This is a genomic window from Acinetobacter lwoffii (genome assembly GCF_024129355.1).
GTDB lineage: Bacteria > Pseudomonadota > Gammaproteobacteria > Pseudomonadales > Moraxellaceae > Acinetobacter > Acinetobacter lwoffii_I.
On record NZ_JAMXXP010000006.1, the window covers coordinates 57,672 to 115,342 of the forward strand.

56 protein-coding genes and 1 pseudogene (2 of these 57 cut by a window edge) are annotated in these 57,671 nt (G+C 42.9%); 33 read left to right on the plus strand and 24 right to left on the minus strand.

The features are described from left to right. The 8 genes from aroK to NI468_RS05315 form a co-directional block, all read left to right on the plus strand. A protein-coding gene (aroK, locus tag NI468_RS05280; protein WP_005101380.1) for a shikimate kinase AroK crosses the window boundary here: on the plus strand, nucleotides 1-95 show its 3' portion. It extends 442 nt beyond the left edge of the window; 95 of the gene's 537 nt are visible here — the last part of the coding sequence; the start codon falls outside the window, past its left edge; its stop codon occupies nucleotides 93-95. Between the two features lie 28 nt (nucleotides 96-123). Further along, nucleotides 124-1,203 carry a 3-dehydroquinate synthase gene (gene aroB, locus NI468_RS05285; protein ID WP_253100434.1) on the plus strand — a complete coding sequence of 360 codons (1,080 nt, stop codon included), beginning with the start codon at nucleotides 124-126 and terminating at the stop codon, nucleotides 1,201-1,203. Nucleotides 1,204-1,213: 10 nt separating this feature from the next. Beyond that, nucleotides 1,214-2,092, plus strand: a complete 879-nt coding sequence (locus tag NI468_RS05290) for a hypothetical protein (RefSeq protein WP_005263881.1) — start codon at nucleotides 1,214-1,216, stop codon at nucleotides 2,090-2,092. A gap of 449 nt (nucleotides 2,093-2,541) precedes the next feature. Further along, nucleotides 2,542-7,017: a glutamate synthase large subunit gene (gltB, locus tag NI468_RS05295; protein WP_253100437.1), complete on the plus strand. Its 4,476-nt coding sequence runs from the start codon at nucleotides 2,542-2,544 to the stop codon at nucleotides 7,015-7,017. A gap of 73 nt (nucleotides 7,018-7,090) precedes the next feature. Beyond that, the gene (locus tag NI468_RS05300; RefSeq protein ID WP_253100440.1) at nucleotides 7,091-8,512 is read left to right on the plus strand and encodes an FAD-dependent oxidoreductase; all 1,422 of its coding nucleotides are present in this window, start codon (nucleotides 7,091-7,093) and stop codon (nucleotides 8,510-8,512) included. A gap of 185 nt (nucleotides 8,513-8,697) precedes the next feature. Beyond that, on the plus strand, nucleotides 8,698-9,288 hold the full coding sequence (locus NI468_RS05305) for a LemA family protein (protein WP_253100443.1): 591 nt from the start codon (nucleotides 8,698-8,700) through the stop codon (nucleotides 9,286-9,288). Nucleotides 9,289-9,318: 30 nt separating this feature from the next. Continuing rightward, nucleotides 9,319-10,359 carry a TPM domain-containing protein gene (locus NI468_RS05310; protein ID WP_253100446.1) on the plus strand — a complete coding sequence of 347 codons (1,041 nt, stop codon included), beginning with the start codon at nucleotides 9,319-9,321 and terminating at the stop codon, nucleotides 10,357-10,359. After that, nucleotides 10,353-10,913 (plus strand): TPM domain-containing protein, encoded by a 561-nt coding sequence (locus NI468_RS05315; protein WP_253100449.1) that lies wholly within the window; start codon nucleotides 10,353-10,355, stop codon nucleotides 10,911-10,913. Before NI468_RS05310 ends, NI468_RS05315 begins: the two co-directional genes overlap by 7 nt. A 105-nt stretch (nucleotides 10,914-11,018) precedes the next feature. Here the strand turns inward: NI468_RS05315 and NI468_RS16325 are convergent, their stop codons facing one another. Then, nucleotides 11,019-11,459 (minus strand): pilin, encoded by a 441-nt coding sequence (locus NI468_RS16325; protein WP_338149770.1) that lies wholly within the window; start codon nucleotides 11,457-11,459, stop codon nucleotides 11,019-11,021. Between the two features lie 307 nt (nucleotides 11,460-11,766). Beyond that, on the minus strand, nucleotides 11,767-12,207 hold the full coding sequence (locus NI468_RS16330) for a pilin (RefSeq protein ID WP_338149771.1): 441 nt from the start codon (nucleotides 12,205-12,207) through the stop codon (nucleotides 11,767-11,769). Between the two features lie 307 nt (nucleotides 12,208-12,514). Here NI468_RS16330 and NI468_RS05330 point away from each other — a divergent pair, with 307 nt between their 5' ends. Continuing rightward, the gene (locus tag NI468_RS05330; RefSeq protein ID WP_253100452.1) at nucleotides 12,515-14,149 is read left to right on the plus strand and encodes a PglL family O-oligosaccharyltransferase; all 1,635 of its coding nucleotides are present in this window, start codon (nucleotides 12,515-12,517) and stop codon (nucleotides 14,147-14,149) included. A gap of 49 nt (nucleotides 14,150-14,198) precedes the next feature. On the opposite strand, the gene bfr is transcribed toward NI468_RS05330, so the two are convergent. Beyond that, nucleotides 14,199-14,663: a heteropolymeric bacterioferritin subunit Bfr gene (gene bfr, locus NI468_RS05335; protein WP_005265547.1), complete on the minus strand. Its 465-nt coding sequence runs from the start codon at nucleotides 14,661-14,663 to the stop codon at nucleotides 14,199-14,201. 231 nt (nucleotides 14,664-14,894) lie between these two features. On the opposite strand from bfr, the gene NI468_RS05340 reads away from it, so the two are divergent. Further along, on the plus strand, nucleotides 14,895-15,956 hold the full coding sequence (locus tag NI468_RS05340; RefSeq protein WP_004644971.1) for an RNA-guided endonuclease InsQ/TnpB family protein: 1,062 nt from the start codon (nucleotides 14,895-14,897) through the stop codon (nucleotides 15,954-15,956). Between the two features lie 162 nt (nucleotides 15,957-16,118). On the opposite strand, the gene NI468_RS05345 is transcribed toward NI468_RS05340, so the two are convergent. From NI468_RS05345 to gmk, 5 genes are all read right to left on the minus strand, one after another. Next, entirely contained in the window at nucleotides 16,119-16,313 is a 195-nt protein-coding gene (locus NI468_RS05345; RefSeq protein WP_004644972.1) for a bacterioferritin-associated ferredoxin, read from the minus strand. Between the two features lie 220 nt (nucleotides 16,314-16,533). Then, a complete protein-coding gene (locus NI468_RS05350; protein WP_253100455.1) occupies nucleotides 16,534-16,917 on the minus strand; it encodes a RidA family protein in 384 nt (127 codons plus the stop codon). 75 nt (nucleotides 16,918-16,992) lie between these two features. Next, a complete protein-coding gene (locus NI468_RS05355) occupies nucleotides 16,993-19,098 on the minus strand; it encodes a RelA/SpoT family protein (RefSeq protein ID WP_005108527.1) in 2,106 nt (701 codons plus the stop codon). Nucleotides 19,099-19,312: 214 nt separating this feature from the next. Further along, nucleotides 19,313-19,594 carry a DNA-directed RNA polymerase subunit omega gene (rpoZ, locus tag NI468_RS05360; RefSeq protein WP_004281186.1) on the minus strand — a complete coding sequence of 94 codons (282 nt, stop codon included), beginning with the start codon at nucleotides 19,592-19,594 and terminating at the stop codon, nucleotides 19,313-19,315. Between the two features lie 76 nt (nucleotides 19,595-19,670). Continuing rightward, the gene (gene gmk, locus NI468_RS05365) at nucleotides 19,671-20,294 is read right to left on the minus strand and encodes a guanylate kinase (protein WP_004281187.1); all 624 of its coding nucleotides are present in this window, start codon (nucleotides 20,292-20,294) and stop codon (nucleotides 19,671-19,673) included. Between the two features lie 133 nt (nucleotides 20,295-20,427). Between gmk and ispH the strand changes: the two genes are divergently transcribed. From ispH to rplS, 12 genes are all read left to right on the plus strand, one after another. Beyond that, nucleotides 20,428-21,378 carry a 4-hydroxy-3-methylbut-2-enyl diphosphate reductase gene (gene ispH, locus NI468_RS05370; protein ID WP_253100458.1) on the plus strand — a complete coding sequence of 317 codons (951 nt, stop codon included), beginning with the start codon at nucleotides 20,428-20,430 and terminating at the stop codon, nucleotides 21,376-21,378. 158 nt (nucleotides 21,379-21,536) lie between these two features. Next, on the plus strand, nucleotides 21,537-22,079 hold the full coding sequence (locus tag NI468_RS05375) for a pilus assembly FimT family protein (RefSeq protein ID WP_253100461.1): 543 nt from the start codon (nucleotides 21,537-21,539) through the stop codon (nucleotides 22,077-22,079). Continuing rightward, nucleotides 22,076-22,570, plus strand: a complete 495-nt coding sequence (pilV, locus tag NI468_RS05380; protein ID WP_253100464.1) for a type IV pilus modification protein PilV — start codon at nucleotides 22,076-22,078, stop codon at nucleotides 22,568-22,570. The genes NI468_RS05375 and pilV overlap by 4 nt, the downstream gene beginning before the upstream one ends. 1 nt (nucleotide 22,571) lies before the next feature. Continuing rightward, nucleotides 22,572-23,600 (plus strand): PilW family protein, encoded by a 1,029-nt coding sequence (locus NI468_RS05385; protein ID WP_338149772.1) that lies wholly within the window; start codon nucleotides 22,572-22,574, stop codon nucleotides 23,598-23,600. Further along, complete coding sequence (locus tag NI468_RS05390) at nucleotides 23,597-24,334, plus strand: PilX N-terminal domain-containing pilus assembly protein (RefSeq protein ID WP_253100467.1); 738 nt, start codon at nucleotides 23,597-23,599, stop codon at nucleotides 24,332-24,334. The genes NI468_RS05385 and NI468_RS05390 overlap by 4 nt, the downstream gene beginning before the upstream one ends. Nucleotides 24,335-24,356: 22 nt before the next feature. Then, complete coding sequence (locus NI468_RS05395; protein ID WP_253100471.1) at nucleotides 24,357-28,367, plus strand: pilus assembly protein; 4,011 nt, start codon at nucleotides 24,357-24,359, stop codon at nucleotides 28,365-28,367. Nucleotides 28,368-28,380: 13 nt separating this feature from the next. Next, on the plus strand, nucleotides 28,381-28,968 hold the full coding sequence (locus NI468_RS16265; RefSeq protein WP_276534268.1) for a type IV pilin protein: 588 nt from the start codon (nucleotides 28,381-28,383) through the stop codon (nucleotides 28,966-28,968). Further along, a complete protein-coding gene (locus NI468_RS05405) occupies nucleotides 28,961-29,392 on the plus strand; it encodes a type IV pilin protein (RefSeq protein ID WP_338149773.1) in 432 nt (143 codons plus the stop codon). The genes NI468_RS16265 and NI468_RS05405 overlap by 8 nt, the downstream gene beginning before the upstream one ends. Nucleotides 29,393-29,530: 138 nt before the next feature. Further along, nucleotides 29,531-29,788, plus strand: coding sequence for a 30S ribosomal protein S16 (gene rpsP, locus NI468_RS05410; protein WP_004281198.1), 258 nt, complete (start codon nucleotides 29,531-29,533; stop codon nucleotides 29,786-29,788). Between the two features lie 30 nt (nucleotides 29,789-29,818). Then, nucleotides 29,819-30,367 (plus strand): ribosome maturation factor RimM, encoded by a 549-nt coding sequence (gene rimM, locus NI468_RS05415; RefSeq protein WP_253100477.1) that lies wholly within the window; start codon nucleotides 29,819-29,821, stop codon nucleotides 30,365-30,367. Nucleotides 30,368-30,395: 28 nt separating this feature from the next. Next, the gene (gene trmD / locus NI468_RS05420; RefSeq protein ID WP_253100480.1) at nucleotides 30,396-31,130 is read left to right on the plus strand and encodes a tRNA (guanosine(37)-N1)-methyltransferase TrmD; all 735 of its coding nucleotides are present in this window, start codon (nucleotides 30,396-30,398) and stop codon (nucleotides 31,128-31,130) included. Between the two features lie 185 nt (nucleotides 31,131-31,315). Then, complete coding sequence (gene rplS / locus NI468_RS05425) at nucleotides 31,316-31,690, plus strand: 50S ribosomal protein L19 (protein WP_004281205.1); 375 nt, start codon at nucleotides 31,316-31,318, stop codon at nucleotides 31,688-31,690. A 70-nt stretch (nucleotides 31,691-31,760) separates the two neighbouring features. Here the strand turns inward: rplS and NI468_RS05430 are convergent. The 4 genes and pseudogenes from NI468_RS05430 to NI468_RS05445 all read right to left on the minus strand — a co-directional run bounded on the left by NI468_RS05430 (nucleotide 31,761) and on the right by NI468_RS05445 (nucleotide 36,479). Next, nucleotides 31,761-32,740 (minus strand): annotated as a pseudogene (locus NI468_RS05430) (esterase/lipase family protein). 69 nt (nucleotides 32,741-32,809) lie between these two features. Next, a complete protein-coding gene (locus NI468_RS05435) occupies nucleotides 32,810-33,778 on the minus strand; it encodes an esterase/lipase family protein (RefSeq protein WP_253100558.1) in 969 nt (322 codons plus the stop codon). A gap of 266 nt (nucleotides 33,779-34,044) precedes the next feature. After that, a complete protein-coding gene (locus NI468_RS05440; RefSeq protein ID WP_253100483.1) occupies nucleotides 34,045-35,055 on the minus strand; it encodes an esterase/lipase family protein in 1,011 nt (336 codons plus the stop codon). A 395-nt stretch (nucleotides 35,056-35,450) separates the two neighbouring features. Next, the gene (locus tag NI468_RS05445) at nucleotides 35,451-36,479 is read right to left on the minus strand and encodes a lipase secretion chaperone (RefSeq protein ID WP_253100486.1); all 1,029 of its coding nucleotides are present in this window, start codon (nucleotides 36,477-36,479) and stop codon (nucleotides 35,451-35,453) included. Between the two features lie 182 nt (nucleotides 36,480-36,661). Here NI468_RS05445 and truB point away from each other — a divergent pair, with 182 nt between their 5' ends. The 3 genes from truB (at nucleotide 36,662) to NI468_RS05460 (ending at nucleotide 38,946) form a co-directional block, all read left to right on the plus strand. Next, nucleotides 36,662-37,567: a tRNA pseudouridine(55) synthase TruB gene (gene truB, locus NI468_RS05450; RefSeq protein WP_005248300.1), complete on the plus strand. Its 906-nt coding sequence runs from the start codon at nucleotides 36,662-36,664 to the stop codon at nucleotides 37,565-37,567. Nucleotides 37,568-37,579: 12 nt separating this feature from the next. Further along, nucleotides 37,580-38,344 (plus strand): sulfite exporter TauE/SafE family protein, encoded by a 765-nt coding sequence (locus NI468_RS05455; RefSeq protein WP_180037225.1) that lies wholly within the window; start codon nucleotides 37,580-37,582, stop codon nucleotides 38,342-38,344. Between the two features lie 134 nt (nucleotides 38,345-38,478). After that, nucleotides 38,479-38,946, plus strand: coding sequence for a hemerythrin domain-containing protein (locus NI468_RS05460; RefSeq protein ID WP_253100489.1), 468 nt, complete (start codon nucleotides 38,479-38,481; stop codon nucleotides 38,944-38,946). Between the two features lie 408 nt (nucleotides 38,947-39,354). Here the strand turns inward: NI468_RS05460 and NI468_RS05465 are convergent, their stop codons facing one another. Next, nucleotides 39,355-40,233 (minus strand): EamA family transporter, encoded by an 879-nt coding sequence (locus NI468_RS05465; protein WP_253100492.1) that lies wholly within the window; start codon nucleotides 40,231-40,233, stop codon nucleotides 39,355-39,357. A 364-nt stretch (nucleotides 40,234-40,597) separates the two neighbouring features. On the opposite strand from NI468_RS05465, the gene NI468_RS05470 reads away from it, so the two are divergent. Beyond that, nucleotides 40,598-41,731, plus strand: coding sequence for a hypothetical protein (locus NI468_RS05470; protein WP_253100495.1), 1,134 nt, complete (start codon nucleotides 40,598-40,600; stop codon nucleotides 41,729-41,731). A gap of 53 nt (nucleotides 41,732-41,784) precedes the next feature. Here NI468_RS05470 and NI468_RS05475 read toward each other — a convergent pair whose 3' ends face one another. Next, the gene (locus NI468_RS05475; protein ID WP_253100498.1) at nucleotides 41,785-42,651 is read right to left on the minus strand and encodes an EamA family transporter; all 867 of its coding nucleotides are present in this window, start codon (nucleotides 42,649-42,651) and stop codon (nucleotides 41,785-41,787) included. A gap of 125 nt (nucleotides 42,652-42,776) precedes the next feature. Further along, entirely contained in the window at nucleotides 42,777-44,009 is a 1,233-nt protein-coding gene (serA, locus tag NI468_RS05480) for a phosphoglycerate dehydrogenase (RefSeq protein ID WP_005108551.1), read from the minus strand. Between the two features lie 354 nt (nucleotides 44,010-44,363). On the opposite strand from serA, the gene NI468_RS05485 reads away from it, so the two are divergent. The 3 genes from NI468_RS05485 to craA all read left to right on the plus strand — a co-directional run bounded on the left by NI468_RS05485 (nucleotide 44,364) and on the right by craA (nucleotide 47,713). Next, nucleotides 44,364-45,773, plus strand: coding sequence for an FAD-binding oxidoreductase (locus tag NI468_RS05485; protein ID WP_153567125.1), 1,410 nt, complete (start codon nucleotides 44,364-44,366; stop codon nucleotides 45,771-45,773). 141 nt (nucleotides 45,774-45,914) lie between these two features. Next, the gene (locus NI468_RS05490) at nucleotides 45,915-46,292 is read left to right on the plus strand and encodes a hypothetical protein (protein ID WP_253100501.1); all 378 of its coding nucleotides are present in this window, start codon (nucleotides 45,915-45,917) and stop codon (nucleotides 46,290-46,292) included. A 191-nt stretch (nucleotides 46,293-46,483) separates the two neighbouring features. Beyond that, entirely contained in the window at nucleotides 46,484-47,713 is a 1,230-nt protein-coding gene (gene craA, locus NI468_RS05495; protein WP_253100504.1) for a chloramphenicol efflux MFS transporter CraA, read from the plus strand. A gap of 179 nt (nucleotides 47,714-47,892) precedes the next feature. Here the strand turns inward: craA and NI468_RS05500 are convergent, their stop codons facing one another. The 5 genes from NI468_RS05500 to NI468_RS05520 all read right to left on the minus strand — a co-directional run bounded on the left by NI468_RS05500 (nucleotide 47,893) and on the right by NI468_RS05520 (nucleotide 53,187). After that, nucleotides 47,893-48,189, minus strand: a complete 297-nt coding sequence (locus tag NI468_RS05500; RefSeq protein ID WP_004645001.1) for a DUF3817 domain-containing protein — start codon at nucleotides 48,187-48,189, stop codon at nucleotides 47,893-47,895. 120 nt (nucleotides 48,190-48,309) lie between these two features. Continuing rightward, nucleotides 48,310-50,493: a YccS family putative transporter gene (yccS, locus tag NI468_RS05505; RefSeq protein WP_253100507.1), complete on the minus strand. Its 2,184-nt coding sequence runs from the start codon at nucleotides 50,491-50,493 to the stop codon at nucleotides 48,310-48,312. Nucleotides 50,494-50,618: 125 nt separating this feature from the next. Continuing rightward, on the minus strand, nucleotides 50,619-51,161 hold the full coding sequence (sodC, locus tag NI468_RS05510) for a superoxide dismutase family protein (protein WP_004732359.1): 543 nt from the start codon (nucleotides 51,159-51,161) through the stop codon (nucleotides 50,619-50,621). 122 nt (nucleotides 51,162-51,283) lie between these two features. Further along, nucleotides 51,284-52,414 (minus strand): AI-2E family transporter, encoded by a 1,131-nt coding sequence (locus NI468_RS05515; RefSeq protein WP_253100510.1) that lies wholly within the window; start codon nucleotides 52,412-52,414, stop codon nucleotides 51,284-51,286. A 128-nt stretch (nucleotides 52,415-52,542) separates the two neighbouring features. Next, nucleotides 52,543-53,187 carry a ParA family protein gene (locus NI468_RS05520; RefSeq protein WP_253100513.1) on the minus strand — a complete coding sequence of 215 codons (645 nt, stop codon included), beginning with the start codon at nucleotides 53,185-53,187 and terminating at the stop codon, nucleotides 52,543-52,545. Between the two features lie 124 nt (nucleotides 53,188-53,311). On the opposite strand from NI468_RS05520, the gene NI468_RS05525 reads away from it, so the two are divergent. Together NI468_RS05525 and NI468_RS05530 are read left to right on the plus strand one after the other, a co-directional pair. Further along, nucleotides 53,312-53,779, plus strand: coding sequence for a Holliday junction resolvase-like protein (locus tag NI468_RS05525; protein WP_253100516.1), 468 nt, complete (start codon nucleotides 53,312-53,314; stop codon nucleotides 53,777-53,779). Nucleotides 53,780-53,806: 27 nt separating this feature from the next. Further along, the gene (locus tag NI468_RS05530; protein ID WP_247143149.1) at nucleotides 53,807-54,385 is read left to right on the plus strand and encodes a hypothetical protein; all 579 of its coding nucleotides are present in this window, start codon (nucleotides 53,807-53,809) and stop codon (nucleotides 54,383-54,385) included. 24 nt (nucleotides 54,386-54,409) lie between these two features. Here NI468_RS05530 and NI468_RS05535 read toward each other — a convergent pair whose 3' ends face one another. Then, nucleotides 54,410-55,033 (minus strand): class I SAM-dependent methyltransferase, encoded by a 624-nt coding sequence (locus NI468_RS05535; RefSeq protein ID WP_253100519.1) that lies wholly within the window; start codon nucleotides 55,031-55,033, stop codon nucleotides 54,410-54,412. A gap of 191 nt (nucleotides 55,034-55,224) precedes the next feature. Here NI468_RS05535 and NI468_RS05540 point away from each other — a divergent pair, with 191 nt between their 5' ends. Beyond that, nucleotides 55,225-55,788 (plus strand): hypothetical protein, encoded by a 564-nt coding sequence (locus NI468_RS05540; protein WP_253100522.1) that lies wholly within the window; start codon nucleotides 55,225-55,227, stop codon nucleotides 55,786-55,788. 73 nt (nucleotides 55,789-55,861) lie between these two features. Here the strand turns inward: NI468_RS05540 and NI468_RS05545 are convergent, their stop codons facing one another. Next, the gene (locus tag NI468_RS05545; RefSeq protein WP_253100523.1) at nucleotides 55,862-56,194 is read right to left on the minus strand and encodes a HopJ type III effector protein; all 333 of its coding nucleotides are present in this window, start codon (nucleotides 56,192-56,194) and stop codon (nucleotides 55,862-55,864) included. 175 nt (nucleotides 56,195-56,369) lie between these two features. Here NI468_RS05545 and crcB point away from each other — a divergent pair, with 175 nt between their 5' ends. After that, nucleotides 56,370-56,750: a fluoride efflux transporter CrcB gene (crcB, locus tag NI468_RS05550; protein ID WP_180037213.1), complete on the plus strand. Its 381-nt coding sequence runs from the start codon at nucleotides 56,370-56,372 to the stop codon at nucleotides 56,748-56,750. Nucleotides 56,751-56,839: 89 nt separating this feature from the next. On the opposite strand, the gene NI468_RS05555 is transcribed toward crcB, so the two are convergent. After that, a complete protein-coding gene (locus tag NI468_RS05555; protein WP_004732342.1) occupies nucleotides 56,840-57,091 on the minus strand; it encodes a type B 50S ribosomal protein L31 in 252 nt (83 codons plus the stop codon). A gap of 96 nt (nucleotides 57,092-57,187) precedes the next feature. Continuing rightward, on the minus strand, nucleotides 57,188-57,671 hold the 3' end of the coding sequence (locus NI468_RS05560; protein WP_005248249.1) for an ABC1 kinase family protein. 815 nt of this gene lie beyond the right edge of the window; the window shows 484 of its 1,299 coding nt (coding positions 816-1,299); its start codon lies beyond the right edge, outside the window; it ends in the stop codon at nucleotides 57,188-57,190.

Sequence of the window (57,671 nt, forward strand, 5' to 3'; positions counted from 1 at the left end):
ATCGGGAAGTGGCGCATCATATTATTGAGACCAATCAGGGTGCTGCGCGTGATCTGGCGCAGCGGATTCTCAATCTTATTACTTCTAAAAACTAAGTTCATTGAATAAAGTGGTTAATCAAGCATGCAAACCTTATATGTAGAACTCGGAGAACGTCGTTACCCTATTTTTATCGGGAGCGATCTGGATCCACAGGCCTTATTGGCTCCCTATATTCAGGGTAAGCAAGTGATGATTGTAAGCAATGCCACAGTTGCACCACTTTATTTGCAGCGTTATCAAACTGCAATTGAAGCTCTGGACAAACGTGTTGCGACCTGTATTTTGCCTGATGGTGAAAAATATAAGGATAGTCCGCATCTGAATCTGATTTTTGATGCACTGCTTGAAGCCGGTTTTAACAGGGACTGTACTGTGCTTGCGCTGGGTGGTGGTGTCATTGGAGATATGGCCGGGTTTGCTTCGGCCTGTTTCCAGCGCGGTGTATACTTTATCCAAGTACCGACGACTTTGCTGTCGCAAGTAGATTCAAGTGTTGGTGGAAAAACCGGGATTAATCACCCTCTGGGTAAAAATATGATTGGCGCTTTCCAGCAGCCGCAGGTGGTGCTGGCGGATATGTCGCAGCTTGTTACTTTGCCGGACCGCGAACTTTCAGCAGGTTTGGCTGAAGTGATTAAATATGCGCTGCTAGGCGATGAGTCATTTCTGGTCTGGCTTGAAGAAAAGATGGATGCTCTGGTCGCTCGTGATGAGAAATTATTGGCTGAAGCCGTTTATCGTTCCTGTGCGCATAAGGCACGGATCGTAGCCAATGATGAGAAGGAGCAAGGGGAACGTGCTTTACTCAATTTAGGTCATACCTTTGGTCATGCGATTGAATCCTACATGGGGTATGGTGTCTGGCTACATGGTGAGGCTGTTGCCACCGGTATGGTGATGGCTGCTGATCTGTCACAGCGTATGGGCTGGATTTCTCAAGAAGATTTAGAACGTACAAAAAAAATCATTTCTCGTGCCCAATTACCTACTGTTTGTCCTAAAATCCCTCTGGATGATTTTCTGGCCTATATGGCCCATGACAAAAAAGTCTTGAATGGACAATTACGTCTGGTGTTATTAAAGCAATTAGGCAAAACAGTGATTACCCGAGACTTTGATCTCGAGTTAATGAAACAGGCAATATTAGCCAATCAGGCATAGGTTTAGTTTTATGGCAGCATTACATACTCCTTGGCAAAAGATTCAGCATTATTTTTGGCTGGTCTGTGGTGTATGCTGCCTATTTGCTGCCTTAGTCTTTTGGGCGGTGACTGATTCAGATGATGTCGTCGAAATTGAAAAAAAGCCTGAAACTGAAGTTCAGTTGCAGATTCAACCAGAAAAAGTCGCCACAATGATCCATCTTGGTGCACTTTTTCAGGAAGTGAAACCACTGGACCTAAATACGCGTACCGTCGTGAATGCCAGTCATGAGCCGGAATTCCGTGGTACCAAATTTGTCAATGAAGCGAAAAACCAGCACGCCATTGAATTATTTCGTGTGACCAATGAAGCCATTTTAAAAAGTTTTCTTAAAAAACAGTCCGATCGTAAACCTTTTATTTATTTAAGAATCTCGGGTGAAAATCAGCCAGAACAATATGTATTGTTATATGGTCAATATAAGACGGCGGCGCAAGCCAATCAGGCTTTATCTACACTGAAGTTAAATTTACCGGCCTCAGTCAAGCCTGAAGTTGTAGCAATGCAGCAATATGTCAGTCTGGTCAATAATCTGGGTTCAGAGGAATTGGCCAGTAATCAAAAGCTTTACGAAATTCGTTTGAAAAATGTGCCTTTGCCGAAAGTAGATGAATCGGTACGACTTAGACAGCAGCAAACCCAAACTGAGTCCAAGCCGCGTAGCTCTGATGCGGCGACTACCAGTACCACAATTGTGCGCCGTGATTCATCGGGAAATGTAGTTGATGTGCAGAAATCTGAAAGTGCTGTAGAAGGTACACCTCAACCGCAAAATAACAATAATCGACCTGCTCAGGGCAGTAATCCGCGTCCTCAAAATAACGAGATTAGTGATCCATTTAATTAGTCCGGTCTAAAATAGCGCATCCAAAAAATTACAGAATTAAAAATGAGCGCTTTTGGTGCAAAAAATGCACATTAAAATTAACCCTTAGAGTGCTGTTCTGCGCTAAATCTTTGTCATCTGTATTGTTTTAATTTATGCGCTGTTTGTTGGCATGGAATTTGCTTTATTGGTGCATGAATTGAATTAATCTCCCTGTTTTAGCGCGAAAAATGATTCGATGACACCGTATGAATGTCATATTTATTCCAGATTTTTATGTTATTCATGAGCAGAATAAACTTTATTTGTTATGCATTTAGTCTAAAAAAGGACTAGTCTGAAGAAATAAAGAAAAATAGTTTTGCTCTACCAAGACGGTCTTCGAAAGTCCATTAGACGCCAGCGCAGAGAAAAATTTAGATTGTTTAATAGCCTGTTGAGGCTTAGTGAAAGAAGGGTACGCTATGCACATGCCATCGCCTAATAATGTAGCTCCCGCTCAAGGTTTATACCAACCGGATGAGTTTAAAGATAACTGTGGTTTCGGTTTGATTGCCCATATGCAGGGTGATGCTAGCCATGATCTCGTCAAGACCGCGATTCATAGTTTGAGTTGTATGACCCATCGTGGTGGTATTGCCGCGGATGGCAAAACCGGGGATGGTTGTGGTCTGCTCTTGGCGATGCCGAAAAAATTCTTCCGTGAAGAAGCCAAACGCTTAAGCGATACCACCTTAAGTGAAGTCTTTGCTGTAGGTTCGGTATTCCTGAATCTTGATCCAGCGCTTGCTGCTCATGCCAAACAGGTTTTAAACAAAGAGATTGAAGCTGAAGGTTTAATCGTTTTGGCTTGGCGTGTGATTCCGACCAATGTCGATGCATTGGGGGAAATTGCCCTGCAATCGATGCCGGCATTTGAACAGATTATTGTTAATTGTCCAATGGGTGTGACTGAGGTTGAATTTAACCGTAAGTTATTCCTAGCGCGTCGTCGTGCAGAGCAGTTATTAAGCAATGATACGTCTTTCTATGTCACTACTTTATGTTCAACGGTGATCAGCTATAAAGGCTTGATGATGCCAGAAGCGATTGCAGATTTTTATACAGATCTGGCAGACCCACGTCTGGAATCGCATATTGCGGTGTTCCATCAACGTTTCTCGACCAATACTTTACCGCGCTGGCCGTTGGCACAACCGTTCCGTTACCTGGCGCACAATGGTGAAATCAATACCATTACTGCGAACCGTAACTGGGCCATGGCACGTGTACCAAAATTTGAAAATCCATTATTGCCAGGTTTAACTGAACTGAATCCAATTGTGAACCGTACCGGTTCGGATTCTTCGAGCCTGGATAACATGCTGGAGATTCTGGTTGGTGGCGGCATGGATCTGTTCCGCGCACTCCGTATGCTGGTTCCGCCTGCCTGGCAGAATGTGGAAACTCTAGATGCTGACTTGCGTGCATTCTATGAATTTAACTCAAAGCATATGGAAGCCTGGGATGGCCCTGCGGGTCTGGTGATTCAGGATGGTCGCCATGCGATCTGTATGCTGGATCGTAACGGTCTGCGTCCTGCGCGTTGGGTCATCACCAAGAATGGTTATATCACGCTGGCTTCTGAAATTGGTGTCTGGGGTTATCAACCTGAAGATGTGATTTCTAAAGGCCGTGTCGGTCCTGGCCAAATGCTGGTCATTGATACGCAAACCGGTAAGGTGCTGGATACGCAAGATGTCAATAATCATCTGAAACGTATGCGTCCATATCGTGAATGGTTACGTGAAAATTCTGTGCGTTTGCAAGGCAGTCCAGAGCTGGAAGAATATTTATGTGATCAAGGCTTAAAAGGCGATGGCCTGAAAGCGGCACAAAAAATGTTCATGGTGACCTTTGAAGAGCGTGACCAGTTGTTGCGTCCGATTGCTGAAAGTGGTCAGGAAGCTGTAGGTTCAATGGGTGATGATACCCCAATGGCGGTATTGTCCCGTCAGGTGCGTCATGTGTCGGATTATTTCCGCCAGCAGTTTGCACAGGTGACCAACCCACCGATCGATCCGTTACGTGAATCGATTGTGATGTCACTGGAAACCTGTTTAGGTCGTGAACAAAATGTATTTGAACAGGGTCCTGAACATGCTGATCGTCTGATCATTTCCAGTCCTGTGCTGTCTAATTCGAAAATGCATCAGATCCGTACCCTGGGTCGTGCCGGTTATGAAATTGCAGATATCGACCTGAACTATGCTGAAACTGAAGGTCTACAAGCAGCGATTGCACGGATCTGTGAAGAATCTGCGCAAGCCATTCGTGATGGTAAAACCTTACTGGTGCTTTCAGACAAGAAAATCCGTGAAGGCTACTTGCCTGCCAATGCCTTCATGATCACCGGTGCGGTGCATCATCATCTGATCAATACCGGTCTGCGTACTGACGCTAACCTGATTATTGAAACCGGCTTTGCTCGTGATCCACATCAGTTTGCAGTTCTTCTAGGCTTTGGTGCAACTGCGATCTACCCGTACCTGGCTTATGACGTAATCAATGATCTGGTCGCTAAAGGCGAGTTATTGGGTGACCCAATCTATGCACAAAACAATTTCCGTAAGGGGATTGAGAAAGGCTTATTGAAAGTTCTTTCGAAAATGGGGATTTCTACGGTTGCCTCTTACCGTGGTGGTCAGTTGTTTGAAGCAGTGGGTTTATCTAATGAAGTGGTAGATAAATGCTTCATCGGTGTACCAAGCCGTATTCAGGGTGCTACTTTTGTCGATCTTGAAAATGACCAGAAACAGTTGGCGGATATTGCCTGGAAAAACCGTAAGCCAATCGATCAGGGCGGCTTGCTGAAATTTGTCTTTGGCAAGGAATATCATGCCTTTAACCCGGATGTGATCAACTCACTGCATAAAGCAGTACGTTCTGGGAACTACGCAGATTTTAAAGAATATGCAGAATTGGTGAACAACCGTCCGATCGCAACGATCCGTGACTTGTTCAAACTGAAAACAGACAACTCGATTCCAGTCGAACAAGTGGAATCTGTGGAAGAGATCCTGCCTCGCTTTGACTCTGCCGGTATGTCTTTGGGTGCACTGTCACCTGAAGCGCACGAAGCGATTGCGATTGCCATGAATACGATTGGTGGTCGTTCAAACTCGGGTGAGGGCGGTGAAGATCCAGCGCGTTACAGTACTATCCGTAACTCGAAAATCAAACAAATTGCATCGGGCCGTTTTGGTGTGACGCCTGCTTATTTAACATCAGCAGAAGTTCTCCAGATTAAAGTCGCGCAAGGTGCAAAACCAGGTGAAGGTGGTCAGTTGCCGGGTGGTAAAGTGAATGGTCTCATTGCCCGTTTACGTTACTCTGTGCCGGGCGTTACCCTGATTTCGCCACCTCCGCATCATGACATCTATTCAATTGAAGATTTATCACAGTTGATCTTTGATTTAAAACAGGTTAACCCACAGGCGATGGTGTCAGTTAAGCTGGTTTCTGAACCGGGTGTCGGTACGATTGCGGCGGGTGTAGCGAAAGCGTATGCCGATTTCATTACCATTTCTGGTTATGATGGCGGTACAGCGGCTTCTCCACTTTCTTCAATTCATCATGCAGGTTCACCGTGGGAACTGGGTCTTTCTGAAGCGCATCAGGCCCTTCGTGTCAATGACCTGCGTGGTAAAGTTCGCGTACAGACAGATGGCGGTTTAAAAACCGGTCTGGATGTCGTAAAAGCAGCAATTCTCGGTGCTGAAAGCTTCGGCTTTGGTTCAACCCCAATGATTGCCTTAGGTTGTAAATACTTGCGTATCTGCCACTTGAATAACTGTGCAACCGGTGTTGCGACTCAACAAGATCATTTACGTCAAGAGCATTATATTGGCGAGCCACAAATGCTGATCAACTTCTTCACCTTTATTGCTGAAGAAACCCGTGAATGGCTGGCAGCACTCGGTGTATCAAGTCTGAAAGACCTGATTGGCCGTACGGATCTGCTGGAAGTCTTGCCAGGTGAAACTGCAAAGCATGCACATCTTGATTTAAGTAAATTACTGGAATCACATCCTGCTGCAGAAGGTAAAGCACAGTACTGCGAAGTACAGGGAAATGCACCATTTGATAAAGGGATTCTGGCTGAAAAAATGGTGGATGAGATTCTGCCTGCCATCGAAGCCGGAACTGGCGGTGAGTATCACTTCTCGATTGGTAACTGTGATCGTTCGATTGGTGCGCGTTTATCTGGTGAAATTGCGAAACGCTATGGCAACCTGAGCATGGAAGCCCATCCGGTGAAAGTCCATCTAAATGGTACTGCGGGTCAGTCGCTGGGTGTATGGAATGCTGGTGGTCTGCATATCAGCTTGGAAGGTGATGCCAATGACTATGTCGGTAAAGGTATGGCCGGTGGACGACTCTCGATCTTCCCGCCAAAAGGCTCGCCATTCCAAACCCAAAATACCGCGATTATTGGGAATACCTGTCTGTATGGTGCGACTGGCGGTAAGTTATATGCCGCGGGTACAGCAGGCGAGCGTTTCGCGGTGCGTAACTCGGGTGCATTTGCCGTAATTGAAGGTGCAGGCGATCACTGCTGTGAATATATGACCGGCGGTATTGTTACGGTGCTGGGTAAAGTTGGGCATAACTTCGGTGCAGGTATGACTGGTGGTTTTGCTTATGTGCTTGATCTGGATAATGACTTCGTTGATCATTATAACCACGAGCTGATTGAGCTGAATCGCATTTCAACTGAAGCGATGGAAGAGCACAAAGCCTTCCTGGGTCGTATTCTGGATGAACATATTAAAGAAACCGGTAGTGCTTGGGCGTACAAGATCCGCCACGAGTTTGATTTCTACAGCCGCAAGTTCTGGTTGGTAAAACCAAAAGCAGCCAACTTGCAAACGCTGTTAAAAACAACTCAAGCTGATCCACAATAATTTCACGACGAACAGATATATCGGCAGATGTAAGGCAACTGTGAACTCCTTACATCTAGCCACGGAGAGAGACATGGCAGAACGCCTGAGTAATGACTTTCAATTTCTGGATGTCGCACGCCAAGATCCAGAGAAAAAAGAGCTTGATGTCCGCAAAGCAGAATTTGTGGAAATTTATAAACCGTTTACTGCGGAAATTGCCGCGAATCAGACCCATCGTTGTCTGGGTTGTGGTAACCCGTATTGCGAATGGAAATGTCCGGTACATAACTACATTCCGAACTGGTTAAAACTGGTGGCTGAAGGGCGTTTGTTTCAGGCAGCTGAACTGTGTCATCAGACCAATACCTTGCCGGAAGTCTGTGGTCGTGTTTGTCCGCAAGACCGTTTATGTGAAGGGGCCTGTACCCTGAACGACGGTTTTGGTGCAGTCACCATTGGCAATGCTGAAAAATATATCAATGATACCGCCTTTGCTTTGGGCTGGCGTCCAGATATGTCTAATGTGAAATGGACGGATAAAAAAGTTGCCATCATTGGTGCAGGTCCGGCAGGACTTGGCTGTGCGGATATTTTGGTACGTAACGGGGTAAAACCTGTGGTCTTTGACAAGCGTCCGGAAATTGGGGGGTTGCTGACTTTCGGTATTCCAGAATTTAAAATGGAAAAAGATGTGATGAAACGCCGCCGTGAAATTTTCACCGGTATGGGGGTAGAATTCCGTCTGAATACCGAAATTGGTACAGATGTGACTATTGACCAGTTACTGGCTGACTATGATGCCGTATTCATGGGTATGGGCACCTATACCTACATGAAAGGTGGCTTTGCCGGTGAAGATCTGGACGGTGTTTATGATGCACTGGATTTCCTGATTGCCAATGTTAACCGCACCCAAGGCTGGGAAAAAGATCCGGCTGAATACATCAGTATGCAAGGCAAAAAAGTCATTGTGCTAGGCGGTGGTGATACGGCGATGGACTGTAACCGGACTTCGATCCGTCAAGGTGCTGAGACAGTCACCTGTGCTTATCGTCGTGACGAAGAAAATATGCCGGGTTCACGTCGTGAAGTACAAAATGCACGTGAAGAAGGAGTGGAATTTCAGTTCAACCGTCAACCGATCGAAATCGTTGGTGAAAATGGCAAAGTCACCGGTGTGAAAGTAATTAGCACACAGTTGGGTGAGCCGGATATTCGTGGTCGCCGTAGCCCAGAGCCGATTCCGGGTTCAGAAGAAATTCTGCCAGCGGATGCAGTCCTGCTTGCTTTCGGTTTCCGTACCAGCCCTGCTGACTGGTTCACCGAGGTGGAAATTAATCTGGATGGTTCAGGTCGTGTCGTTGCTGCTGAGCAGCAGCAATATAAGTTCCAGACCTCAAATCCGAAAATCTTTGCCGGTGGTGATATGGTGCGTGGTTCTGATTTAGTGGTAACCGCAATTTGGGAAGGTCGTCAGGCCGCCGAAGGTATTCTGGATTATCTGGATGTCTAATCGTTAGCCATCAATAGATATCATTCAAGAAAACCCGCTACGGCGGGTTTTTTAATCTTTGATGAGTTGGAGTCCTAAAATGGAAAGCATTAAAAATATTATAAAAAGTAACAAAACTTTAGAAAATAGTGTTTAAAATCAAATTAATTATATAAATATTAATAAAGAATTGAGGACAAGATATCATGCATGTATTCAAACAATCTCTTATCGCCTTGATGCTGGCCAGTACCTTGACCCTGAGTGGTTGTGGTTATAACACCTTACAAGTCAAAGATGAAGCAGTCACTGCCGCCTGGTCGGAAGTACAAAACCAGTATCAGCGCCGTGCCGATCTGGTACCTAATCTGGTCAATGTAGTCAAAGGCTATGCCTCGCATGAAGAGCAGGTTTTAACGGAAGTGACCCAAGCACGTGCCAATGTTGCCGGTCTGAAAGTAGATCGTGAAGTGCTGGAAGATCCTGAATTATTCCAGCGTTATCAGGAAGCACAGGCGCAGATGACCAGTGCCTTGTCTCGTCTTTTGGCTGTGACTGAAAATTATCCAGATTTGAAAGCCAATCAGCAATTCCGTGATCTGCAAGTACAACTGGAAGGAACTGAAAACCGGATTGCAGTGGCACGTAACCGTTATATTACGACAGTACAGGACTTCAACTCTTATGCGCGTCAGTTCCCGCAAGTGATGACGGCAAAAGTGATTGGTATGGATACCAAACCGAACTTTAGCGCCGATCAAAGTGCACAGAAAGCTCCAACGGTTTCCTTTGAATAAGTACTGACCTGTAAATAAGTGAGAGATCAGATGCCTGAAATACTGCTGAAATATTGTGCTGGTTTGATTCTCATGTTGGGCATGGGAACGACAATGCTTGTTTCAGCAGAAACAGCCACGGCTACAGATGCTGAAGACGTCATTGTAGCCCGTGAAATCTTGCAGCCTAAAAATAATCAAAATACTCCAGCTCAAAATACAGAAACTGCAGCAGCATCACAGCCACAAATTGCTAATGACATGGCGGAAGGGCAGTTTCAGCGCGACTTACCAAGCCTGAATGAACCGGTCATTGATCAGGCAAATTTACTTAGTCCCGCTGAAAAACAGCAACTCAGTCAGCGCATTCTAAAACTTTATAAAGAAGGCAAAGGGCAAATAGGTGTAGTCATTGTTCCGACCACGGGACAAGAAGATATTTTTGATTACTCCATGCGCGTTGCTGAAGCCTGGCAGCTGGGTTCAGCCAAACGCGACAATGGTTTGTTGATGACCATTGCCATTAATGACCGCCGTATTCAAATCTTGACCGGTTATGGTCTGGAAGGGGTGCTGCCCGACATAGTGGCAGGGCGAATTATCAATGACAAAATTACGCCGTATTTTAAGCAAGGCCAATATGCTCAAGGGATTGATTCGGGACTGACTGAAATAGAACGGATTTTAAATCTTGATCCTGAAATTGCAGCTCAGGCAGCCGATGAACTGAAAGAACGTCAGGAACAGGCCTATCAGGCACAAAAAGCCAGTAAGGCGACCTTTAGTAGTGTGCTGTTTATTATTGTGGCTGGTGTGATTGCTTCGATGATTTTTGGCAAAAAGTTGAGTGCTGCGACTGCTGCAGTGGCTAGTACAGTAGCCGGATTAGTCAATGGTTTAGGCTTATTTGCCAGTCTGTTGATTGGAGTAGGGGTATTTTTTGTCTTGATCACTTCACTGGCACAACTGATCTTGCATGCCTTTGCTTCTGGTGCAGGCCGTGGCGGTAGTGGTCGTGGTGGTTTTGGGGGCGGCGGCTTCGGCGGTGGCGGTGGTGGATTTGGCGGGGGAGGAGCATCAGGCTCATGGTAACAACTACAGATACAACAGAAATTGTCACGCGGCCGAAGTTGGAAGAACATGCGCAGCCGAGTGTTAAACGCTGGTTAAAACATTTCTTTTATATGCCGGCAACCAAGCGTTTTTTTTCCAAGCAGGATCAACATGCGATTGCACTAGTGGTTGAAGAAGCCGAGCATGGGCATGTGGGCGAGATTCAGGTAGTGATTGAAGCCTGTCTGCCTTCACGATCTGCTTATTATCAAGATACGCTCTGCCGAGCTCGACAACTCTTTGCTGAGATAGGTGTTTGGGATACTGAATATAATAGTGGGGTATTACTCTATTTGAATCTGTGTGAGCACAAGGTGGAAATTGTGATTGACCGGGGAATTAAGAATGCGACGACCCAGCAGGTCTGGGATGAAATATGTCAAAGCATTATTCAAAATCTGGCTCAGCAGAGGTTTAAAGAAGGTGTCATTGAAGGTATAAAGCAGATAGGACAGGTTCTGGATCAGTACTATGATCGGAAAATAGTAGATTTAGAAAATGAATTAGGGAATAAACCTATAATATTGGGATGAATTATATAAATAATTATGAGTATGACAATAAATAAATTAACTCTTTAAAAGGCTACATAAAAAAATCGCATCTCTATTGATGCGATTTTTTTATTATAGAAATAATTAGTTCTTTACATAACCCTTATCTAAACATTCATCTGAATAATTCCAAATCACACGACCAGCCCCATCTAAACTACTTGTAAGAACACAAATATCAGCGGCTAAAATACCTTTAAAAGCGTTTGGAGTTGCAGTAATTACTACAGGTCCAGCTGGATCATCAGCTTGTGTAAGTTCAATTTCAGCTAATGCTTTTCCTGTTAAACCTGTTGGTAAGGTTTCACCGATTTCACCTTCTTCATCACATTTTGTAAAATCTTTTTCAATGCCATAACAAGTATCAATTGCAGTACGAATTGAAGACATAGCTACTGGAATTTCTGAATAGGCAGCCTTTTTGATATAATTTTGGTATGAGGGAATTGCGATTGCAGCAAGAATACCAATAATGGCAATTACAATCATTAATTCAATAAGGGTAAAACCTTTTTGAGCATTCATAACATTCTCCACAAATGTTTTAAAGAAATTGAAGTTTTTTTAAGATCACTAAAACACCCTGATAGGTCTCGAGACAATATATTTGAGAAGTTGCAATAAAGTATAGCTTCCATAAATAATGGCTGATCTTAATGTCCCTTCATTCAGGTAATAGATCTTTAAGCTATTGTCATTGATTGTCTTTTGATGAGCATTGTCTAGTTAAAGAGGATAATTACAAAATCAGTTTTCATAATTTAATTAGTAAAAGGCTTAAAGTTAAGAAAAAATGCATCAAAGTTGATACATTTTTTCAGATAAAGGCTAATTAATTTTTCACATAACCATTGTTTAAGCATGCTCCAGAATAAGTCCAAATCACACGGCCAGCCCCATCTAAACTACTTGTAAGAATACAAGTCTCAGCGGTTGCAATACCTTTAAAATCATTTGGAGTCGCAGTAATGATTACAGGGCCAGTTGCAGCGGTAGCTGCTGTAATTGCAATGCTCTTCAAAGCCTTACCGCTTAAACCTGTAGGTAAGGTTTCACCGATTTCACCAGCTTGATCACATTTTGTAAAATCTTTTTCAATGCCATAACAAGTGTCAATAGCTGTACGAATTGAAGACATGGCTACTGGAATTTCTGAATAAGCAGCCTTTTTAATATAGTTTTGGTATGAAGGAATTGCAATCGCAGCCAAAATACCAATAATAGCGATCACAATCATCAGCTCGATTAACGTAAAGCCTTTTTGAGCGTTCATAACATTCTCCACAAATGTTTTGTTAATTAATTTATAAGCTAATTTATACTTTGCACAAAGTGTGCCAAAGTATATTACTCAATTATTTCCTGTTAAATCAATACATTGTTTAATAGATTAAAAATCTCAAAAAATCACTAGTAAATTTATGTAACTAATTGACAAAAAATGTCAGTTTTTATGCGTTAAATACTTGTACCGTTGAGCAAAATGAGATGAATTAAAAATCAATAAAGTTTAAGTTGAAATCTCAAAATTACCTGCTTTTTGTTTATCATGTGCCAAACTTCCACTGCCTGATATTTCCATGAAATTCACGCTCGCCCTCATCGCAGCAATCCTGATCTCCCTTGCATGGCTCATGCCCGTGCATTATCGCCCATGGGTAACCTATACCGGTGAGCTCTATGCCTTCTTCGCTTTATTCGCGCTTGCTACACTCCATCTAAAAGAAAAACTCAAAATTCCAGCAATGAGTCTACCGTTGCTGTTACTAGCCTGTGTTCCTCTTATACATTTTCTAGCAGGACAGGTATTTTTCTTTAGCACCGCCGTGATGGGCTTTATTTTTATTTTTAGTTTTTGGCTGGCAAGTGTACTTGGCTATAACTTTTCTACAGGAAATTATAACCGGGAAGAAACTTTTACCAATCTTAGCTATGTGTTTTTAGCTTCAGGAACGATTACGGGGCTAATTGCGCTGTGTCAGTGGTCTAATCTGGATTCAGTATTGCCAGGTATGGTAAATATTAACGGCAACCAGCGGCCATATGCCAACTTTGCCCAACCCAATAATATGGCGACTTTTTTAGTCATGGCATTGATGAGCTGCCTTTACATCTATGAAAAGAAAAAAATCCAGACCAAATGGCTATTTGCATGTGCTGCAGTAATTGTCATAGGAGTGGCTTTAAGCCAATCACGTACCGCTTGGGTTGCTGCGACCGTAATTATGCTTTATCTGGCATTTTATCAATATAAAGGCATTATTCGCCTGAAATGGTATTACAGCACAGCGTGGTTCATTTTTTTTATTTCCTGTATTGTGGCTTTTCCATTACTCAGTCAGCTCGCTGCACAAGTAATGGATACGGACGTCGTACAAAGCAGGGATGTGGTATCTCGTGCTACCGGAGATATGTCGCGTATTGCGATCTGGCAGCAAATGCTGGCAGCGATTCAGGCACAACCTTGGTTTGGCTATGGTTGGTATCAAACTAGCGCAGCGTTCGTTTCAGTTAGCGATACTGTACAAGGCCCGGTGTGGATCCGTAGTGCACATAATTTTATTATTGATTTCCTGATCTGGAATGGACTGATCATCGGTCTGCCTTTCTTGGCATATTTTGGTTATTTAGGCTTTCAGTTACAGCGCTGGGTGAATACGCCAGAATCTGTCATTGGAATCTTGATGATCGGGGCTTTTGTGACACATGCCATGTTTGAGTTTCCACAGCATTATGCCTATTTTCTGCTACCAGTCGGTTTTATTCTGGGTACGGTTCTGGCACAAAATATAAAAATTAAAACAGTGGTTATGCCATTAATGGGTATGAAATTCATTTTTGCTGTTGGGTTACTTTTATTGATTGTAATTTATCGCGACTATGATGTTGCGGTGCCAAAACTTGGACAAAGTATTCGTTATGAAAAGCAACCTGAAAAAATCACCAATGAAAAACCAATTTATCTGTTAACCGAGTTTAATCATCGCATTGCCTGGATTCGTCTGAATCCTTATAGCAAAGCGTCTGCTGAACAGATTCAGGAAAGTGAACAAATGGTCTTGAGTTATCCGACTAAATATAACCTGATCAAATATGCCAAACTTTTAGCTTTTAATGGATATGAGGCGGAAGCCAAGCACCAGCTGCAACGCTTAAAGACTATTCAGAAAACTGAAATGAGTTATGAAGAACTAATGCAGCATGTACCTCGTTAAATACAAAAAAGCCAGCAGATGCTGGCTTTTTCTTGGCTTAACTTTAAGTTTAGAGCTGACTTTGAATATAGTTTTCGATACCAATACTTTCGATCAGATCAATCTGCGTCGTGGTCCAGTCTAGATAGTTTTCTTCTTTCTCTAGAATTTCCTGAACCAGATCACGCGTCACATAATCCATTTGGGTTTCAGCCAGCGCGACTGCTTTCTGGATGACTTCAATATTTTCTTTGACTTTACGCACGTCACAATGCAGCACTTCTTGAGTATGCTGACCGATATACAGTTTGCCCAGATTTTGTAAATTTGGCAGACCTTCCAAAAATAAAATACGTTCAATAATTTTATCAGCATGTTTCATCTGAACAATGGATTCTTTATATTCTGCCGAGCCCAGTTTCTCAATGCCCCAGTCATTAAACATGCGCGAATGCAGGAAATACTGGTTAATGGCAGTTAAGTGGTGATACAACACCTGATTGAGCTGATTAATCACATCACGATTGCCTTTCATCGCATAACTCCATTTGGACCTGTTTTATCTTTCTAAGAAAGCGCTCTAATCCTGATAGTAAAGCAAGTCAGGGGCAAATGGCGAGTAATTTATCAAATCAAACGTAAAACCTCGTTTTCAAGGCAGGGATATAAATGAGTGACCTAAGCCATACGACATGAAATGTCGTTTCAAATTAACATTTTTAACTTTGGATATTCTATTGGTTATTTTCATTGATAAAATAATCGCATGAAAACACTTAAATTACGCATTAAAGATAAACATTCCAAGATATTAGAGCAATTAGCATCTGAAGTGAATTTCGTCTGGAATTATGTCAATGATTTAAGCTTTAAACACCTTAAAAGAAAAGGTGAATTTCTCAGTGCTTACGATATTGCTGAATATACGAAAGGTACATCTAGGCTTTGTGGGTTACATAGTCAAACCATTCAGGCTGTTACCGAAGAATTAGTCATACGCAGAAAGCAATTCAAGAAGACTAAACTAAAATGGCGGGTCAGTCATAAGAAATCAGCCAGAAGATCACTAGGTTGGATACCCTTTAAGAAAGTAGCAATCAAGTATGCTGATGGCCATATCCAGTATGGCAAGCATCAGTTTAAAATATGGGATAGCTATGGACTGTCAAATTACAGTATCAAGACTGGTTCGTTTGTCGAGGATGCGCGTGGCCGCTGGTATGTCTGCTTAGTTGTGAATAGCTCTAAAATTGAGAAATCGAGTGCGACTAATTTGATTGGGATTGATCTGGGCTTAAAGGATATAGCCACTTGTTCGGATGGTACGATAATTTCAAATCCCAAGTTCTACCGTCAATATGAACAGAAATTAGGGATTGCTCAACGAGCGAAAAATAGAAAACGGGTCCGTGCATTACACGCCAAGATTGCAAACTGTCGTAAAGACCATTTGCACAAAGCAAGTACGATGCTTATAAAGAAAAATGCACTAATTGTTGTAGGCGATCTGAGTGCGAAAAAACTGGTGAAAACCAAGATGGCGAAGTCTGTTCTGGATACCGGATTTTCAGCATTCAAGACCATGCTCAAGTATAAATGCGAGAACGCAGGAGTATGGTTTGAAGAAGTTAGTGAAAGTTTCACAACCCAAATGTGTTCGTGCTGTGGTGAGGTCACTGCAAGCAGTCCGAAAGGTAGAACAGATTTGCGAATAAGAGTATGGGAATGTGAAAACTGTTCAAGTGTTCTGGATCGGGACTTGAATAGTGCTAAGAACATACTTGCGCTTGGGCATAAGCGTCTCGCAGGAGGAATCAGCTCTATTTAAAGAGGTGAGGATGTCAAGGAACAGCAAATGAAAATCGACATCGAATCCATTCAGACTCAGATGAATGGCAATAAAAACCCGCCAGAGTCAAAGGCGGGGGAGGAGTAATGACCAAAGATCATTGTTTTTTCATTATGCTTATAGGGAGAAATCTTTTTAAATTTATGCTGCAACTGCTAGCCGTGCTGCAATTTGTGAAACCTCATCACTGATGATCATGCGGGCTTCTGGTGCACAGCGACCACAGCAAGTTCCCAAGTCCAACATATCGCGGACATCACGATAACTTTCAGCGCCATTTGCAATAGCATCTTTAATGTCTTGATCTGTAATGCCGCGGCATAGACAAACGTACATAGGACACAACCACAGTGATTAAATAAGATAAGTAATATTATTGATAATTGTTATCGTTTGTCAATAAAAATCATTTGAAATAGCTTTTATCATGATTGATGATTTAGATAAAAAATCACCACCTGAGCGGAAATCCAAGTACTGCTCGGATTTCCACACAAAAGCGATTCATGATTTAGAATGAGATATTGCAGGGTGGGGATTGAGTAATTTTTATAACTTATTGATTAATTATGACAATGCCATCCATTTCAACCAAGGCATCTTTAGGCAGGCTGGCCACACCTAAAGCGGCACGTGCTGGATAGGGCTGGGCAAAATACTCACCCATAATTTGATTGACCAGTTGAAAGTGAGATAAGTCGGTCAGGAAAATATTCAGTTTGGCAATATCTGCCAAAGAGCCACCAGCGGCTTCACAGACTGCTTTTAAGTTATCAAACACCCGGCGAATTTGAGCTTCAATGCCTTCAACCAGTTCCATACTATAAGGATCCAGGCCAATTTGACCTGATAGATATAAGGTATCACCCACTAAAATGGCTTGCGAATAAGTGCCAATCGCAGCAGGGGCATTTTCAGTATGGATTATTTGGCGGGACATTAATTTCTCCTTTTATCATCGACATACATCATATTCGATCAATTCGGCCGATCAAAGCACTATCGTTTTAAATGATTAACTCGCTTTAGAGGCTTCACTGAAAACGACGGGCTGTGCCAGACGGATAATTCGCGGGAAACCGAAATACATGCGTAAATCCCGGATAATCTGTGCAATCTGTTTACGGTTATGCACCACGATATTGACGTAAGTTTTGTCATCCTGAGTGCGCACCATTTCCACCCCGGAATGCGCTTTACGACATTGGTAAATCAGGTCGGAAATCTGCTCGTCATTCATGTCCAGGTCAATGCTGAGATAGGCAGTAAAGCTGATATCTTCCAGATCATCAGAGGTCCACTGCAACAACATGATATTTTCTGGATGCTGATGCTGTTCATGCAGCAGGTTATGGCAGCGCGCACGATGCACAATCAGACCGCGACGGGTCAAATGCCCCTGAATTGGATCACCCAGCACAGGATTGCAGCAATGTGCATATTTGACATCGACACCTTCCGTTCCCTGAATCAGACGGTCTGAGCTGGCAATATTCTGATGCTGATCTTGGGCAAATAAATGGTTGGCCACCAGTTGCGGTAATAAATCACCGACTGCAATCTGTTCAAACAGCTGCTCTTTACTGGAAACATGGCGCCATTCTAAGAGGTTTTTCCAGTCTGCTTCCGTCAGATCACGAATAGAACGATGGAACAATTTCAAGGCACGATTGAGAGCCTGTTGTCCGACCAAACGTTGCTCATCTGGATCCTGATCACGCAGAATATTCTGAATAGCACGACGAGCTTTCTGGGTATTAATAAAACTGAGCCAATCCGGATTTGGAGTGGCCAAGACATCAGTAATGATTTCTACCACCTGACCACTGACTAGAGGTGTTGAAAGGGGCTTGGTTTCATTATTAATTTTTGCACCCACCGCATGATTGCCTAGGAATAAACTCGCGGCATAAGCAAAGTCAACCGCCGTGGCGCCTTGCGGCAATTCATGTAAATGACCATGCGGGGTATAGACCCAGATTTTTTCCTGATGTAAATAGTCCAGTAATTCACTGAATGTGGTTTTGGCACATTCACCATCGACTAGGACATTCAGGTTCTGCATCGAGGCCTGAATCGCAGAGCGGCAGGCCTGCGGGGCACTTTCACCGAGTACGACGCCAAAACGTGCGGCTTTACGCATCAGTTCGGTTTGAATGGTGAGCGACAGGGTCGTCTCTTCGCCTTTTAAGCGCATCATCAAGGACTGGTTGCCACCCGGTAATGGACGGCGGATATGATCTTCATAACTCTGGATTTTAAAGCTTTGGGTCAGAATTTCTGCCAGTCGGTCACAGTCCGCGATGCTCTGTAAAATAATCTCAAAAGCATGGCTATGCGTCAGCTCTTGCAGGTCGATGTCATTTTTAACGAAGTGGCGCAGTAGCTCAATATTGTTGTTTTTCTTTTTGATCCGGCCTTGAATGGCATGCTGTTGCAGCAGTTCAGTCAGGTTCTTTTCCCATTTGGCCTGATATTCACAGCGTTTCGGCTTGGTTTCCTGTAGTGCGGTCTGCACATTGTTATACATGTCCAGATCTAGATTCTGATAACAAAGATGTTCCAGGTTATCGGCCATTTCATTCATGCCGACAATACGTGCCATGGGAACAAAGATTTCAAAGGTTTCGCGGGCAATACGCGCACGTTTGTCCGGACGTAGTGCATCCAAAGTGGTCATGTTGTGATAGCGGTCGGCCAGTTTCACAATAATGACACGTGGATCTTGTAGAGTCGCTTGCAGAATTTTCCGAAATGAAGCGGCTTTATTATATTCTTTATCGCTAGAATGACTCAGTTTGGTCACGCCATCGACCAGCTCGGCCACAGTAAAACCAAAAGTCTCAGTAATATCATCTTTGTTAAAGTCGGTGTCTTCAATCACATCATGCAGCAAGGCAGCCATCAGCGTTTCAGGGTCAAGACGCATATGCGCCAGAATACAGCTGACTGCAATCGGATGCAGAATATAAGGTTCACCACTTTTGCGCACAATCCCATCATGCGCCATATCTGCATAATCACAGGCCGCAAGCACACGTTCGACATCGCTTTCACTTAAATACGCATCGATAATGATCTCTAACTGCTGCTTGGCTTGACTGACCTGTGGGCCTGGCATAAAACACCTTTTCAACTGAATTTTTTACAAATAAAACGTGAAAGCGCTTTAGAAATGTGAATTTCCTGGTTTGATGGTTTTTGGCTGCTAGCGAGCAGAAAACCAATACAAACTTGATAGCTAACCCTTATGTTATAACCGTTCTGGCATAAATATAAAAGTCACATAACAAAAAAAGCCTAGTTTAGAACTAGGCTTTTTGAGTGACGATCTCTTATTGGAAAGAAAAACCGTCTAAGTTTAGATTATTTGCAGAAAGTGCAAGATCCAAGCTTGATGTTTGATAGTCTTGATCACGTTGTTTCAAAATGTCTTTTGATACATGACCTGAAGCGATTTCACGTAAAGCAACAACAGTCGGTTTGTCATTGTCCCATTCTACAGTTGGTTCAATACCTTGACGTGCCAATTGACGCGCGCGCTTGCTTGCCACTAGTACAAGCTCAAAGCGGTTGTCTACATGGTCTAAACAATCTTCAACGGTGACGCGTGCCATAAGAATTCTCGTTTGAATAATAAATTTTAACAGACTGCACAGTATAAAAGGCTTTGTCTATAGACTCAAGTTTTAATCACTGCTCAGTCGGCGTAATCAGTTTCTGAATTAGTTTTTCATGACGGTTGGCTTGCTGAGACAAGACCAGACGATTGGCAATAATCACCGCTTCAAGGTCATGCAACGCCTTATTAAAGTCGTCATTAATAATGATATAGTCAAAGTTGCTATATTGCTGCATATCTTCTACCGCGCAGCTTAGACGATGTTCAATCACATCCACAGCATCAGTACCACGGTTAGACAGGCGTTCACGCAAGTCGAACTGGCTTGGTGGTAAGATAAAAATTTGTTTAGATTCAGGAAAAAGTCGACGAACCTGTTGCGCACCTTGCCAGTCAATTTCCAGTAGCACATCATGACCTTTGGCCAGTTGCTCTTTGACTGTGGCTTGTGCAGTACCGTAGTAGTTACCGAATACTTCGGCGTATTCGATAAAACCACCCTCATTGACCAGATTTAAAAAATCTTCTTTGTTGGAGAAATGATAGTGTACGCCATCGAGTTCGCCAGGTCGTTGACCGCGTGTGGTGTGTGACACAGAAACGTGAAGATTGTTGACACGCTCAAGTAGGGCTTTAACAAGGGATGTTTTGCCTGTTCCAGACGCTGCAGAAACGACAAACAAGAGACCCGACATGATATTTTTCCTGATATGATAAAATATCTTCTCTATTTTAGAGTAGAGCGGCTTTAAACTAAATAGTTGTCAGTCGATTGTTTACATTTATTTCAATTGAACCGCTAAAAATGGTGTGAGTATTGAGGATTCTATGGAAATTGTTTTAGCCAATCCGCGTGGTTTTTGTGCTGGTGTAGATCGTGCCATTGCGATCGTGAACCGTGCCCTAGAATGCTTTAACCCACCGATTTATGTGCGACATGAAGTGGTGCATAACAAATTTGTCGTCGATGATCTACGTCAGCGTGGTGCAATTTTTGTCGATGAACTCGACGAAGTTCCTGACGATAATATCGTGATTTTTAGCGCACATGGTGTTTCGAAAGCGGTACAACAAGAAGCCGAACGTCGTGGTCTGAAGGTTTTTGATGCGACTTGTCCCTTAGTGACTAAGGTGCACATTGAAGTGACCAAATATGCTCGTGAAGGGGTTGAAGCGATCCTGATTGGTCATGAGGGCCATCCCGAAGTTGAAGGCACCATGGGGCAATATGACAAAAAAAATGGTGGTGAGATTTATCTAGTCGAGGATGAAGAAGATGTCGCTGCTTTAACGGTACGCAATCCTGAAAAAGTCGCTTTTGTCACGCAAACCACTTTATCAATTGATGATACAGCGAAAGTGATTGATGCTCTTCGCCAGAAATTTCCGCTGATTCAAGGACCACGTAAAGATGATATTTGCTATGCCACGCAAAACCGTCAGGATGCAGTACGTGACTTGGCTGAACGTTGTGATGTCGTACTTGTTGTCGGTTCTCCAAACTCTTCAAATTCAAACCGTCTACGTGAGCTGGCGGAACGTATGGGTAAAGCGGCTTACCTAGTTGATAATGCAGATGAACTCAAACAGGAATGGTTTGCAGAAAATGCCCAGATTGGGGTAACAGCAGGCGCATCTGCACCGGAAATTTTAATTAAGCAGGTCATTCAGCGTTTACAGGATTGGGGTGCACAAGCGCCTAAAGAGCTGGATGGGCGGGAAGAGAATATTACTTTTAGCTTACCGAAAGAATTGCGTATTCCAGTCACTCAAGCTTAAGATGTGACGCACTTATCACCTGATTTATAATTTTTTTAAAACAGATAACTGCTTTTTGCGGTTATCTGTTTTTTTATGCCCTTTATCTGCTCTGTGTAGGTTTTGTAAAATTTATAGATATTATTTTAACTGGGTCAAAGTTTTGCTTGGGGGAGAGTATGCAGAAAAATAAAGGATTCACTTTAATTGAGCTCATGGTGACGATTGCGGTGTTGTCGATTGTCACCATGATGGCCGCTCCATCCATGCAAAATATGATTGCAAAACAGCAGTTAAATACAACAGCTAGAGATTTGGCTTCTATTTTTAGTCAAGCGCGTGGGCAAGCAGCAACCTTACGCAAAAATGTCACTGTGAAATTCGCGGAAAATACTACTCCAACTAATATTTACAGCAATGCAGTGACATATTATTGGTTACCAAAGTATGGCGATATTGTGATTACCAGTATTAAGGATGATATTGTGTTTCTGCCAACGGGGCTGGTGACGATGACAGGGAGAACACTAGAAGAAATTGCTAACCCTGCATTTGATTCGACTAAGCCCGAAGATCCTGTTACTAATCCTAAAAAAATAAATAGATCTGTGCCTTTGGTATTTACAGTTTGTAGTTCGAAATTAAAAGCTTCAAAGGCTATTAGTATTTCAAAAACAGGCGTGGTTGAAAAAATAGAAGATAAAGTAGGAGCATGCGCATGATGCAGTATCAAAAAGGCGTCGGTTTGGTTGAGGTTTTGGTTGCGCTGTTTATTTTGGCTATTGGTGTGTTGGGTTTTTCTGCATTGCAGCTTCGCGCATTACAAGCAACAACTGAGGCGACAGACCGTACAATGGCAATGACCGTTGCTCGTGATTTAACTGATCGAATGCGCATTAATCGCTTGGCTTTGGCTGATTATGAGACCGCGATTAATAACAAGGCAACAGAGACAGGCTGTGTAGGTAGTGCTGTTAGTTATAAGCCTGCTTGTGATAAAACTAAAATGGCAAAATATGATGCCAAGCAAATTCTGGATAAAGCTGAGAGCTTTGGTCAGACTGTTGTTATGAAGCAATGTGATGGTAGTTCTCGTACTTGTGTTTATGTTGCCTGGGGGAAAACTTCGATCACTAAAGACAGTGTATCTACTTGTATGGCCGATGGAGCGTATAAGGCAGATGCACAATGCCTCGTTATGGAGGCATTCTAAAATGAAAGAAAAATATAATACTTTAATTATGAAACCTGAATTAAATATAAAATCTGTCCCTCTTGGAGGGGGGCGTGTATCTGGATTTACATTACTTGAATTGATGATTGCGCTGAGTTTGGGATTGTTGATTGTTGCTGCTGCAACACATTTGTATTTAACAGCTCAAAGAGGAATGGTAACGCAACAAGGGGCTGCAAACCTACAAAATAGTGCCAGTTTTGGACTTGAATATATGTTGCGTGATATTCGATTGGCGAATCTAGGTGCGAGTAAACCTAGTATTACGCCAGATATCTTGCATGGGGGGATTGTACTTAGTCATAAAAACTTAAGTATAGCGACACCATTTAGTATTACTGGAGAAAGCGCTAATACATTGATGACTCAAGGGGGAATTGGACCTTCAAACTTAGATGGTGAAAACAGCGATCAACTCGTGATCCAATATCGGAATGCAAACTCAGCAGGCGCAATGGTAAGTTCTTTTGACTGTGAGGGTAATGGAATAACATCTGGTGCTTATGTTGTAGAGCGTTATTTTTTGCGTTCGGATACCAATAGAAATGATCCCAATCAACCATTAGCTTTGGCATGCAAGGCAACAAGTTACATAGGTGATAGTAAGTCAAAAATTGATGGTTTAGAGGGGAACGGTGAAATCATTATTCCGCGTGTGGACCATATGCGTATTTTATTAGGTGTTGCCTCGGATACGATTGATGCGACTAAATCACCAGCTGTTGCCGGAAAAGATGGTGTATTGGATCAATTTGGTTATATCGGTATTGAAAATTATAAAAAATTAACTGTCAAACCACAGATTGTTTCGGTTCAGATAGGGGTCTTGGCTCGTTCTCCTGATAGTGTCGGTAAAAATGATTTAGTTGATGTAAATAAAACTTATCAAGTTTTGGATATAAATAAAAAACTTAAAACGGATAGTAAAAATGATCTCTACAATCGTCTAGTGGTGACGCAGACAGTTGCTTTACGCAATGGTTTCGGTCTTCAGGAAAACCCAAAATGAAAACATTAAATATGCAGCGTGGTGCAACGCTTATAGTTGTTTTAATCATACTTATTTTACTTACATTGGTGGGGACATGGGCCATTCGGGGAAGTTTAACTTCTCTTAATATTGCGACTAATGCACAAGCACAGGCATTATTGCAGCAATCTTCGGATGCAGTATTCTTTAGCTTGGAAAACCAAACTTCTGATGATTTAACATTGGCGAAAATGCAAATTGGCGATGGCATGCTTGCCTATGTATTGAGACCAGAAAATAAAGGCAAAGAATTGGTGTTTTGTATGCGTGGCGGGGATGCAAATACACTGGAGGGTAGTCGCAATGCGAGTGTGTTGTATTGGGAAGGTGCAACGATTAGTAACACCTCTTTAGGTACAACAGGCTTTTGTAAATTAAGCCGTAAGTCAGATTTTATTAGTGGTCGCTCAGCCGTCATGACCCGAGTGGGTATACGACCTGCTGCAGTTGGACAAGACTGGGAGCATATGTTGGAAGGTGATGATGCGGAAATGTCAAAAAACCAAAAAATTCAGAAAGTGATTGTGAATGTAATTTCAATTATTCCAAATTTAAGTGAAAGTTCCGCTAGTGATATAGAAGGATGTCTAAAAAATTTCACTAGTTTTTATGATCCTGTCGCGAGCAATACAACAGTATCGGAATGCTTGGCAGGGAGAAATGTCCCTTTTAGTAACCAAGAAATGGAATATACCTTACGGCCTGTGAAATAGGCATTATAGAGGGGTGTCAAAGATGAAAAATGTAAAGATGAAAAATGACATGACTTCACGTCAGCAAAACTCTGTGATGTCTAAATTTAAAGTGGCGACTATTTCGGCGACTGTGACGAGTTTGATTTGTGCGAGTTTACCAATTACCTATGCCAGCGATATAGAAATTTATAAAGTACCTGAAGACAGTGTAGGGAGTACTACGCTGATGATGATGTTGGATACTTCGGGGAGTATGAACTGGACTATGGCTGGTAATACAACTAGTGATGATTCTTTAAGAAGAATCACGATTTTGAAGAAAGGTTTACTCGATGTACTTCAAGGCACTGCAACCATTAAACGTGTAGAAGATAAAGTCGTGATGGGGTTGGCGGACTTTGGGGGAAATACAGGGCGCGTTCTATTACCTGCTAAGCCATTGGGCGAGAAGGTTTCTGGAATGGTACAGGATGGTGTATATGTTAAACCACGTTGGCAATCATATAGCAGAAACAAAGATGCAAGTGGTAAGGAAAAGAAAACTCTTTGGTATAATACTTGTGATGACTGGGATGAGAATAACTATAACTGTCTAAATTGGTTAGGTGAGACGACTAAAAAACCTTCAGATTATACAACCGGTGGCTACAAGTCTGATAAAAATATATCTTGTACATATGGGGATTATAAAGATTGTACCTATATTTGGGAAGAACCAATAAAGTACCGTGAGAAAACACATCGTGATGAGATGATTACGAAGGTGAAAGGGCTAACGGCTAGTGGAGGGACACCTACCCCTTATGCTTATGCAGAAGCTGCAGCGTATATGATGGGACAAACAACTGTTGTAGATGATTATACAATGAATGTTCCAGTCTATGCTGTTTATTCTAATTATCCAACTTATAAATATAAGTGCAATTCTTGGTATACAAACGGCAGTTGTGCTGACTGGAGTAGTTACTATTCCAATATACCAACGGGTTTAAAATCAAGTAATTGCAGGGTAAATGATTATAGTTCTATATGTTACTATGATGATAAACAGTTTAGACATCCAGATAATGATTATAGTGGATTGGCGCAAGGCCAATCAAATGCTGCAGCTTTTACTAACAATAAATATATTGCTCCTACTTCTATTTCAGGTCAAATGAATAATCAAGCCAAAAAAGAATGTAGTGGTCAGGGTATTTACTTTCTTACAGATGGAGAGCCAGAACCAGGTGGTACTGCTCCAGGAACAGATGGGAAAAGTGGGACAGCTTATAATCTTATGGCAAAGAGTTTAGATACTAAAGGAGATGTATTTAGTTGTCTTAATAGCCCATTAGGTAAAAGGTTGAATGACACAAATTATGCTTATACGGATAGGTGGGGTAACTATATTACAGGCTATAAAAATCCAAATAATGCATGGACATGTATTGGGCGTTATGCGCAAGCTTTATTAGACTCTGGGAAAAATCCTACTGGCTTGAAAATACAGACAGCTGTGGTGGGATTTAGTGATGGTTTCAGTAAAAATAATAATTTAGATGTGCAAGATGCTAAGGATTGGGGTACGGTTGGAGCTGGTGGTTGGGTTGTTGGTACAAACTCACAAGATGTTGTAAATAGTATTAATGCTTTTATTACTCAGTTAAATAAAGATATTCCAAGTATGAGTACAGGCTCATCGACTATTCCATTAGATGCCTTGAACCCTGCAGTTGTACAGCCTTATGCATATTTTCCGCAATTTGAACCAAAAGTAAAACCTGAAGACAAACAGCAAATTTGGTTTGGCAATCTTAAAAAATATTACGTACTCAACAATGGGGTGTATTCGAGCAAGACCGTTGCTGATGATAGCACTGTGGTGGTCAAACAAAGTAAGTTACAAGATTTAAATGATATTTGGAACAATCCAAATATTAGCTACCCAGATGGCGTCGCAATTTTTAAAAAAGGTGGTGTGTTAAATCGTTTATTGTTAGGGACAACGACGACTGCTGATGGGAAAACTGAAACTGGACGTAAACTACTTACAGATTATGCTTATGATGGCACTTTGGCAGCGGATGAGCGAGTTAAAAAAGATCTGAACTTAGTGCAAGTTAAACATACTTATACTATTGATAATAAAACTAAAACAGATACAACTTATGCACGTGCCCTCATGGGTCTATTGGGCTATGTTATTTCGAATGATACCAATACAGATGGTTTAGATTTATCGAATCAAACTGCGACTTTGCGTCAAATGGGGAGTGTTTCTCATTCAAAACCATTACTTATAACTCAATCAGGTAAAGCTGAAGCGACTAAAGTAGGTGGAAAAGTGGTCATCGATACTACTAATCGTGATGATTATGTGTTGTTTGGAACAACCCAAGGCTTTGTTCAGGTTGTGAATGCGAATACAGGTGTTGAAAAATTTGCTTTTGTACCCAAAGAAATCATTGAAAACCAATCTGAAACTTTCAAACAAGATGGTGGTAATTTAGCCTCGGGTAAAGATGCGCTCTACTATGGCATGGATGGAGAGTGGACAGCGCATACTGCTTATGTAAGTAAGTCTGACGGTACTTTGACCGTTGGAAGTGCGACCCGTAATGTATTGGAAAGTACAAATAATGAAGTTGAAAGTTTGACCGGCAAGCAATGGGCTTACGGTGGTATGCGTATGGGAGGGCGAAGCTATTATGCACTTGACCTTACAGATATCGATAAACCTAAAATAAAATTCCACATTGATCCATCGACAGGTACTGTTTATTCACAAGCTAAACCTGCTGGTACGACGTATGCAGCTCTTCAAAAAATGGGGCAAAGTTGGTCAAAACCGAGTCTTGGTTATGTCAACTGGAAAGGTCAGCGTAAGTTAGTCATGATCGTTGGTGGTGGTTATGATGCTGGCGGTGATGATGGGGATGGTTTAAAAGCCAATGGTATTCGTACAGGTTATAAAGGTTATGAAACCTATAATTATAATCAAACAAATGAAATTGGTGCTGGTGTCTATATGTTTGATGCAGATACTGGTGATTTATTATGGAATGCAGACTCGACCAGTAATGCCAGTCTTAAATATAGCGTCGTAAGTCAAATTCGAACTGTAGATCGTAACAATGATGGAATTATTGACCATCTGTACTTCGGAGACTTGGCGGGCCAGACATTCCGAGCTGATTTTAAAAATGATGGTGATAAAACAGAGTTTAGGACACAAACCACGAAAATGTTAGATTTACATAAAAGTGATGGTACAAGTCCACGTTTTTATACCTTGCCTGTTTTTACTGCGCATAATAGTGCAGGAAGTACGACAATGTTTGGTGGCAACACAGTGGTTGTGACTTTTGTATCAGGAAACCAAAGTTCACCTCTACTTGCTACATCAGATTCACCACAGAAAAAAGATCCGACGGGTCTTCAGTTTGATGGGGTATATGCAATTTTTGATTATGACGTGTATCCGAGTACATCAGAAGGAAGATATCCAACCAGCCATATTGGAGCGCGAACGTTAGGTAGTGTTTCAGTCAATGATACAGCAATGGATAAAACTAAGTTGCGTTATATCAATGGTGCTACAACATCCACAGCGATTAATAAAGATACTGGTTGGGGTGGATGGTATTATCAATTTGACACTAAAATTGATGGTACAACAAAAAAAGGTGCAAGTGTAATTAAAGGGTTGACTACACCAATTGCTATGGAAGGGAGTTTATATGTGACACAATTTGATGCATCTGATAATGGAACGACTTCGAGTTGTGGTGCAGGTGTGAAAGGACATAGTTTCTCTCAACGCTTTTGTTTACCGAGTGGTGTTTGTCAAGGTGGCGCGATATATATATATAATTTGGGATCAGGTATTGTTACGTTGAATGTCGGTAGTGCAAGTGATCCGAATCAGCGTAGTCTTGTTGTACCAGATCCAAATGATATTTGCCCAGCTGGAAAAACTTGTACGCCAAATGGAGAGCCTAAATTTATAACGACTGGGGGGTCATTACGTCTTATTCCAAATCGTTGGTATGAAAAGTACACACAATAAAGGGGAGTACGTAATGAAAAGTGTTCAGCGAGGTTTTACGCTGATTGAGTTGATGATAGTTGTAGTAATTGTGGCAATTTTTGCTGCAATTGCTATTCCTAGCTATCAAGCGTATACACGAAAAGCGATTGCGGCAAAAGCACAACAAGAAATACAACTTTTAGCTGAACAATTAGAGCGACATAAAGGAAAAAATTTTAGTTATTTGAAGTTTGATCCAAGTTATATGTATAAAGATGTGAGTAGTACTGTTGTTGGCTATGACGCTACGAAGGCGATGCTGCCTTTACCTCTTGATGCAAATGGAAGCGGTATTCAATATCGAGTCTATCTCCGAGACGGCTCTGATCCGACTAAACTTTTATCAAACAATAGTGCTTTAGGACAGCAATGGGTGATTTTGGCTGAAGCAAACTCTAAAGTTAACTTAGGTTCAGGTTGTAATAGCTGTAATAGTGTACAAGAGCAAAACTACAACTTTATTTTAAGTAGTAAAGGTTTACGTTGTAAGACAAAGGGTAAATTAATTGCAAGCGAAACTTTAACAGTTGCCAATATGACAGCAGCTAAACCTTGTGGGGCGAATAGTGAAGATTGGTAATGGTTTTACTTTAATTGAACTTATGATTGTTGTTGCGATTATTGGTGTTTTAGCTGCCATAGCTTATCCATCATATGCTGAATATAAAATCCGTACGCAGCGTGTAGATGCTCAAAGTGAAATGCTCTTTATCGCTCAAAGAATGCAAGCGTATAAAGTAACGAATGGTACATTTAAAAATGCAACTGTAACTCAGCTATATGGTGGAGCTATTACACCAAAACAGGGGACAGCATTGTATAGTGTAGTGTTTGATCCTGCACCTACAGCAACTTCATGGACACTGGTAGCAAAACCTATTTCAGGAACTCAACAACAAGAAAATGGATGGTTATGCTTAAATGATCAAGGGCAGCGCTCTTGGTCAAAAGGTGTAACAAATTGCAACAACCTATCTGCTGTTTCAAAATGGGATGATAAATAAATTCAAAACTGCGGATAAATACGTTTTGATCTTTCATTCAGGGCAAAGTTCAAGTAAAATACTGCCCTCTATGAAAGGGGTTTGAGCTGTATCGATGGTCGGTACAAGGATAATCCGTAAAAACTATAAGGTTCTATCATGGTTGTTATTCGTCTTGCACGCGGTGGTGCTAAAAAACGTCCGTTCTATCAAATCATTGTGACTGATAGCCGTAATGCACGTGACGGTCGTTTCATCGAACGTATCGGTTTCTTCAACCCTACAGCTCAAGGTAAAGCAGAAAAACTTCGTTTAGATGCTGACCGTTTTGCTCACTGGGTTTCTCAAGGTGCTCAACCTTCTGATCGTGTTGCTTCTTTAGCTGCTCAAGCTAAGAAAGCTGCAGTTGCTGCATAATTTTTATATAAATTAGGTAGTAGCTTGCCCATGACACCAACACAGAATGTTCCCGAAGATCGTATTCAGATTGGACAGTTACGTTCAGCATATGGATTAAATGGGTGGCTCTGGGTCTATTCCAATACAGACCCCATGAGCAACATATTTGACTATCTGCCTTGGTACATTGAGACCAAAGCAGGTTGGCAAATTGTCGATGTAAAACGTTGGAAACCACATGGTAAAGGCCTGGTTGTTTCGCTGAAAGGTGTGAGTGATCGCACTGCTGCAGACGAACTGGTTGGCTCCAATGTCTGGATCTCTAAATCGCAACTGCCTCAAGCTGGTGTAGATGAGTATTACTGGTCTGATTTAAAAGGTCTAACTGTGTTAGGTCTGGACGATCAGGAGCAAGAAATCAATCTTGGTCAAATTTTTGAGCTGTTTGAAACAGGTGCTAACGATGTGATGGTGGTTCGCGCAACTGCCGACAGCATCGATGGCGAAGAGCGAATGATTCCATGGCATAAAGATGTGGTGCAACGCGTTGATCTTGAAGCTGGTCGTATCTACGTCAATTGGGGCGTAGATTACTAAGAATTTTTCGGAAATAAGGGAGTCTGCGATGTTCTTTGCAGTCATTACGCTTTTTCCTGAAATGTTTGAAGCGATTACAGCCTATGGTATTAGCGGGCGCGCAGCAAAACGTGAGTTGATGCAAATTCATTGTATCAATCCTCGCGATTATGCGACGGGCAACTATAAACGGGTGGATGAACGTCCATTCGGTGGTGGTCCGGGTATGGTGATGATGGCTGAGCCTCTGGCAAAAGCAATCCAGCATGCCAAAGAGCTTGCAACGCAAGCGGGTGCAGTTCAGGTTCCTGTGGTGTATATGTCACCGCAAGGACAGACCTTAAACGAAACTGCGGTACAGGATTTTGTCAAATATGATGGAATCATTGTACTGTGCGGACGTTATGAAGGCGTCGATGAACGTTTGATCCAACAATATGTTGATCAGGAATGGTCAATTGGAGATTACGTCTTGTCGGGTGGTGAACTGCCTGCGATGGTTTTATTGGACAGTATTATCCGGAGACTTCCGGGTGCCATGTCTGATGAACAGTCACACGTGCAAGACTCATTTGTGGATGGTCTGCTAGATTGCCCACAATATACCAAGCCAGATCATTTTGAAGGTTTGGATGTGCCTGAGGTGTTAAAGTCCGGGCATCATGCCAATATTGAAAAATGGCGGTTTTTGCAGCGATATCAGCGTACACTTGAACGCCGCCCAGAGTTGGTGGAAAAAGTCGAGTTGACCAAGCAGCAGAAAAAATGGCTAAAAGATTTGTAAGATATTGATGAGTGATCATTTCTGTCTTCAAGCAAGTACTTAAAATTATTTAAGTATTCTTTAATAGGCTCTTTATGGTTGAGATGGTCAACTATAAAGGGAAAGATAATCGGGTGTATGCGCTTTAGCCTCTATACCCAGCGATGATCAGACCTCTTCTGACTCGCACATATTGGAGATACCCCATGAGCGGTAAGCATCCTTTAGTTCAAGTAATTGAAAACGCACAATTGAAACAAAACATCCCTGCTTTTGCACCAGGTGATACAGTTATTGTTCAAGTTAAAGTAAAAGAAGGCGACCGTGAGCGTTTACAGGCGTTCGAAGGCGTTGTAATTGCTAAGAAAAACCGTGGTTTGAACTCTGCGTTCACAGTACGTAAAATTTCTAGCGGTGTTGGTGTTGAGCGTGTATTCCAAACTCACTCTCCAATCGTTGCTGGTATCGAAGTGAAACGTCGTGGTGACGTTCGTCGTGCTAAACTTTACTACCTACGTGAATTGTCTGGTAAAGCTGCACGTATTCGTGAAAAATTACCAGCTCGTAAAACTAAAGCTTAATTTTAAGTTTTATACGAGTGAAAAAATGCGCCTTTGGGCGCATTTTTTTATGTCTGGCTATTTTAATAAATCATAAACCTTGCAGTTTTAAACGGTTGGCATGCTGACGATAGGCAGCAACTGGATCAGGCGCAAAGGTACCTTTAATGCCAAACAACAAGTTGATTTCATCCAGATGATTCCACGGGTAATCATCACGAATCGTTTTACCAAATTTGGCACTACATACCGACACAATTCCATCATTTGCGCCAGCCTTGCTCGCAGAAAGTAGATCCAAGGCTTTCATGGCGGCATCGCTGACATCTAGGGGATTGGTCACGGGTTGATTCCCGTCATTGAATACAGTGCAATGCCTTGGTCTGTATATTTGCCTTCACCACATGGGCTCAGCGAAAGCCCGAGTTTAAAGCGTTGGTTAAATTCGGCTGTGCCTTCAATCGACGTGCTGTGTCCTGCTGCCAGAGTATTATGTGGGAAAGCTTGACTGTCTAAGCCTTGTGCCCACATGATGACGTTGCCAAAACTGCTGATCAGGGTATTGAGCAGTTCAGATGTTCCGGTTTGATTAGCAAGTCGCATGACATCAGAGGCGACAATGGTGCCTTGGTTGGCACCCCCCACAGTCATCACGGAGGCTACATGTTGCGGTATCACCCCGGCTGCATAACGCACGCTATGCGCACCATGACTATGACCAATTAAATTCAGTTTTTTGGCGCCGGTGATTGCCATGACTTCTTTCAGTTGCTCCACATATTGTTCACCTCTGATTTCGCTGGAATTGAAAGGTGAGATGCGGGTGGCAAAGGCAGTTGAACCGTTACGGGCTAAATCTGGCAAAATTTGATACCAATAATCCATGCCTAAGGCATCAAAACCAATTCGATTAAAGCCGACCATGCCATGTGCAAATACAATCGGGTATTGTATTTTTGCATAATTGGACACGACAAATCTGGATTCTGCTTGCTGCAAATTGGAAGCCTGCACATATTGGCCCGCAAATAACACGCAGCATAAGGTTATAAAATGCGTTCTAATTTTCATAAAGTTCCATTTTGGCGGTTTAAAAATTAGAAAATCCCTGTGCATTGGGATGACAGGGATGAGATTGAATTACAGGCCTTGCAATTTGAGCCGGTTGGCATGCTGGCGATAAACATCGACTGGGTCTGGAGCAAAGATATTTTTTAATCCGAGGAACTGGTTCACTTCATCCAGATGGTTCCAGTTGTAGTTATCCCGAATGGTTTTACCGAATTTGGCACTACAGCGGGAGACCAGACCATCATTTTCCTTGCCGCCATCAATGAGTAGAGCTGTAACTGTCAAGGCTGAATCAGGATCGAGCGGATTGGTGACTTGACCTATACCGGTAAATGAATAATGACGAATATCACCGTCTTTTTCCTTACCTTCACCGCAGGCGGTGGTTGGCATACCGAGCGGATATTTCTGGTTGAATTGAGCGGATCCTGCCAGGGTCAGGCTGCTACCACCGGCCAGAGAATCATGCGGGAAACTGTTCGGATCCAACCCCTGTGCCCAGGTGATGGCCTTAGACACCAGGTTGATACCACCGACTAAAGGCCCTTGTATCGGTGTACCTTCTGCTTGCAGGATCAGGTCTCCAACCGGGGAGCCCTTATGCGGAGCACCGACAGAAGTCAGGGAAGCGACTATTCCATTCCCTGCACCTGCGACATAACGAATGGTCGGGCCGCCATGGGAATGACCGATCAGATTGACTTTCTTTGCACCGGTAATGGCCAGAATTTCATTTACCTGCTCTAAAAGTTGCTCACCCCGAATTTCCGATGAGTTAAAAGGCGAGACACGTGTTGCCCAGACATTGCCGCCATTACGCGCCAGATCCGGTAAAATCTGATACCAGTAATCCAGTCCAAACTGATCAGTACCGATCCGAATAAAGCCCGCCATGCCATGTGCAAAAACAATTGGATATTTGGTTTTCGCATAGCTGGAACTGGCTTTTGCAGTGACCTGACTGGCTTGGGTGGATGCCTGAGTACTGAGACATGTACCCACTAGCAGTAGACCAGTGATTAGTACTCCACATTTCATCATATTTTCCTCACTTTGTTGTTTTAACCGGATGATCCTCATCCCGTTGTGCAAAGTTCCCTTATTGCAGGAACTCAGTTTTCTATGCTGTTACGGTTATAAAGGTGCTACTTGATTAAAAAATAAGGGTCAGCCAATCGGGAAACCCACAGCAAAAACTTAAGTGATCTGTTATTTTTCTATTACAGCTTTCAGATCACGGTAAGCCAAATAAAAAAAGAATCAGAAAAAAAGCCTATATTTCACTGGAAATATAGGCACTCGCGTTATAAGCCCTGTAATTTGAGCCGGTTGGCGTGCTGGCGATAGAGCGCAACCGGATCTGGTGCAAACATTCCTTTCAGACCAAACATCATATTGGCCAGATCAGTATGGTTAAGTTTGTACTGGTCATTGATGACTTTACCCATGAACGCGCTACAACGTGACACCATGCCATCATTGTCTTTATTACCATACGATAAAGGGCCTAACTGCATCAGGATCGTATCAATATCCAGAGCATTGGTGGCTTGGGCTACGCCTGTCCAGGAATAGTAATGAATGCCTTTACTGTCTTTCTGTTTTAAATTTTTATTACAGTTTTCGGTGGAAGCCAGTACACCATCTTTCACCATTTGCTGTGCCACGGTGGCATTAAAGGTATTTGAACCGGTCTGGGTCAAGGATTTCATGGAAGCATCAAAATCAATTTCCAGTTCGGGCTTCAACTGGCCCAGCGCAATTAATGGTCCAACAATATAATCACCTAGAATGTTGAAGGCAGTATGGCTCAGGCTATTGTTCTGGATATCATCTGCGACTTTGGAACCGTGGTAGGTGCCTGCCACGCCGGTAATCGAAGCGATATACTGCGGTTGGGTCGCTGCAACATAGAGTACCGTCGGCCCACCATGGGAATGACCAATCAAGTTCAGTTTTTTCTTGCCGGTAATAGCCAGAACATCTTCAACCTGATGAATCAGTTGTTCACCGCGGTGCATCGTTGTGTTTGCCGGAGACAATTGTGCAGCAAATACGGTCGAACCATTACGAGCCATATCCGGCAGAATCTGATACCAGTAATCCAGTCCGATACTATCGGTACCAATGCGTGACCAGCCTAGCCAGCCATGTACCATCAAGATCGGATATTTGGTTTTGGCATAATCGGACTTGGTCTTTTCGATGACTTGTGTGGCACTTGCCGCTGCCTGGGTTTGTGCAGCAAAGCTTAAGCCCAAAGCCGCTGCTAAAGTCACAGTCAGTAACTGTGCTGTCTTGTTGAAAGTACGCATAACCGTCCCTTTTTAATTTTATCGTTATTCAAGCAATCATTGCTTTTCTAGAGTGATGTAGCCCACACCATCAGACGTTTTAAAATAAAATACATTCTTAGCCTTGAGTGGCTGAGCCATTTTTCTTTTGAAGAAGTGGTATTTTTTCACTTCAGAGGTCTAAAACCATGTCATTTGAGGACATGCAGGACAGGAGGGATTTACATTGTAAGTATATGTTTTATTGACAGATGTATTTAAATAAAAAGTCTTTGAAATAATTGAAATTTTTCTAAATTGTTTTGTGTAAATACGAAATATTTGGAAACAACTATAAAAGATCATTTTGAGAAAAAATATAAAGTTATCAAAAGGGCATTTATAAAAAAGCCATCAACAGGTGATGGCTTTTAGGCTTAGTCAGCAAAGGGCAGCTTGGCTCCCTGATCATGAACCTGTTCAAAGGTTTCTACCCGCAGCTGTTCTTGCGGTGTATTAAAATGTTTGCTGCGAAGCTGGGCAATGGCTTGCTGTTTGGCAGTATCGGACATGCCGGACTGGATAATCTGATCCCGTTCATCTAAATAGCCCGTCACCCGTTTTTTCCAGTCGCTGCGTTGTACATCCAGTTGTTCCAGTCGTTGTGTCGCTTCAGTACCGACCAGATTAATCCGCATTTGCCGGATTTCATCACGGGAACCGCCACGGGCTTTAATATCAGCGGTGAGTTTGCGCAGGTCTTCCAGTTTATTCAGTTGTTCCAGATTTTCCTGCCAGTCCTGCGGGAGTTGCTGAAACAGTGCTTTGAGCTTTTGGGCTTTTTCAGTTTCCGTTAAGCTTTTGTCTGCCAGTATGCTCATCCGGTCCAGGGTATATTCATGATAGGCATCTTCTGTGCCGAACAAGCCTTCAATCTCATACTTGGAAAAGTACTGCTGGCGCAAATTCTGGGTACTGTTATAGATACTGCGATAATAGGCAGGATCTTCCTGATTCAGCCCTGCCGGTACAGTGAGCTGGCCCAAACCCTGACGGTACTGGATATAACGATCCCATAAATCCAGAATTTGCGAAAGTACCGGTTCTTTATGATTCTGGCGAATATAGGCTTTAAAATCCTGCTGGATCTGCTGCAGATTTTTTTCACCGAACTGGGTAATAAAATATTCAAAACAGTTGCGGGTCTGTTCATTCACAATCAGACGATTGCTGGCATCTAACTGCATCTGACAATTAATTTCGGTATCTTGCTGACTGGCACTGGGGAAAGCTGCATTGGCAGGGCCATTGACCAAGAGCGCGGTTTGCTCTGCCTGAGTTTCAGTTAAAGGCATTTTTGTCCCAGTATCCGCCTGAGTATTTTCTTTTGGGGACAGCCATAAGATCAGTGTGAGTATGCACAGCACCAACAAAGTCAGAATGATCCATATTTTATATTTCTGCATATCCTATGCACCTATTTTCTCGTTATTTCATTATTTTTAGATAGTTAAGCTTTTTTAAAAGCGTTGAATTGTTCAAACCGGCTCAATATGCCATAAAAATCATTAGAAACTATAGAAAAGTTGTAAATCCTCTCGCAGGGTTTTACCATGGCGCCAATTTATAAAATGTCTGATTTTTTGCCATGAAAGCATCATCTCCTAAAATTCAGCGTCGTCATCTTAGTGGTGTCTTCCTGCTCAATAAACCTTTGGGTATCAGTTCTAATGCCGCATTGCAAAGAGTCCGCTGGTTGTACCGTGCACAAAAAGCCGGCCATACCGGTGCGCTGGATCCGCTGGCATCCGGTTTATTGCCTGTGTGTTTGGGGGAGGCGACCAAGTTTTCGCATTATTTATTAGATTCGGTCAAGCGTTATCAGACGACCGTATTTTTGGGGCATAGCACCACCACGGGTGATGTGGAAGGCGAAGTGCTTCTGGAAAAAGCAGTTCCTGAACTCTCGGAAGCCTTGATTCAGGACACATTGGCACAGTTTATCGGGGATATCCAGCAAGTGCCGCCGATGTATTCTGCCTTGAAAAAAGAAGGCCGTCCTTTATACGAACTGGCGCGCAAAGGTATCGAGATTGAACGTGAAGCACGTCCGATTATCATTTTAGCGATTGAGCTTTTATCCTTTACGGAGAACAGTATCACGCTGGATATTACCTGTTCTAAAGGCACTTATATCCGGGTATTGGGTGAAGATATTGCCAAAGTGCTGGGAACTTATGGCCATCTGACTTATCTGCACCGCATCAAAACCGGTCATTTTGATTTGATTCCGAGTTATACCATTGAATATCTGGAAAGCCTGAGCGAAGCAGAGCGTGACGCACTGTTGTTGCCGGCCTATGCACCGGTTGATCATTTTCCAAAAGTGCAGGTACCCGAAGGTCGTGCAGAATATTTTAGCCGCGGCATGGAAAGCAATATCGAACATGAAGCGGCTGAACAGGTACTGGTTTTTGATGGCGAGAAATGTCTGGGGCTGGCAGAAATCACCGACAAAAAACGTCTGGTACCCAAACGCGTCCTGAACCTCTAATCGAGTCAATATATGGAAATTGAGATCATCATCAGTCTGGTTGTCTTTGCATTTTTTGCAGGGGCGATTGATGCTGCCGTGGGCGGTGGTGGTCTGATCCAGATCCCGGCAATTATGGGGAGTTTACCGCATTTACAGCCTGCTACGGTCTTTGGCACCAATAAACTCGCGTCCATTTGTGGTACCGCTTCTGCGGCATTTTCCTATCTGCGTCAGGTAAAACTGCCCTGGTTGCTCTTAGGCGTGATTGCACTATGCAGTTTTGTCAGTTCTTTTATTGGTGCAGCCAGTGTTACGCTAATTCCAGTCGAGATCCTTAAGCCTTTTGTGCTGGTCATGTTGATCGTGATCGCAATCTATACCTTAATGAAAAAACAGTTTGGCCAAGTGCATACCGAACAAAAACTGAATCGGAAAATGCTGATTCTGGCTGCCTTGGGTAGTCTGGCGATAGGCTTTTATGATGGTATCTTTGGTCCGGGCACCGGCAGTTTCTTTATTTTCTTTTTTATTCGCTATTTAAGCGTCGACTTCCTGCATGCATCGGCCTTATCGAAAATTGCCAATTTCACCACCAACCTGGCCGCCTTAAGCTTTTTTATTCCCAGTGGCAATGTGCTGTTTATGGTCGGGGCAATGATGGCGGTAGCCAATATTTGTGGTTCCTTGGTCGGGGTACGTTTGGCATTTAAATATGGCAGTGGTTTTATCCGGATTTTATTCCTGATTCTGGTCAGTCTGCTGATTTGCCGGATGGCATACCAGATGTTTTTTTAGATATAAACCCGATGTAAATCATTCTCGATATTAAAATTTCTTAACAAATCACTGTATAAACTGCGTCTGAACCTGTTCTGAAAATCTTCTAGAATCAATGATATGAAAAATAAAACAATCGGAGAAATATCGGAATGACGACTATTTTTGAAGCATTAAGAGAAAGTCATGAGATTCAGCGTGATCTTGCAGAAAAACTATTACAGACTTCCGGGGATACACCAGAACGCCGCGAGCTGTTCAAGCAACTGAAAAATGAATTATTTGCGCATGAGGCTGCGGAAGACCGTTATTTTTATATTCCCTTGATGATGACCGATTCGGGCCTGAATATTACCCGCCATGCCTTGGCCGAACATCATGAAATGGACGAAATGATTGAGGAATTAACTGCAACTGAATTGAGTAATCCGGGCTGGATTGCCATGGCCAAAAAACTTTCCGAAAAGGTGCATCATCACTTAAAAGAAGAGGAACATGGTTTCTTCCAGCAAGCTGGTAAAATTCTGGATGAAGAGCAGAAGACCGTTTTAGCAGTGCAGTACAAGAATGAATACCAGCGTTATAAAGATATGAAAAAAGATATGCTGGTACAAAGCTAAACATCGAACAGCTGACATTTGATTAGCTACTTTTCCATAATTTATAACTCAAATTAGATGTTTGAGTTAATCGTTATGCATGTTTAGCTTTAGAAGCTGTACAGCCTCATTTTCTTAAAAATTTAAATGCTTTTGTGTAGGCAATCTCCCTACTTTGGAAAGACCCAAAGTAGGCAAAAGTCTTTTGTTACCCATACACGACGTCCTGTCGTGATGGGTAACATGTGGCATCCTTGCCACACTCGCATATCAAAAATATCTTCACTGCAACTCTGGCATCTGATCATCTTTTTATCTGGAGATATGGGATTTTTATCCATTCATTTCTTCTTTGGATTTATCTCAAAGGAAGAAAGTGAAAGAATTAATGCAAATATTTAGTCAGTTGTTTAGATTCTAATCAGCCTTTTAGGCATTCTTTTCTGCTGATCCTTGACGGGCGGCACGTACGGTCACACCGACGGAGGCCAGCATGATACAGACTAATGCTACCGTCTGAAGAAGCGTAATTTTTTCGCCCAATAGTATAAAACCGGTTAGTGCAGCCAAGGCGGGAGACAGGCTGGACAGGGTGCCATAGCTGGTCTTGTTTAAATGCTGCAAAGCTTTTAAGTCTAGCGCATATGGAATTGCTGTGGCCAGCACTGCAATGATAATCGCCTTGCCCCAATACTGGGTATCAATCAGCGCTGGTGCATTGTTATAGAGCCCAATCGGAAGCAGACACAGAGCTGAAATGCTAATTGCAATGGTCAGCGCATGCATGCCGATATTTTGCTGCACTACACGTTGCCCGAAGAAAATATACAGTGCCCAACATAAACCCGCACCTAAAGCACAGGCGGCGCCCAGAAGGTCGAAATTACTACTATTGGCCTGTCCCCATGGCACCATTAACGCAATGCCTAAAATGGCCATCAATACCCAAATATAATCACTACGATGTTTGATCGAGAGCAGGGCCAGACCCAAAGGACCAATAAACTCCAGACCGACTGCAATTCCCTGCGGTAATCTTCCCAGAGACAGATAGAATAAAATATTCATGACCCCTAAAGCGGCGCTATAGCAGAGTAAATCCCGCCATTTCAAAAAAGGCAACCGCTGAATGATTTTCCAGGAACGGAACATTACTCCAACAATAATTGCTGCAAAGCACAGCCTTAAAATGGTCACAGTGACCGGATCCAGCACACTAAACAGCTGTTTGGCAAAAGATGCACTGATCTGGTAGGAGGTCATGGATAAGACCATGAACAATACGGCAAGGAGTTGGACGTTTGGCATGGAAGCAGCTTCTACCCAGAGCGGGTGAAAATGAGAAATAGGGCAAAGTGAAATTATAGCAAACTGGTTAATTTTTAATGAGTAGGGCAAGGAAATATTTTGCCGAGGCGAACTTAAATTTTGATTCAATCAAGTTAAATTTTAGCCGGATCAAATATCTAAAGATTTTAAATTCAAAGTTAATCTTCTATGTAATTGCGGTTACAAATTAATCAATTTTTAAATTGATCTTGTTTTTATATTTATTAAAATATCTTAGACCTCGTGATTCGGGTTAGTTTTAAAATAACAATGAAAACATCTTAGATCCCGTGTTTCGGGACAGCATTAAAATAACAATATCAAATAATTAAGGTAGATAATAATGAAATTAAGAATACTCTCTTGCGCCATTTTTAGCTGCATGCTGGCAGCATGTGGTGGTGGTTCCGATAGTTCTGATAATAATGGACCAGTCACTAGTCAACCGGCACCCACCAATCCTGGAACCCCGGGTGATGGAGCATCAGACACCATTTCGGAATTCTATAACTATCAATTCAACTTACCGAATATTGATGGATCAGAGATGGAATCGCAAAAACTTCTGTTAGCCAGTCATAAAAATAAAATTACTGACGGCATATTATATGCGGATGATAACAGCGCTGTTGATACTGAATATGCGATTGAAGAGGATATGGTTTTTCCAATTTATGTCACAGAGCAAGGCGTGTTCCCTACAGATCGTACACTTACGACATTAGGTTATAAGCTAGAAAAAATATTAGAAAATACGACGACTCAATTTAAAAGTCGTCCTGTGACGATACCGGAGAACAATATCAGCAATCATCGACACATAGCGTGGTATGACTTATCAGGGAAAGCATTAACTGAACGTACCAATATTGCTGTGGTGAAAATGTATGATGATTCTGCGACCAGAGTGTTCTTTAACAGTGATAATACGACAGCTGAGCGTAAATACTATAATGAGTTTGCAACCAGTTTTGTCGATTTGCAAAAGGCCCGCAAATTCCCGAATGGATCTAAATGTTTCCGTCTTCTGGCTGAACATCCTGAAGAAGAATATATTGAATTTGATCCGGAAGTAAAAACTGGCTTTAGCACACTTGCTGAATGGCAGGCACAGCAGTCTGTCCAAGAAATGGCAAAAACGATTCTAGATGGCACGATGGCTAACTTGAAATATAAAAAGGCAGAATATAAAGACGATGCTATGCAATATTACAAATATTTCGGTGCGATCGAATATCAAGGTGGAATTTATTCAGTTGATTTCTCGGAACATGGGGAACATATTGATCACGACGACTATATTGCTCAATCAAGACAGGCTGCCTTGGATGACTTGAATCAACAAGAAGGTGTAACTTCTTTAATGATCAAATGGACGGAATATATGTATGATCAGCTTGCCTCTGGATGTGATGGCTATAATGCGACAGCAGCGACTGTATTAAATACTGCGATTAAAGACGCAACACCACGTTAAAATTTGAAAATAAGTGATCTTAAATAAAGGCGCTCTAGCGCCTTTATTTTTATTCAAGATTTCTGTCTTTGGGTCGTCACCGTACAACCCACTGAAGCACTGATAATCGTGGCCAATGCCAGCCACTGCGTCCACAACAAGGTTTCCCCCAAGAATACAAAACCTGACAGCGCGGCAATAGCGGGTTCCAGACTCATCAAGGTGCCGAAACTGAGTGCGCTTAAATTACGCAGTGCGATCATTTCCAGAGTGAAAGGCAGGGCACTGGCCAGTACTGCCAAAGCCACAAAATACAGCAAACTCATCGGTTCAAAAGTATGTGCCGGCATGCCTGCAAAGAGCGCAATCGGCATCAAAACCAGCATACCGACAAACATGCCCAAGCATACAGTATGATTGCCAGAAACGTCTGAAGGTCTTTGGCCGGCAACGATATATAAGGCCCAGCAAGCACCGGCACCTAGGGCAAATGCAATCCCGATCGGGTCAAGCGGCTGGGCAGCCTGATCAAAAGGGAATAGCAGAACCAGGCCCAGAATCGCCAGACCGACCCAGACAAAGTCGAATTTTTGCCGCGCATAAAACAGGGCAACACTTAAGGGGCCAATAAATTCAAAAGAGACAGCAATTCCCAGCGGCAGGCGATCAATCGACAGGTAAAACAGTAGATTCATGCCAGCTAGGGCAAGGCCATAACTGATAATGGCCGGCCACTTGATCTGTCTGAAATGGATTTTCCAAATTTTAAAAATCAGTGCCAAAATCATAGCGCCTAACAGCAGACGCATTGCGGAAACAGTCAGAATGGGAAATTGACCGAACAGATATTTGGCAAAGGAACCACTACTTTGCATACTGATCATGGCGATCAACAGAATCAGCGGCGCTTGCACCATCGGTGCAATTTTAAAATTCAGCATGACTAAATAGGTTTCGATTTCTCGAATAGCGGAAGAGCAGCATAAGCTGAAAAAGGTATTAAAAATACAAACCTTAAAAACAAAAAACCACAGCCCGAGAGCTGTGGTTTTTCTACAATATTGAATTAGAACAATACGCGTGCGCGGATTGTACCTTCAACATTCGAAAGCATATCAAGTGCTTCATGAGATGCAGCAGCATCGACATCCATCACCAGGTAACCGACATCGCCTTTAGTCATCAGTGACTGACCAGAGATGTTGATGCCTTGTTCAGCAAACAGGTTGTTGATTTTAGACAATACGCCCGGAATATTTTGATGGATGTGCAGTAAACGGTGTTTGCCTTCAGTCAATGGCAATGCAATTTCTGGGAAGTTCACCGCAGAAAGCGTCATACCCTTGTCAGAGTAAGCTACAAATTTCTCAGCGACTTCCAGACCGATGTTCGCTTGCGCTTCCATGGTCGAACCACCCACGTGTGGAGTCAGAATCACGTTTGGCAGGTTACGTAGTGGAGAAACGAATTCTTCACCATTGGCTTTCGGCTCTTTCGGGAATACGTCGACCGCAGCACCCGCAATGTGACCAGACTTGATCGCATCTGCCAGATCTTCAATTACGACACATGTACCACGTGCCGCGTTGATGAAGATTGAACCTTCTTTCATTTGCGCGAACTGATCTTTGGTCATGAAGTTACGTGTAGACGGAACATCAGGAACGTGTAGAGAAACCACATCGGCATTTGCCAAAAGTTCGCCCAAGCTACCGACTTGACGTGCATTACCTAAAGGCAATTTAGTCACTGTATCGAAATAGATCACTTTCATACCCATGCTTTCAGCAAGTACAGAAAGTTGTGAACCAATTGAACCGTAACCTACGATACCTAAAGTTTTACCACGTGTTTCGAACGAACCAACTGCAGATTTGTTCCAGCCGCCTGTGTGTGTATCTGCTGATTTTTCAGGTACACGGCGAAGGAGAAGAATTGCTTCAGCAAGTACAAGTTCAGCGACTGAACGCGTATTTGAGTAAGGTGCGTTAAAGACTGGAATACCGCGACGCATTGCAGCGTCCAGGTTCACCTGGTTGGTACCAATACAGAAACAACCGACAGCAATCAGTTTGTTCGCAGCTTCAAAGACTTCTTCAGTCAATTGAGTACGGGAACGAATACCGATGAAGTGAGCATCTTTAATCGCTTCTTTCAACGCTTCACCCTCAAGCGCAGTCTTACGATAATCGATGTTGGTATATCCAGCAGCATTTAGAGTGTCGATTGCATTCTGGTGAACGCCTTCTAACAACAAGAAACGGATTTTATCTTTAGGTAGAGATAGATGTTGGCTCATTACGGCTCCGCTACAAAGGCCAAATTTAGTCGCGGTATAATAGCACAGGAAAAGCGCACTTATACATTTCCTTAATGACGCTCACATCAGCTATTCTGGCAAGATATATTGATAATAATGATCATGGTGTTTGATTTAAATCTGCATTTTCAAAGGTATATTATCAAAATTGTCATTTTTCGCGGGAAACACCAAAAAATAGCTTATAATATTGCGCCATGCTTTTAAAGCAGCGTGATCCGGTGCTTTAATAACCATGTTTCGCCTGATTTGTATCCATGTTTTTATGCATAAAAAATGTGCAAATGAACCAGCGAAGTCTCTCTTGTTTAAATCATGCTAGGTCTGCAAACGATGAATGCTCCAGTCGCTTTAACCCCTGAGTTATTGACCCAATTGACTGCAATTGTGGGTGAAAACCGTATTAAAACCGATACGGACAGCCTCCAGAATTGGGGTCGCGATCATACGAAGCACTTTGATCCAAACCCGTCAGTCGTCGTTTTTCCGTCGTCAACTGAGCAAGTTCAAGACATCGTAAAACTGGCGAACCAATTTAATGTTGCAGTGACTCCATCGGGTGGTCGTACCGGTCTTTCTGCAGGTGCAGTCGCAGCCAATGGCGAGATCGTAGTCAGCATGGACAAGATGAACCAGATTCTGGAATTCTTCCCGGCAGACCGCATGGTGCGTGTACAGGCAGGTGTAGTGACTGAACAGTTACAAAACTATGCTGAAGAGCAGGGCATGTATTATCCGGTTGACTTTGCGTCTGCAGGTTCATCGCAAATTGGCGGTAACATCGGGACCAATGCTGGCGGCATTAAAGTCATCAAATACGGCATGACCCGTAACTGGGTGCTTGGCCTGACGGTTGTGACGGGTAAGGGCGATGTATTGCGCCTGAACAAAGGCATGATCAAGAATGCAACCGGTTATGCGCTTCAGCATTTATTTATCGGTGGTGAAGGCACGCTGGGTCTGGTGACGGAAGCAGAAATCAAGCTTGAACGTCAACCGCAAGACCTGCAAGTGATGGTACTGGGTGTACCTGACTTTGATGCGATCATGCCGTTATTGCATGCCTTCCAGGCGAAAATTGATTTAACCGCGTTCGAGTTCTTTGGTGAACTGGCGATGCAAAAAGTCTTGGCCAATGGTCATGTACAGCGTCCATTTGAAACTGAATGTCCCTTCTATGTGTTGCTTGAGTTTGAAGCGCCGTTTGAACCGATTATGGACAAGGCGATGGAAATCTTCGAGCATTGCATGGAACAAGGTTGGGTGCTGGACGGCGTAATGAGCCAAAGCCTTGATCAAGTAGAAAGTTTATGGCGTTTACGTGAAGATATTTCTGAATCTATCGCGCCATTTATTCCATACAAAAATGACATTTCCGTTCTGATTACGCACGTTCCTGCATTCATTAAAGAAATTGATGCGATTGTATCGACGAATTACCCAGACTTTGAAATCTGCTGGTTCGGTCATATCGGTGACGGTAACTTGCATTTAAATATCTTAAAACCTGCGGATTTGTCTAAAGATGAATTCTTTGCCAAATGTCAGGTGGTGAACAAGTATGTCTTTGATACCGTGAAAAAATATGACGGTTCAATTTCTGCGGAACATGGTGTGGGCATGACCAAGAAGCCATATCTTGAATATTCGCGTTCGGCGGAAGAAATTGAATATATGAAAGCCCTGAAAAAAGTGTTCGATCCAAATGGCATCATGAACCCGGGTAAACTTTTCGATCTTTAATCGGTCGGAATTGAAAACAGCGCATCGAAAGGTGCGCTTTTTTATTACTGTGTAAATACAGTTACAGAGTCTAAATAGTTTTGTGCTGAAAAGCTCGGCATGATGGATTGGAATAAGAATGACGATATAGGATTAAACAATATGTTCCGGATATTGGCAGTCGCAACTCTGGCTTTTGGTCTGTTTGGTTCAGGCTGTGCAACTGCTCAACAGGTCATTGCAAAGGTACAGTCATCTTCGGATACGCCTTTGGAACAGGTTTTACAATTAAGACCGGATTTGCGTAAGGAACTGGCAACGGTTGAATTGCGCCAGTTCTTTGATAAGGCAGAATCTCCCACGATTGGACAGGTCAAAGTCACTGAAACCGGTTTAATGGATGATTCGGTGCATTCAGTGCAGACCATTTATTATTTTAAACGGGAAGATAGCAGCTGGATGCTGCAAAATACCGAGAAATTGTATCGTTGTGCACGAGGTTCAAATACCAAGACTTTCCAGAAAGCGGTCTGTCCTTAATAGTGTTTGATCTTTAGACAGATTTTGATTAAAAGCGTATCTAAGGATGCGCTTTTTTATTTGGAAGATTATCTCTACGATCAATTATATTTATTCAGAGCGTTTGAATATCTCATCTGCTAAAATTCCTTCTTTCTATTTTAGATAAAGCTCATTCTGCTTCATGAGGCAGACTGATAATAAAAACTCCCATGCAAAATATCCAGACCCCAAAACTGACCCGTGCCACACTCATGTTCCCGCTGGCACTGGTCCTATTTGAATTCTCAGTCTATATCTGTAATGACCTGATTCAACCGGCCATGCTGGCGATTACCCGTGATTTTGGCGTGAGTAGTTCATGGGCACCATCCTCCATGTCCTTTTTCCTGTTGGGCGGGGCATTTGTCGCAGCGATCTTGGGGCCATTGTCCGATCGTCTCGGACGTAAAACGGTACTGCTCGGCGGTGTGGCATTTTTTACCCTCAGTTGTCTGGCCATTTTATTGACACCCAATATCGAAAGTTTCTTATTCCTGCGCTTTTTACAGGGCTTTGGCCTGTCCTTTATTACTGCTGTAGGTTATGCCGCCATTCAGGAAAGCTTTGAAGAACGTGATGCCATCAAAGTCATGGCACTGATGGCCAATGTGTCTTTGCTGGCACCCTTGCTAGGACCAGTGCTGGGTGCCTTTATGATTGATCATATCTCCTGGCATTGGGGTTTTATCGGCATTGCATTTCTGTCATTTCTGAGCTGGTTCGGCCTAAAAGCCAAAATGCCAAATCTGAAAGTCAGTATTCCCAGACAGCCGGTCAGCTATATTCTGGATGACTTTAAACAGGTTGTAAAAAATAAGCGCTTTGTGATTATGACTGTAGCCTTGCCTTTGGTGAGTCTGCCTTTGATGTTATGGATTGCATTGTCACCAGTGATTCTGGTCGAGCAATTTGGATTCAGTAGTGTGCAATATGGTCTGGCGCAGTTTCCGGTCTTGGGCGGTCTGATTGCAGGTAATCTGATTCTGCTGAAAATTATCGATAAAATACCGCTGGGCAAAACCGTATTATTGGGTCTGCCATTGATGCTGTTAGGTGCCGGTTTATTGATGTTGGGCTTATTGATTTCAGAGTATTTTGTCCATTGCCTGATTATCGGTACCACCTGTATCAGTCTCGGTGAGGGTGTAAGTTTTTCGGTACTGTACCGTTTTGCACTGATGTCTTCTGAAGTGTCCAAAGGCACGGTGGCCGCGACGGTTTCTATTATCCTGATGCTCAGCTTTTTTGTGGTAATTGAAGCAGTAAGAATGGCATATGAAGCCTATGATATTTGGGCCTATTGTGTTGCCTCTTTGATTCTGATTGCACTGTGGTTTACTTTGCCACGCATGCAACTCAAACAGTTAATGCTGGAAAGACAGGAGCGTGGGGAGTTTTGATTCCTTATTAAGGGAAATTATAAATTATTGAAATCATATGTTCAGTATTGAATTTCCCTCTCCTTTTAGGAGAGGGCTAGGGTGAGGTTAAGTATTTAATAAGTTCCCTCTCTCTAACTCTCTCCCAAAGGGAGAGAAAATTTTCTTTTGACTGATCTAATTATATTAGGATTCTACAATTAAGCTTCAGCGGGCTGTTCCAGCTTCTTCAATTTCATATCAAACAGGAATGGACCGAAAGGCAGAATCGAAGCGATTAAACCCATCACAAACATGCTGAGAGACCATTTCTGTTTTTCACATACTGCGAATAACACCACCAGAAACAGCACAAACAGTACCCCATGACCCATACCGACATATTTGACCAGAATCGGATTATCCATCATATATTTCACTGGCATCGCGATAAATAACAGCAGCAGGAATGAAATCCCTTCAAGCAAACCGACCAGACGCAAAGTTTTGATGTTCATAATACATATTGATTTAACCGAATTGGTTTTGAGTGTACCGAATATCACCTGAATATTGAATCTTAATAATAAAAATATATTCAATATTTTTAATAAGTTATAACCAAGTAAGGCAGTTGGTTATTTAATCTCGGCACCTAGTAATTCATGACGTAATTTTAGTAATTCCGGTAAGGTTTCCAGCAATAAACTGATCTGTTTCAGCACCAAAAGCAGATGTGCTGACTGGTTTTCCTGGGTACTTAAGCGTTGAATTTCTGCCAGTTTATGATCGATGTCGTAGGTAGCTAAAGGCTGTTGTTGCAGCAATACCCCAGTTAAGGTTTGCTGACACCAGCGCATTAAAACCAGAATTTGTGTATCAGTAACCTGCTCACGGTGACTCCCCAATGCTGCAATATAACTGAGTTGGCTATGACTATAGACCAGATAGCGAAAGGCACTTTTGACCAGTTGCGGATCTGGATTCGGTTCGGTACTCAGACTTGAAATCATGCTGGATAAATCAATCTGTGCATTGTGGGCCAGACGCCGTGCAGTCCGGTAAGCAATACTGTTATCTTTACCGTTTCGATATTGCTCGACCACTGCAGAAAAATAGTTCAGTGTTGCATGTGATGATTTTTTGATATTGCTGGAAATATTACGAAAATTCCAGTCAGGCCAGATCCAGCTTACTGCCATCCAGGCAATCAGACAGCCTATGAGGGTATCAATGATACGCGGTAAGATAATGGCGTAACCGGCACCTTTCAGGTTGAAGATCAGGAGTACCATAAAGGTCGCCATGAGGGTTGCCATGGCATATTTTTTGGAACGCAGATAGAAAAAACCGACACCAAAAATCACTGTCAGCAGCAATTGTCCTTCGATACTTGGTACAAAATACAGAATGGGAACACCCAGCATGACCCCTAATAATGTTCCCAGAGTCCGCAATTTGAGCCGGCTTTTGGTGGCAAAATAACTGATCTGACAGACAAACAGGCTGGTCAATAAAATCCAGTAGCCATTTTTCGCAAAGGGTAATAATGAAATGACATAGCCGACTAGAAATACAATGGCAATCCGCACGGCATGCCGAAAGAGTGCCGATTGCGGACTTAAGTGCGGTTTGAGTTTCAGCCAGAGATCTGTGCTATCGCGAATATCATCATCAAACAGGCTCAGGTCATCAAAATGCTGCTGATAGCGTGGCTTATACAGAGCATGTTGATCATGCAGGTGTTGTAACTGTTCATGCACACTCAGCAGATTGGTCAGAATAAGCTGTAAATTTTTAACTTCAATATTCTGTGGGTGTTGGGCAATCCAGTCCTGCATCGATTCCTGTAAATGTTTTAATGCCAGTTCATCATCTGCAGACAGATAAAATTTTTCATTGCGCAATACACATTCTGCCAGATGCTGACAGGCAAGGGCTTGCAGACGGATATTTTTCTGAATCCGGAAAATCAGGTCAGTGCGGCTAAAATGCTGTTCGATCTGTTCATAATGCAGATAATTCGCGGTGGCCTGTTCATGAATATCCTGCATCAAAAAATACAGATTCAGCCAGTAAATGGTATTACGATTGGCACGCGAAGCTTTGAGTCGGGTCAATAGCGAATCTTTGCTGCGGTTAAAACTCTGAATGACTAAAGTATTTTTAAGTGACAACTCATAGAGCAGGTTTTCAACATTTGGATGCTGGTCCGGATCAAACAGTTTGGCTTTACTCAGCAGTAAATCCGACATGTGCTGCAAGCTTTGTGCGAGATTTTCCTGAACCTGCAAGGTAGGACGCAGCAGAAAAAACAGAATAGACGTCAGTCCGTACCATAGTGCTCCAATTACAAAATAAAGCGGCTGTTCATACCAGTGCTGATATTCGCCCAAGCCGAACATGGTATAGATTGACAGTAAAATGGTGCCAAATGAAATTGTGGCATAACGTTGGCCTAATGCACCCATTAGAATAAACAGTGCACTCGACAGTGACAGCCACAGTGCAAACCAGAATTTATGCGGAGCAAGAAATTCCAGAATGCTGCTGACACTAAAAAACAGAATGATGACCAGTAACAGGTTGCGCAAACGCAGGCTTAGCCGGTCATCAAAATCAGTCAGTGCAGTGGCAATTGCGCCTAAAGTTACTGGAACGATCAAGAACTCATAATCCAGAAATTTCAGACCGAAAGTAGTACCTAAAAACACCAGCAAGATCTGCAGGCAATAAGTCATCAGCGCACTGGACTGAAAGGGCAGCAGGACCGGTTTTATAATTTTAATAAGAGTAACAGTCACAGGTTGGGCAGCATTCACAAGGACAGGATCCGGGAAGTAAAAACGCAAAGTTCTGAATGCAATTTAGACGCCAAAATAAAGGAAATGTCTATAAAAAACGGGCATAGTGCCCGTTTCTCAATTCTCGTTCTGGATCTAGCTGATTAGATCACACCACAGGCAATACGTTCACCGCCGCCGCCCAAGGGTAATGGGTTGTCGGAATAGTTATCGCCACCGGCATGAACCATAATCGCACGACCCTGAACATCAGCCAGTTTCAGACGTGGCGCAAGCAGGGTGACACGTGCAGTTCCATCTGTATTGACTTTCAATGCTGGTAAATCACCTAAGTGACCGGTCACTGGCGTACCGTGATGCGGTGCCTGATTTGGATTGTAATGGCTACCTGCAGCCAGTGCTGCGCCCATCTTGCCGTCTTTCATGGCAGGCGCGCATGAACCATTTTCATGAATATGGAAACCGCGTTCACCCGCAGGAAGTTGTTTCAGGTTGGTACGAATAACCAGACCGGCTGGGCTGTCACTGAGTAATACGGTACCAATCTCTTGGCCCACACCTTGAGCAGTTACAGCATTCACAGTTACTGCTCTGACCACTTCATTTGATGGGGAGGTTGAGGCACAACCGGTAAAAAGTGCGGCGCTTAACGCGCAAAGTGTCGTAATTTTAAACAATGAAGACATGATTTTGGCATCCTGATCTTTATTCTGTTTTGTGAATTCATTTAAACAGAGCAAGATCAGAAGCTCTATATAGAATCAGTACTTAAATGTTTTGTTTTGTTTAAGTCGATTCTATCTATGCTTTAAGGTGCTTTGGGCGGTGTGCCCTTGGGTTCTGGATCAATCTCATGTGCCATGGTGGCTTTAGGCATCATTAAAGGTTCATTCAGATTACTTTCATGTAACCATTCACGCCAGATTGCAAGCAGCACAGCCAGAATCACCGGGCCAATAAACACCCCGACCAGACCAAAGCTGGCAATGCCACCCAAGACTCCAAACATGATCAGCAGGAAAGGAATCTGGGTTGCACCAGAAATTACCAGTGGACGAATCACGTTATCGGCAGTACTGACAATACAGACACCCCAGACCATGACCCCGATGGCTTCAATGGTTTGTCCTTGTGAAAACAGCCATAACGCCACCGCACTATAGGCGAGGGGTGGGCCAAAGGGAATCAGGGCAAAAATAAAGGTCACAATGGTTAAAACCATCGGATTCGGCACACCTGCAACAAAATAGCTCAGACCTGCCAATAAGGACTGTGCAATCGCAGTCAAACCAACCCCATAGACTACGGCACGTGTAGTCGCAGAGATGGTGGAAAAATAATGATGTACACGTGGACCGACCACCATTTCAAAGGCTTTACGCACCTGATTTAAAATGGTCTGACCATCACGGTAGAAGAAAAACAGCGAAAGTACCGCAAAACATAATTTAAAGATGTTTTTGCTGACTTCATTCAACACCACTTTGCCGTAATTCAGATGACCTTGAATCCAGGTCGATACCGACAGTGCAATACTCTGTGGATCAGTGTTGATTTCATTTAAGGTTCGGGTAATTTCCTTGCCCACAATCGGAAGCCCGCGAATAAAATCAGGGACATTCAGGTGACCGGAAAACACTTGTCGCTGCAATTCAAAATACAGGTTACGACCTTCGTGCTGCAGCATGAAAATGGCGAAAATAAACGGCAGACCAAAGACCAGAATCACGGCCAAGATCATTACGGTTGCACTCAATGTCGGTCGATTGCCGCACAAGCGTAACACCGACTGATACAGCGGCCAAGTCATATAGGCAATAATTGCTGCCCAAACTACAGGAATGATGAAATACTTGAGTATATGAAAACTCAAAAAAATCAGGATAAAGAACAATCCAAATAATAAGACTTTTTGTAATGTAGGCGCGTACTGTTGCACTGAATTTAATGACTCATTTTTTAGGTCGTGTTCAGGCATATTAACTGAAAAAAAAGCGATCGAAAATGATAGCTAGCCAAGTAGCGAGATTATTTTCCCAAAGCTATACCACGATTCAGATGATTGACTCAAAACCACTGACTCGGATCATCAATAATGGCATTCAGTACCGGTTGCCATTGAGCCTGCAGTTCCCGGTAGATTTTCTGAGGTTTATCAAAGACGGACAGGCCTTCCATAGCCAGTCGGCTATAAGGGGCACGTTCCGAAATCCAGGCCACTGGCTGCTGGTCGATCTTGTTAAAAAATTGTTGTATGTCCTGATTGCTGGCGGCATTTGGTTTGGTACGGTTGGCCAAAAGTAAAATTTCAACCTTGCCCTTACGGATGCGTTTAATATCCTGCAAATGTTTGAGAAAACGGCGGGTCGAATCGATATCAAAAAAAGAAGGCTGGATCGGGATGATAATCGCATGTGCTTCACTGATCAGCTGTTCGGCATGATCGTCGGTCAAAGCACCTGGTGCATCAATAATCAGGTATTCGATTTGTTTGGGCGCGTCACCAATGGACTTGCTGTTGCGCCAGTCCAGACTTTGGATTTGTGCTGCCTGTGCCGGACGATGCTTGAGCCATTGCAATGTGGATTTCTGGTTGTCGGCATCGGCCAATGCCACCTTATAACCCTTTTGTGCGAGTGCTGACGCTAAACTAATGGCTGTCATGGTTTTGCCACAACCGCCTTTCTGATTCGCAACTAAAATTGTTTTCATGACTCAAGGTGATTTTATTCTGTTCCGGCCTAGCATATCATTCTTTTCAAGTATGCAAATGGCCGAAGTCCTCAACTTCAGTCGAATGCGATGCTATAAAAATCAGGCAAATTAGGAAGATTGAATGTCCATATGGATGGCCATGCTGATTGGCGCATGTATCGGGGTGGTATTGACCACTATTATTTTAAGTCAGACGCGTAATGGGCGGATCAAGGCCGAATATGAGCAGTATATTGCCGAGCTGGAACTGGAGCATCAGCAGTCCCTCGTTGCCGCGCAAAAACGCAGCGTGAATACTAGCCGTGCCGTCCTCAAAGGAAAAATGGCGGAACAGCTCGCGCCGATCATGCCGGAATTTCAATATCTGCCGAGTGATGCCAAGTTTCTGGGCGATCCGGTGGATTATGTGGTCTTTGATGGCTATACCGATTTTCGTGATGGCGAAGGCGACGCTGAAGATATTGAAGTGGTCTTGATTGACATTAAAAGTGGCGGAGCACGTCTGACCAAAGGCCAGCAAGCCATTGCCCGAGCGGTTCAGGAAGGGCGGGTACGTTTTGAAACCATTCGGATTGATTTTCAGGATTGACCAAAATCCAGTGAAGAATAAAAAATTATGCAAAAATTACTGATCACTGCGCTGCTGTTTATGCTTGGACTCTGGGTGTGGAATGAATTTTTTCGTGCCATTCCGCATCTGCAAGAAAAGGGCGTACTTAAAAACTTTAAAGTAGAACCCGTTAAGCGCATTTCCGCGACTTATATTGTGCATGATCACCGTTTCGTAAAACCTGATCGTCGGGTGCTGCATCAGGCCAGCCCTGTGGTGGGGCATTTTAATGATCTGGCCTATCTGAGTAATATTGATGTGCTGTTGCTGACTCAACCGCTGCCCGCTATACAGGCAAAACTGGAGTTTGATGAAGCAAAACGCTGCTATCAGCTCGAAGGACAAACCAATAAAGCGGAGCGTGACTTCGTCAATACGCATGTACAGTATTTTAGTCTGATTGCTGCCACTGAAAAAATTGCCGATCAGATTCGCCGGCTAAAATCGGGGCAGAAAATCACGCTCACTGGTGATCTGGTAACAGTTCATTCAGGCACGACTGGACAAGAATTCCGGGTTGGAACAGGCTCTGAATATCGTGCTCATTGTCAGTTGCTGCAAGTAACCCACGTCCAGCAGCACTAAATACAAGAGAGTAGTGAATTAGCTCTATGGTTTAAGAAACCGGGCTAACAACATGCGTTGGCCAATCTTCGGAATACCTTCGGCATCTACATAACTTAAGCTTTCTATTTCAAAACCGGTTTCCAGCAAGGCGGTTTCAATATCTCGATTCAGATGACAGCCATCTGCGACTTTCTTTTGAATGGGAGTGAGTAAATGTTGCAGACGCTGAATATTTAAATTTTGCCGATTCAGGACATGTTCGACCACATGTAAAGTCCCACCCGGTTGTAGCACACGGTAAATTTCCTGCAGGCTCTGTTCCAGCTCTGCAATACTACAAAGCGTCCAGGCAGACACAATATTTTCCACACTATTTTCGGCAAAAGGCAAAGCTTCTGCACTGGCCTGAATATGCTCGACCTGAAACCCTGCCTGTTGAATTCGCGCTTCTGCCAGTTTGAAGATCGCCGGATTTGGTTCTAGCGCATAGACCTTATCAACCGATTGATAAAAAGGCAGATTTAGGCCGGTACCAAAACCAATTTCCAGTACTTCACCGGAAATATCCAAAAGTAGTTCACGACGCAAGTCCATCAAGGATGGCGTTTGCATCACTTGATTCAGCAGATGCGCAAAGATATGTTGTTGATAAAGTTTATACAACATTTGAGTTATTTTAATTTGATGGAAATACGTTCTAGCTTAACTGAAAAATAAAATGATAGGCATATATCGAGCTGACTAAATACATGCAATTTGTTACCAAGTTCAACTGTTTATTCATTAAAAAATCCGTAAGATTAAGGAAGATATCCTTAAAACGTTTAATCAACTTGATTAGGATTAGATTAAAAATTATGCTCAAATACTTTAAACATTATGCTTTGCTGGCCAGCCTGTTGCTGCCTATTTCGGGCTATAGCTCGGTCGACCACAATATTGCCAAAGGTTTGCCTCCTGTCGTTAAAGGCCAGTCAATTTCGGTCTTGCAGCCCTTTAAAGGTGATTTCCGTATTCTGGGTTCCAAGGTTTATAGTTCTGACCCGCAAGCCAAATTCTCTCCGATTGATTATGCCGTCAGTTGGGGGCTGTTTGCTGAACCTGAAATTGCCCGACATATCACAGTGAATCAATATGACCGTTATTTAAACTGGAAAATGGATCGGGTGCCAGTGCCGGTAGAACAAGCCAAGCAGATGGTGTCCAATATGCATATCATTCCTGCCAATCCTGAAATTGCCAAGGCAATTAAAAAAGTAAAGCGTGGCGATCTGGTGCGTATGCAAGGGGAACTGGTTGAAGTGCGTGACAAAGATCTGGTCTGGAAATCGTCTTTAACTCCGACCGATACGGGTGATGGTGCCTGTGAAGTTTTCCGCGTCAGTTCCATTAAGTGGATTGAAAAAGTCGCTAAGAGCTAAAACAGACATTCTATACACTTCTGAGTTGTATAAAAAACCGCTCCTTTGAGCGGTTTTTTTATCTGCTTAGTACTTACTTCGCAGTTAAAGCCTGACCTTCAAAGGCAATTTCATCCCACCCATTAAGCATAAATTGACGGATATTCTGATGATCAGTTGCCTCTGGCGTCGCCAGTACAGCCGAATAATGTTCGGCAAACAGGCTTAACGTTTGTGCCTGATCCAGACCATTTAATTGTGCAAAAGAAAAGACTTTGGCGCTGCCCTGGTTTTCTGTGGCCGCATTATTCTGCTGGCCATTTTTAAATGCAGTCGGTGTATGCGTATAACGCGATTCGATATAAGTAATCACATCTGCAAATTTTGCTTCGCCTGCTGCCAACTGGGCCAATAAATTCTGTGCCATGCTGTTTTTCCTGTGCCATTCATGAAAATTGGATGCAATAAATATAGCAATTTTCTTGCGAAGTTCCATGGTATTTCATTGATTTTCGGTTCAAGATAACAGTGAAAATTATCCATGATGAATATGAAACTGTGGATAAAATAAACTTGATCAATAAATAGAACAGGAAAAAAATATGGGCTGGCTTTGGGTGGCAATGGGTGGGGCAATCGGTGCCAGTCTGCGTTATGCAGCCGGACTTTGGCTGTCCAAACCACAAATGCAATTTCCTTGGCCCACCTGGTGGCTCAATATTCTGGGCTGTTTATGTGCCGGGATTTTTTTTGCCTGTAGCCAAAAGTATCCAGTACTCCAACAAGAAGCTCGTCTGTTTTTAATGGTGGGAATTCTCGGTGGTTTTACCACATTTTCCAGTTTCGGTCTGGAAAGCTTTTTGTTATTCAAGCAAGGTGCTATGGGCCTAGCGCTGTTATATGCATTATCCAGCTTAATTGTCGGCATTATTGTTCTGGCGCTGGGCTTTTATTTAACTTCAATCGTATTGGCACAGAGTTAAAATAAGCGCATAAAAAAGTCAGGAAATTGGAGGTCATTTCCTGACATAAACCACGATTTAAATCTTAAGATAACTGAGGGTTTTCGGTTTTAGCCCCGTTTAAAGCGGCCAAAACGTTTGTTAAAGCTTGCCACACGTCCTTCATTGCTGGTCTGACGTTGCTCACCCGTATAGAAAGGATGTGATGCACTCGAAATATCTAGTGTTACATAAGGATATGTTTTACCTTGATATTCTTTAGTTTGGCTCGAGTTCATCGTGCTGCCAATCACGAAATAGGCATCGGCATTGGTATCATGGAATAACACTTCACGATACTCGGGATGGATATCTGAACGCATATCTAACTTCCTCATGATTCTTGATTAAATGTTATAATGTAACATTTGATATTTCAAGTAATCTAGGGTTACAGCGTGTAAGCCTATCGTCTCAACTTAGCTTCGACTCGGTACCAGTTCTTCAAATACATCACTTAAATCATCATGTACTTTGAGATGAATCAGGTTCCAGTATTGTCCTGAAATTGTGCGATTCACCATCAAGGTATCAGGAGAGGGCTTAAATACATCCCAATATTTCAACGAAGGTTTCAGCAACTCCATCCCATCATGATGCGCTGAGTTTTCGGCAAAATCATAGTCAGTGACCAGAGGACGCATGAGCACTTCCAGCCACTGTTCATATAATTCTTTCGGGAATTTTCCAGTTTCAGTCAAGGAATGCAGCGCATCCAGCTGTTGCTCGATCACGGGAATATTCTTCTCGCGTGCAGCATGGATCAGTTCCCTAAAATGTCCAATCACTTCAGTCGATAAGGTTTTGACGCCACCATAGTCATAAACAATCACAGAGCCATCTTCACGAAATGCAAAGTTGCCTGGATGCGGGTCACAGTGAAAGCGTTTCAGATAAAAAATT

Bases quoted from the DNA above. Each gene is read 5' to 3' on its own strand.
- aroB (WP_253100434.1), top strand. From the start codon at position 124: ATGCAAACCTTATATGTAGAACTCGGAGAACGTCGTTACCCTATTTTT.
- NI468_RS05290 (WP_005263881.1), top strand. From the start codon at position 1,214: ATGGCAGCATTACATACTCCTTGGCAAAAGATTCAGCATTATTTTTGG.
- gltB (WP_253100437.1), top strand. From the start codon at position 2,542: ATGCCATCGCCTAATAATGTAGCTCCCGCTCAAGGTTTATACCAACCG.
- NI468_RS05300 (WP_253100440.1), top strand. From the start codon at position 7,091: ATGGCAGAACGCCTGAGTAATGACTTTCAATTTCTGGATGTCGCACGC.
- NI468_RS05305 (WP_253100443.1), top strand. From the start codon at position 8,698: ATGCATGTATTCAAACAATCTCTTATCGCCTTGATGCTGGCCAGTACC.
- NI468_RS05310 (WP_253100446.1), top strand. From the start codon at position 9,319: ATGCCTGAAATACTGCTGAAATATTGTGCTGGTTTGATTCTCATGTTG.
- NI468_RS05315 (WP_253100449.1), top strand. From the start codon at position 10,353: ATGGTAACAACTACAGATACAACAGAAATTGTCACGCGGCCGAAGTTG.
- NI468_RS16325 (WP_338149770.1), bottom strand. From the start codon at position 11,459: ATGAATGCTCAAAAAGGTTTTACCCTTATTGAATTAATGATTGTAATT.
- NI468_RS16330 (WP_338149771.1), bottom strand. From the start codon at position 12,207: ATGAACGCTCAAAAAGGCTTTACGTTAATCGAGCTGATGATTGTGATC.
- NI468_RS05330 (WP_253100452.1), top strand. From the start codon at position 12,515: ATGAAATTCACGCTCGCCCTCATCGCAGCAATCCTGATCTCCCTTGCA.
- bfr (WP_005265547.1), bottom strand. From the start codon at position 14,663: ATGAAAGGCAATCGTGATGTGATTAATCAGCTCAATCAGGTGTTGTAT.
- NI468_RS05340 (WP_004644971.1), top strand. From the start codon at position 14,895: ATGAAAACACTTAAATTACGCATTAAAGATAAACATTCCAAGATATTA.
- NI468_RS05345 (WP_004644972.1), bottom strand. From the start codon at position 16,313: ATGTACGTTTGTCTATGCCGCGGCATTACAGATCAAGACATTAAAGAT.
- NI468_RS05350 (WP_253100455.1), bottom strand. From the start codon at position 16,917: ATGTCCCGCCAAATAATCCATACTGAAAATGCCCCTGCTGCGATTGGC.
- NI468_RS05355 (WP_005108527.1), bottom strand. From the start codon at position 19,098: ATGCCAGGCCCACAGGTCAGTCAAGCCAAGCAGCAGTTAGAGATCATT.
- rpoZ (WP_004281186.1), bottom strand. From the start codon at position 19,594: ATGGCACGCGTCACCGTTGAAGATTGTTTAGACCATGTAGACAACCGC.
- gmk (WP_004281187.1), bottom strand. From the start codon at position 20,294: ATGTCGGGTCTCTTGTTTGTCGTTTCTGCAGCGTCTGGAACAGGCAAA.
- ispH (WP_253100458.1), top strand. From the start codon at position 20,428: ATGGAAATTGTTTTAGCCAATCCGCGTGGTTTTTGTGCTGGTGTAGAT.
- NI468_RS05375 (WP_253100461.1), top strand. From the start codon at position 21,537: ATGCAGAAAAATAAAGGATTCACTTTAATTGAGCTCATGGTGACGATT.
- pilV (WP_253100464.1), top strand. From the start codon at position 22,076: ATGATGCAGTATCAAAAAGGCGTCGGTTTGGTTGAGGTTTTGGTTGCG.
- NI468_RS05385 (WP_338149772.1), top strand. From the start codon at position 22,572: ATGAAAGAAAAATATAATACTTTAATTATGAAACCTGAATTAAATATA.
- NI468_RS05390 (WP_253100467.1), top strand. From the start codon at position 23,597: ATGAAAACATTAAATATGCAGCGTGGTGCAACGCTTATAGTTGTTTTA.
- NI468_RS05395 (WP_253100471.1), top strand. From the start codon at position 24,357: ATGAAAAATGTAAAGATGAAAAATGACATGACTTCACGTCAGCAAAAC.
- NI468_RS16265 (WP_276534268.1), top strand. From the start codon at position 28,381: ATGAAAAGTGTTCAGCGAGGTTTTACGCTGATTGAGTTGATGATAGTT.
- rpsP (WP_004281198.1), top strand. From the start codon at position 29,531: ATGGTTGTTATTCGTCTTGCACGCGGTGGTGCTAAAAAACGTCCGTTC.
- rimM (WP_253100477.1), top strand. From the start codon at position 29,819: ATGACACCAACACAGAATGTTCCCGAAGATCGTATTCAGATTGGACAG.
- trmD (WP_253100480.1), top strand. From the start codon at position 30,396: ATGTTCTTTGCAGTCATTACGCTTTTTCCTGAAATGTTTGAAGCGATT.
- rplS (WP_004281205.1), top strand. From the start codon at position 31,316: ATGAGCGGTAAGCATCCTTTAGTTCAAGTAATTGAAAACGCACAATTG.
- NI468_RS05435 (WP_253100558.1), bottom strand. From the start codon at position 33,778: ATGAAATGTGGAGTACTAATCACTGGTCTACTGCTAGTGGGTACATGT.
- NI468_RS05440 (WP_253100483.1), bottom strand. From the start codon at position 35,055: ATGCGTACTTTCAACAAGACAGCACAGTTACTGACTGTGACTTTAGCA.
- NI468_RS05445 (WP_253100486.1), bottom strand. From the start codon at position 36,479: ATGCAGAAATATAAAATATGGATCATTCTGACTTTGTTGGTGCTGTGC.
- truB (WP_005248300.1), top strand. From the start codon at position 36,662: ATGAAAGCATCATCTCCTAAAATTCAGCGTCGTCATCTTAGTGGTGTC.
- NI468_RS05455 (WP_180037225.1), top strand. From the start codon at position 37,580: ATGGAAATTGAGATCATCATCAGTCTGGTTGTCTTTGCATTTTTTGCA.
- NI468_RS05460 (WP_253100489.1), top strand. From the start codon at position 38,479: ATGACGACTATTTTTGAAGCATTAAGAGAAAGTCATGAGATTCAGCGT.
- NI468_RS05465 (WP_253100492.1), bottom strand. From the start codon at position 40,233: ATGCCAAACGTCCAACTCCTTGCCGTATTGTTCATGGTCTTATCCATG.
- NI468_RS05470 (WP_253100495.1), top strand. From the start codon at position 40,598: ATGAAATTAAGAATACTCTCTTGCGCCATTTTTAGCTGCATGCTGGCA.
- NI468_RS05475 (WP_253100498.1), bottom strand. From the start codon at position 42,651: ATGCTGAATTTTAAAATTGCACCGATGGTGCAAGCGCCGCTGATTCTG.
- serA (WP_005108551.1), bottom strand. From the start codon at position 44,009: ATGAGCCAACATCTATCTCTACCTAAAGATAAAATCCGTTTCTTGTTG.
- NI468_RS05485 (WP_153567125.1), top strand. From the start codon at position 44,364: ATGAATGCTCCAGTCGCTTTAACCCCTGAGTTATTGACCCAATTGACT.
- NI468_RS05490 (WP_253100501.1), top strand. From the start codon at position 45,915: ATGTTCCGGATATTGGCAGTCGCAACTCTGGCTTTTGGTCTGTTTGGT.
- craA (WP_253100504.1), top strand. From the start codon at position 46,484: ATGCAAAATATCCAGACCCCAAAACTGACCCGTGCCACACTCATGTTC.
- NI468_RS05500 (WP_004645001.1), bottom strand. From the start codon at position 48,189: ATGAACATCAAAACTTTGCGTCTGGTCGGTTTGCTTGAAGGGATTTCA.
- sodC (WP_004732359.1), bottom strand. From the start codon at position 51,161: ATGTCTTCATTGTTTAAAATTACGACACTTTGCGCGTTAAGCGCCGCA.
- NI468_RS05520 (WP_253100513.1), bottom strand. From the start codon at position 53,187: ATGAAAACAATTTTAGTTGCGAATCAGAAAGGCGGTTGTGGCAAAACC.
- NI468_RS05525 (WP_253100516.1), top strand. From the start codon at position 53,312: ATGTCCATATGGATGGCCATGCTGATTGGCGCATGTATCGGGGTGGTA.
- NI468_RS05530 (WP_247143149.1), top strand. From the start codon at position 53,807: ATGCAAAAATTACTGATCACTGCGCTGCTGTTTATGCTTGGACTCTGG.
- NI468_RS05535 (WP_253100519.1), bottom strand. From the start codon at position 55,033: ATGTTGTATAAACTTTATCAACAACATATCTTTGCGCATCTGCTGAAT.
- NI468_RS05540 (WP_253100522.1), top strand. From the start codon at position 55,225: ATGCTCAAATACTTTAAACATTATGCTTTGCTGGCCAGCCTGTTGCTG.
- NI468_RS05545 (WP_253100523.1), bottom strand. From the start codon at position 56,194: ATGGCACAGAATTTATTGGCCCAGTTGGCAGCAGGCGAAGCAAAATTT.
- crcB (WP_180037213.1), top strand. From the start codon at position 56,370: ATGGGCTGGCTTTGGGTGGCAATGGGTGGGGCAATCGGTGCCAGTCTG.
- NI468_RS05555 (WP_004732342.1), bottom strand. From the start codon at position 57,091: ATGCGTTCAGATATCCATCCCGAGTATCGTGAAGTGTTATTCCATGAT.